Origin of the sequence: Trichocoleus sp. Lan (assembly GCF_039961855.1) — a bacterium.
In the GTDB taxonomy this organism is placed as follows: domain Bacteria; phylum Cyanobacteriota; class Cyanobacteriia; order Cyanobacteriales; family FACHB-T130; genus FACHB-T130.
In genome coordinates, this window is record NZ_JAMPKA010000018.1 from 57,672 (window position 1) to 115,342 (window position 57,671).

A 57,671-nucleotide genomic window follows, 5' to 3' on the forward strand; every position below is an offset into this window, starting at 1 on the left:
AGTCCCGCATCAGAGAGGCCCGTGGAGCGAGGAATCATATATTGTCTGCTGGCAACAGCAACTTTACTTTACCCGAATCAAAACATCCGATCAAATCGGTCGAGGCGCATGAGCAAGCGAATGAGGACAAACGCGATGGCAGATGCCCCCAGAGCAACCACGACGGCCAACCCGACATAACCCTGAACGAAGAGGATGGTGGCTGACAGAGTGAAGGCACTGATGAGCAAAGTATAGTTGGTTCCTAACTGAATACTGCTCATTCGCCGAAGAATGCGATCGCTCTCAATAGAGCGCACTCGAATTCGCAGGTCGCCCTGCTCTAATTTCTCAATCGTATCCTCAATCCGCCTGGGCAAACTCAAAGCCGTACTGCTAACTTGAGCCGCTTGCCGTCCTAATTCATTCAAGAAGCTACTACTACTATTACTGCCATTACTATCTGCCATAAGCTGCATTGCAAAGGGTTTTGCAACCTCCATAAAGTTAAATTCCGGGTCTAAGCCTTTTCCAACTCCTTCTAAAGTGGAGAAGGCTCGCATCACAAAGGTAAAAGTCGCCGGAAACCGAAAAGGTTGGTCGTAAGCAATTTCATAAAGGTCTTCACTAATCTGACTCACCGATTGGTTTTCAAACGGCTTGTCCATAAAGTGATCCAGCATATACTGAATCGATCGCCGTACGGGTCCCATATCATCAACCGCTGCCAGCGCTCCCATTTCGACGAGCGAATGCATCACTCGGTCGCCATCTTTTTGGGCAATGCCAAACAGCGTTTCCATTAGTTGCTCGCGAATGTTGGACTTAATCCGCCCCATCATGCCGAAATCATAGAAAATTAGGGCACCTTCGGGACTGACTGCGATATTGCCAGGATGCGGGTCGGCGTGGAAGAAGCCATCGTTGAGCAATTGTTGCAGGTAAGCTTTAGCACCCAGATGAGCCAGTTCCTTTCGATCTAGCCCTGCTGCTTCCAGCGCTTCATAGTGACTAATTTTGATGCCCGGAATGTACTCAAGAGTGACAACCCGTGGCGACGTATATCGCCAGTAGACACGCGGCACTTTTACCCAATCATAGGCGCGGAAGTTGCGGCGAAACGTATCGGCGTTGCTGCCTTCATTCAGGTAATCAATTTCTTCCCAAAGAATTCGGCTGCACTCCTCATAGATTCCTAGCCAGTCACGACCCCGACCCCAGTCGGGATGGTTTTGAAAGAAACGGGCAATTCCTCTAAGAATTTGCAAATCAACCGTAAACAGCTGCCGCAGTCCGGGTCGTTGTACCTTGACCACGACTTCTTCGCCGCTGTGGAGAGTTGCTTTATGTACCTGTCCCAAGCTAGCAGCCGCCAGGGGAATCGGGTCAAAAGTGCGGTAAAGCTGCGAAACTTTCTTGCTGAAGTCCTTCTCAATCAACACCTCAGCTTGTTCGTAGCTAAAAGCAGGCACTTTGTCTTGCAGCTTAGAAAGTTCCTCCACATACTCCACAGGGAATAAATCGGCACGGGTGGAGAACAGCTGCCCAACTTTAATAAAAGTCGGCCCTAGGTCTAAGAACGTCTCTCGAATCCAAATCGCTTGTGCTCTGCGTCTGTGGGCTTGTTTTTCCTCTGTAACTCCGCCCGGATAGCTCCAAGATTTGTTGTAGCGCCAGAGCTTAAACAATAAGGTTAAAACAAACCCCCAAATATCTACGAAGCGCCGTTGATGGGAGTAACGTTCGCGGTTCCACCGATAAGCCTTATCCTTACGGGCTTTATCAGCGGCACGCTGGGCACTCGGCGTGCTAGCCGCGTATCGCTTCAGTTTAGAGTCATTAGGATAGGCTGACACTCGGATTCCTAAGTCTGTTTTTTCAAGTAGTTGGCGCGATCGCAGTTGAGTGCGTGAGTTTTGGATAACTAACAACTCACAACTGAACTTTTAACTGAATTCCCCCTCAGCACGCGAACAGAGCGCTGCGCTCTCAGGATTTATACTGAGCTGCTGCGATAGCGTTGTAATTCGGCGCGAAAGCGAGCGACTTCTGCCCGAAGTTCATCAATCGTCGCTTGCAAATCTGTTGTTTGGGTGCCTTGAGGCACAATGCTGGTAGTGGTTCGCCCCCGCATCACCGTTTCAGCTTGGGCGTTAGAGCGTTCGGTCACTCGTGAGGTGAAGTGCCGCAAAGACTCTCGTTGTTCAGCATCAAATTTGCCGAGTTCTGAGAGAGCATTGGTGACGGCGTTTTCTACCTGTTCATTGAGAGCTTCTGCAACCGCTCTGCCGACAAAAAAGGCATGAACTACAGGATTAGTCATGAAAAAATCTATTTGTGCGTCCGTAACAAATTATAACTTGCTTGCTCTCAATACTTCCTACAGCCTAGGTTACAGCTTAGGCTTTGGCAGTGTATCTGGCGAAGGGGGTGCGGGTGCGACAACAGCAGCCGGGGGTGATAGCAGGTTGGCGCTGGAGGCCGGAGCAGGGGTGTCTGAGATAGGCCAGTCGTCGCGGGGTGGAAAGGATTGTTCGGTATGCAGGATAGAAGATCCCGGTCCCATTGCTCCGTTCAAGCGAACTGCCAAGCCGAATCCAGCACCCGTACAGGTAGCGATCGCAGCGGTCATCATCAGCCCTCTGCCTAGTGTCAGTTTGGGAAACTTTAAGTTTTGTAAGCTAGGAAGGTTCGCTGACGAGCCAAGCTTTGTAGGGACGCGATTCATCGCCTCTGGAATCTTGAAACTCTCTAGCGAGATTTTCAGTTTGGCAAAGGCAATCGGGAAGTTTGCCCTTATCGCTGTTTTGAGTTTTTTCGGGGCAGCACTCACTTTGGCTAGTCGAGTTTTGTAGGGGCGGGTTTTGCCCGGTCGCTTCACATCCTGACTAAGATTCCAGTTCACTCCGCTAGCAAGCGATATCTTCGGTTTCGTGTTGCTGGCTGGTTGCGGCTTTTGGGGGGCAGGCTGAGATTTGGGGATTACAGGGCGACGAGCCGTTTGGGTCGCGCGGGGAGCCTGTGGAGCCTTGGAGGCTGGCAACAGGGAGAGCCAATCTTCTACTTTTTGGGGACGCTTCTCGGCTTTGATTTCTAAGCCACACAAAATGGCAGCGATCGCAGTCGGGCTGAGTTTGGGTTGAATTTCCCGTAAATTTGGCAGAGGGATGCGATCGCGTAGCGGTGCTGGAACCGGCGGTTGACCTGTCAGCAAGCAATACAAACTTGCTGCTAAAGCATAGACATCTGTCGCTGGGGTGAGTTGTTTCGGGGAAAGATATTGTTCGATTGGGGCATATCCGGGACTCAGCAAACTGGCTTGGGTTTGCGTCACTCCCGGCGTAAATTCATCACAAAAACCAACGTCAATTAGCACTACATCATCAGTCCCTTGACGCCGGATGATGTTTTGGGGTTTGACATCTCGGTGCAGTAACCCTGCCTTGTGAATCACCGTTAAGGCACTGCCAATTTGACGAATATAGCCAAGGGCTTGGGCTTCTGGCAAAATCTGACCCGCTGGCAGCGATTCAGCCAGCGTCTGCCCCGGTATGAACTCCATGACGATGAAACATCGCCGGGATTCCTCAAACAAGTCGAGAACCCGAACCAGGTGAGGATGCTTGCAGCGAGCAAGGCGACGTGCCTGGGTGAGAAATTGCTGCCCAAACCGCTCAAAATCAGGATGAGTCCGCAGACTGTCGTTGAGGGTTTTGATGACGACCGCTTTCCCCGACTGAGTATGAGTCGCCCGGTAGGTGATCCCAAAGATACCTTGACCCAGTGGGGCGTCGAGGACGTATTTGCCGTTCTTCAGGACTGCTCCAGCCGTTAAGTTCATTAAAGATTTGTTACAGTTTTCCCAACTATGCTACCGTCTTGGTACAAATTTTGAGTCCCAGGAGGGAGGGAAGCGGCGGTTGATTACCGGGCTTGCTTAGGGCGGGTGTTTCCGCTCCTGGATTTGACTCTTAGCCGCTTCAAAGTGGATAATACTCTGCCAAAAATTTTTCAGCATCAGCGCGATCGCGGATTTCTCCATCCAGCGTTGCTGCTAATAGACGATCTAACATGGGTTTAAATTCACGCCCCGGTTTGTAGCCGAGTACTTTCAAATCATTGCCGTTTAATATCGGTTGAATATTCGCCCAGATAGTGAGATATCGCCAAATTAGCCGCCGAATCAGACGCGAATTTTTGACAGCAATCAAAATCAACGTAGGCAATTCGTACCGTCTCAGCAACACGACAATTTGACTCGGTCGGTGACATTCGGGCAAAAATTTCACCACATCCGCTCGATCCCGATCGAGTTGCTCTAATCGTTCGATACTATCTGTCGGTAATTGAAGATTGATTGCCACTTTCGCGCGATATTCGCCAGCGAGGTAGGCAATTAAAATTTCTAGACGCATCTGCCAATGATCGAGGGTTTTCTGGGGATCAAATCGGCGCAGACACCGATCTAGTAAACGCACCTGCTTCCATAATGGCTCATCTAACTCTAGCGTGGGATGGAGGCACCGCAACGCCCCCAGATCGGCAAGTAACTGCAACGCGGGTTTCCAGTAGGGCGCTTGGAGGATGTATTTGAGTTCTGCTTTCAGCCGTGTTTGTAGCGCTGGGGCTTTGCTATTTTCAGAGAGCGATCGCTCGTAAATTCCACTCTCTAGCGCATAGCGGATATATCCTTCCGTCTGTGGCTCAATCTGAAATCCCAGGCGCACTGCAAACCGCACGGCGCGATAAATGCGCGTCGGATCTTCGATAAAGCTATTGGCATGGAGGACGCGGATTTGGCGCGATCGCAAATCTAGCATTCCGCCAAAGAAATCTAATAATTCACCCGCGCGGGGTGGCGTCAGTCGCATCGCCAAGGCGTTAATAGTGAAATCTCGCCGATACAAATCTTGGCGAATCGAACTTGCTTCGACTTCTGGATTCGCCGCTGGGTAAGGATAAAACTCGGTTCGAGCCGTCGCAATATCTACCCACAGAGAGTCTAAAACTGGGTCATTGTGCCACAGTAGCGCGGCTGTTTGAAATTGACCGTGAACTTCCAGACGAGCATTTGGATAGGTTTGTTGAAGTGCTTTCGCTAGTTCTACCCCAGCTCCGACATCCGCCGAGCGGTGAAAGCCATCTACTACCAAGTCAATATCTGAAAGCATCAGGGTTTCATGGGGATTGGCGAGCAGTAAATCCCGCACCCCTCCGCCGACCAAATAGAGATGCCAGCCGCGTTGTTCTGCCTGCTGGGAGGCTCTAGTGAGGAATTCCCACAAGGGAGGAGCAAGGCGATCGCGCAAAATATCGGTTAGGGTTTGATGAGCATTTGGAATTGATAATCGGGAATTGGGAAGGGGATTTTTTCTCTCGTCATCTGTAACATATCCTCCATTCCCTCTTCCCTGATGCAACTGCCGCAAAACATCGGTGCGCGTCACCATTCCGACAAGTTGCCCATCTTGCAATACCGGCAACCGCCCGATATCGTAAGTCACCATAATCGATTCAATCTCTGGCAAGGACGTATCCGGAGTAATCGTCTTCAGATTGTTAGTCATGTAGCCTTTTACCGGCGCATGACTAAAGCCATGATGCAATGCCAGATCGATATCCCGCCGGGAAACAATCCCCACCAGTTGGTCTTCGGAATTCACGACCGAAAGACCAGAATGCCCATAACGTAATAAAATTCTCTGGGCTTGCTCAATTGTCGTGTCCGGGCGAATCGTCTGCACTGGGGATGACATCAGTTCTCGTGCTGTCAGTGGCTGGGGAATTTGGTCTTTTAACTGACTGACGAGCCGATCGAGAGTTGCCTGGGTATCCACGCCGCGCAGTGTCACCGACGCCGCCTGGGAATGCCCCCCGCCACCCAGCGGGTGAAACAATTCATTGAGATTGGTGCCTTCAATACGCGATCGCCCAATGACCGTGAATCGCTCCTCACCTCCATCCCCTACTGGATACGCCGCTGCTAATAGCAAAGCATCGCTTTCGCCCAGATCGAGCAGCCGAGTGGCAAGCGTTGACAAACCTGGAACGTAGTCAGGGGTTTTGAGCAGCACCCAAGAAACGGTATAGCCGCACGTTGTCGCTCTTTGCAAGTTGTCCAACGCTTCCGTCAACAGTTCCTGCAATTGAGGGGATAAACCTGGCTCAACATAATCGGCAATTAAGCGCAAGCTTGCCCCTTGTTCCATCAACCAAGCCAGCGCGATCGCATCTCTTGCCGTCGCCCCTTCATAAGTTAACGATCCTGTATCCACATGGATTCCCAACGCCATCACGGTTGCCTCAGAAGGCGTCAACTGGATGCCTTCTTGCTGGAGCTGCTCGGCAATCAGAGTAGTGGTTGCACCGACAGGCTCAACTTGGGTGCGGGTAGCGGGGATATCTCCTTCCCCGTCTGGATGATGGTCGTAAACGACAACTTCCAATAAATCAGGCAAATCCAGCCATTGGGATGCCTTTCCCACGCGATCGCGTTTTTGAGTATCCACAACGGCAATCGACCGAATCTGCTCTAGGTTCACAGCACGACGCTCAATCAGCGCATACTCATCTCGGTGCAACGCCAAAAAATCCCGCACCGCTGGATGGCAACCGCCGGTCAGCACGACCCTAGATCCCGGCTGGAGACGGGTTAGCCCCACCGCCGCTCCCAAGGTGTCAAAGTCTGCTGTTGTATGGCACAAAATCACATTCATCATCATGAGTCCTTAGTCATTAGTCCTTTGCCCATGACCCATAACCAATGACCCATGACGAATGACCAATGAGTGTCGATTTTTGATACGGTACTACTGTATAGAATTGCGGCTGAACTATTTCTATCCAGCCCATTGCTGTCTTGGGAGAAGAGAAAATGACAATTTTATTTCAGTTGGTACTAGGTGCTTTAGTCTTTTTATCATTCGTCATGGTCATTGGGGTTCCAGTTGCCTATGCCACTCCTCAGAACTGGGATCAGTCTAAGCGCCTCCTTCTTTTAGGATCTGGAGTTTGGATTGCTCTGGTATTTCTGACAGGTGCCCTAAGCTATTTGGTAGTTTAAGGATAGTCAGAGTCAGTCATCGGTCAGGGTTCGATGGTCATCAGTCCACTGCACCCGACTCAGGACTAAAGACAAATGACTGATGACTCAAAACAACTGACAAAAAGCTTCTTATATCTAAAATCATGGCAGTTTTCGAGGGAACGTTTACTCAGACTCAACCCCTACGGTTTGCGATCGTCATCGGTCGCTTCAACGATTTGGTGACGACTAAACTATTGGAGGGGTGTCAAGATTGTCTGAAACGCCACGGCATCGATGTCAATCCTCAAGGCACTCAAGTGGACTATGCTTGGGTTCCTGGGAGTTTTGAGGTGCCTTTGGTGGCTCACCAGTTGGCACTCACGCGCCGATATGATGCTGTAATTTGCCTGGGTGCAGTCATTCGGGGTCAAACTCCCCATTTTGATTATGTCTCCTCGGAAGTCTCCAAGGGGATTGCCAATGCTGGGTTTCAAACGGGTGTGCCGATAATTTTTGGCATTCTGACGGTAGATACAATGCAACAAGCCTTGGAAAGAGCTGGCATCAAAAGTAACCACGGCTGGGAATATGCGATGAATGCCCTAGAGATGGCAAGCTTAATGCAGCAGCTCAAAGGGAATGCCGGTGGCGCATCCTACGGTAACAATGCGGTTCATACGGTAACAACTCAAGCGTTGCCAGTTTCGCCGAACCTGGCGATTTCTCCAGAGTCAGCAGTTGAACGCAACGTATCTGATTCTCTTTGATCGTTGCACTGAGATTCGGCTGAGCTGAGAGCTGGGGCGGGGTTTTCCCGCCCAAAGTCGCGAAGTCAGGAAGATCGATCTCTCGTTTTTCAGCCCACCCTTCGGGAAGGCAAAGCCCGACATCCTTCATTTTTGCCGTAGCACTTCTCGTCCCAAGTAAGGTTGCAGCGCTTCTGGTATCTTGATGGTGCCATCGGGTTGTTGATAGTTCTCCAGAATCGCTGCCATCGTGCGCCCGATTGCTAATCCGGAACCATTCAACGTGTGGACAAATTGGGTTCCTTTTTTTCCAGCTTCTTTGAAACGAATGCTGCCGCGCCGCGCCTGAAAATCCTTAAAATTGGAGCAGCTAGAAATCTCGCGGTATTTCTCAGCAGACGGCAGCCATACCTCTAGGTCATAGCACTTTGCTGCCCCAAACCCTAAATCCCCAGTGCATAACTCAAGGACGCGATAAGGCAGCTTCAATGCCTGCAAAATTGCCTCGGCATTTTGTACCAACGATTCATGCTCTGCGGCTGAATGATTGGGATGGACAAGTTTCACCAACTCGACTTTATTAAACTGGTGCAGTCGAATTAGCCCCCGCGTATCTCGTCCGTAGCTACCCGCTTCCCGACGAAAACAGGGAGTATAGGCGCAGTGATAGATAGGCAGCTGCGACGCCTCTAAGATTTCATCCCGATAGAGATTCGTCACCGGCACTTCAGCAGTGGGAGCTAGCCACAAATCATCTTGAGCGCATTTAAAGCTTTCGTCGGCAAATTTGGGCAGCTGACTTGTGGCGGTAAGCGATTCGCTGTTGATCAGAAAGGGGGGAATGACTTCTACATATCCAGCCGCGATTTGCCGGTCGAGCATGAAGCTAATTAAAGCTCTTTCTAAGGCAGCACCAGCACCAATTAGTGTGACAAAACGACTTTGTGCAACTTTCGCAGAGCGCTCAAAGTTGAGAATTCCTAGTTGTTCGCCGATTTCCCAGTGGGGAAGAACTTCGGAATTTTTAGGTAAGTATTCATCCCCCCAACGGCGGACTTCTACATTCTCTTCTTCAGTTTTACCAATCGGTGTGGACTCACTGGGTAAGTTAGGAAACGATAACAAGAGCGCTTCTAACTCGGCTTTCAGGGTTCTTTCCTGGGGTTCAAGTTCGGCAATCTGGTTTTTGATTTGGTTGCCTTCTTCCCGCAATGCTTGGATTTCTGAGCCGTTGGGATCGCTACCCGATTTAATTTTTTGACCAACTAATTTGCCGATTTCGTTCCCACGAGCTTGGAGCTGACTTCGCTTTGCTTCTAGTTCTCGTTGCTGCTGGTCGCGCTGCAAAATCGGCTGTATGTCATATTGCCCGATCCCGCGACGATTCAGGCGCTCTTGTACACCTTCTGAATTTTCCCGTATCTGCTTGAGGTCTAGCACAGATTTTTTCCAGCTTTTTTTGCCAATTAATCAGGATACACTGCGATCGCGCGATCGCGATGATACAGCCGAGAGTCTGTATGCGCTCTCAGCCTTCTTTACTTGCTGATGCCGCAATTCGACCCTTTGCCTCCATTACTGTCGGTTGATGCGACTATACAACCACAAGGAAACAACAATCCCGGCAAAATGAGCGGTAATTGTATGTGTATTCGCCAGCACCACAAAAATATCTAAAGGTTGAATCAACCGATTAATAAATTGGGGATCGTAGATGGCTACCCCACCTTGAGCCTGAGCCAGCGACTTTGCCAGCAGAGTGCCGGTAATCGCTTCTGCGCCCAGAACTGCCAATAATAAGCCCCCTAAACTAACGAGTAATCCAAACCTTAAAACTTTAATCGTATCTGCCTTTTTCGGGCGGAGGTTGGGATTAGAATCTTTTAGCTGTATGCCCAAACGGGTGTAACGCCAAGCTTGATAAACACTGAAATACAGCACTAAAAGACCGCAAACTGCAAAAAAGATACTGCCACCTGTCCCTGGGCTAGCAGCGGCAGCGCCACTGGCACGCGGCTGGGCAGCGGGGATGGCAAACAAGAAAATTATGCTCGAAACAACGGCTAGGACTAACTGAACCCAGAAGCCAGCCCAGCCAGCGATCCGAAAAGAGCCAGCGATTCGCTGTAGAGCTGAAGGAACGGGAGATGAATCGAACTGTTCTCGCATAAATTGATTTTAAATCGGTTTAATTCCGGATTTATCTATAAACAGAGCGTTTTGTTGAACAAGTAATGCAATCCCAAATTTATACGGTAATCTTCCTAACCACCAGTTTGAGGCAATGGGGCAGCAAAATTCAAAGATGTTTAACCTCTGGAGAACTTTTAACCCAATGGAGCCGTCTTTCTTTCGAGAGCAGGCTTCTAATTTACTTGGCTTTGATGACGGCCTGCCATTTCCAGAGCAGCCCTCTCGAAGTGGAAGCAGCATGATAAAATTCCTGCAACCAAATCTCAGGAAGCATTTACTCTCCGTCGCTTATGCAGTTGCTTTGGTAGGTAGTTTGGCAGCCTATCAAAGGACGGTGATACCGAAACCGCTTTCGGTAGCGCAAAAACATTGGGCAGCGATCGCTACGGAAAACCCGGAGCGAACAGTCACGCAATACAGTGACAATGCCATTTTAATGCGCTCCTATGGTGTTCTGGACGAAGTCTATCAGGGGAAATCCATCTACCCAGCCTGGGAAGAATTCTTCTCAAAGTACAAAATCCAAGATTTCCAGGTTGTTAAACAACAGCAACGCGATCGCGCTGTCGAAGCAGTCATCACGATCTATGCCAAGTCCAAGCACGGAACCCCTGTTGTTTTGTCGCTTTCCTACCAGGTGCAATTTGATAAGGATGGCAAAATCATCCGTGAAGTCTGGCAGGCCAACCCAGAATTGAGTGTCTAAAATTGATGGTATCGTTCTGTCATTTTGCCAGCTGACATCACGCGCTGCTTTTGATCGTTCGCGGTCTTAATACACCAGTGATAGCAGCCTTGTTTGGGGTGTGTTTTCTGATTAATAAAGGCATCGTTAGATTGGGGAAACCGATCCTAATCCAATTTATTTGGCTGGGAGTTCAGTGAATTATGCAGATGAAATTTGAGGATATTTATCAGTTTTTTCAAGACCCTCCTCCCACTTATCTCAACAAGGAACTAGCGGTGTGTTATGTCCTTTCAGTTTTGATGAGCGGAGAATCCTATGGAACAGAACTCATCGGGCGACTAGAGAGTGAATATCCTACCTATCGGCTTTCTGATACCGTCTTATACAGCGCCTTAAAATTTCTGGAAGACCAAGCCGCTATCACAGGGTATTGGAAAAAAGTGGAGGGGAGAGGAAGACCTCGTCGAATGTATCAAATTCGCCCAGAGTGTCTGGAACAGGCTCATGACCTAGCTCGCCTTTGGGATGACTACACAATGAGAGAATCTCAAGCCATCTGAGCCAATCCCAAAGAAGCTCTCTTGCGATAGGCTATAGGTTATAGGCGATCTTGTATCTCTTGGACAAGAGCCTATTTTCCATTGCCCTATCTAGAAATTCGTGAATACGACAATTCTCTTTTCAACATTTCTGCTAACACTGTTGTTAGCAGTCGGTCTATTTTTCTTTATTCGAGCCTCCGCTAAGGATCGAACGCAACAAGTGAAACTGATTGCGGAGCAACCAGAAGAATCAATTTTAATTCAATTGCAACAATATTTCGATCGGCGTGCTTACCGGATTGCGGCGGTGGATGCAAAGCAAAATCAAGTTACATTCCAAGGCTTTGTCCGCCCCAGCTGGTTTTTGGCAATTTTTCTGAGCTTATTAGCTTTTTGTGGCTTTCTTTGTTTGGCGTTGGTTTTAGCAATCCTATTTCCCCAATTCGCTAAAATTTTCCTAGGTTTGGTTCTCCTTTCACCAGCCGCGGGCGTTTTTTACTGGAAAAAAGCTGGACGCAGCGAACAAGTTTCCCTGAAGGTGGAAACATTTGCAGGTGTCGAAAAAGAGACTAGAAGTTTAATAACTGTCATCGCCCATCGTGATGAATTGGCTCAATTGCAACAGGAACTGCAATTAAAGCCTTGCGAATGACAACTCTCTGGCTAAAAATCTTAAAAAATTCCAAAACCTGGTCAGTTTGTGAATCCAAAAGAATTTTAATTATGAGGAAAAATTCAAAATTCCTCCTATAAAACAATAGGGGCGGTTCGCGAACCGCCCCTATAACCGAGTTTTCACGTTTAATGCCTAAAACTTCAGCTGCTACGAACAGCGGCGAGGGTAGGCTTTTCCACAGGATTGTCGATTATCCTAAGGCTAGGAAACAGAAAATGATTTTCTTCAACATATTGGGCACCAAATAGCCCCTTTTCCGCCCAAAAGTACCGATCTGTGGTGTGTTCGTTCCGCTTCACGAGCAGCAAAGCAGGCGGAAGGATTCCTTCGGTTTGAATAAACTTTCGCGCGGCGGTGACTGGTTTATCTTCGCCACTTTCAATACTATACTGAGGGACATGCTCTAAAATTCTACGTCCTTCCTGGCGACGGCGACTTTTCCGCTTGCGTCTTCTAGCCAACCTCCTTACCTCCCCTTTAATTCTGACAGTTGTAATGATAGATACAAAAACCGTCGCAAGTATATCGGTTTGAGTTCAAAATATCAACCGCTTTTTACCGATTGATACAAACATTACAGCCCTCAGAAATTAAAATCGACAGCAGCAGAACGGGCAATAGACGCTATATATGCAAGCTTGTCCAAACTTGAGCCTAGATATAGCGTATAAAGGGCTATATTTATTCGACCTTGACAAAATTTAGCCAGTTTGGAAGCAATTTCGTAACCAAACTATCATGAAAGCTCGCTAAAATTTTTGTAATAAAAAGAAACAAAAATAAGGTTTTTGCACGACCTTTGCCGCTTCAGCGCAATTGCGTGTCAGGATCGACGGAAGAAAACCCGATCCGATGAATGCAATTTTCCTCGCTGTCAAGTACCCAAGTATAAGCGAATGTGTCTATGTCTACCAGTTCAGAATTCATAACTTTGTGCCAATCACAAGTAGCACTATTAACTCAAGGACTGGAAGCTGCCTTGAGTGTTGTGTATTTAACGGAAGAACTGGTAGAGGGCGTCCCAACTAAGCTAAGGCCGGTTGTTGCTTACCCACAGACAGCGGTGGAATGGGAAACGGATGAGATTTCGGCTTTGGGATTTTCCGATCGACCGTTGGCATCCATTCCTCGGTTATTGTCAGCGGCATCTCCGGTTTCTCAGGAGTCCGATGCGGTTTCTGAGACGGGTTCAACGGAATCGGCGGCTGAAGTCGGGAAAGAAGAAACGATTGATGAATTGCAGGCAAAGGCGGGGACATCGCCCCTCCAGCGATCGCTCTTCGCCGATGCTGACTTGAGTAGCTCCTCGCGCCAAATTGTGGTGCCTTTGTTGCATGAAGGTGTGGTGATGGGGCTGCTGGTGACAGCTCGTGAAGATAGACCTTGGAACCAGCGGGAACGAACCGCGATTGAACGGATTGCCGATACACTGGCGAGCGCTTGTATTCTGGATCGGCGTTCCCAATGGTTTGAGCAGCAACTGAGTCAGCAGCGTCATCTTCAGGCTCAACAGCGCGATCTCATGGACGATCTGATACACCAGTTTCGCAATCCCATGACCGCCTTACGGACGTTTGGCAAGTTACTCCTCAGACGATTGGTACCTGGAGATGCGAACCGCGAAGTTGCCAACAGCATCGTGCGTGAAAGCGATCGCTTGCAAGAGTTGCTTCTACAGTTCGATCGGGCAGTGGATATGGACGAAGGAGAGTTAGTGCCTTTGTACGGGCAAATCGCGGATCGTGCTTACGATGCAGTTCCCGTGCCGATTGCCCCGTCCTGTCCGCTTCCCCGAAAAGGTGAAGATTTAGGAAATCTCTACTCTCCCTTGGGATTGGAGCCTCAAACAATTCCGACGAGAGCGCTGGCATTGGAATCCTGCTCGGTGGCGAAAGTTTTGGAACCGCTAGTGGTGACATCCAGCGCGATCGCCCAAGAAAAAAATCTGGCTTTATTAGCAGAAATTCCTCCGAATTTGCCGCCAGTACAAGCCAATGCCAAAGTGCTGCGCGAAGTGTTAAGCAATCTGATTGACAATGCTTTGAAATATACCCCGGCGGGTGGGCAAGTTTACATTCAGGCAGGAAATCGACGACATACTTCTCAAGGAGATTTTCAGGCGATCGCAATTAGCGATACTGGCCCTGGCATTCCCGTGCAAGATAAAGAGCATTTGTTTGAGCGACATTACCGAGGCGTCCAGGCAGAAACTGAGATTCCGGGGAGTGGATTGGGTTTAGCGATCGCGAGAGATTTAGTAGAACAAATGCAGGGCGAAATTGAAGTCATTAGCCCCGCCGAACGCAACTGGCTCGATCGCAGTATTCCCCACACTCAAGGACCCGGAACGACCTTTATTGTCTGGTTACTAACTGAAGCCTTAAAGGGCGAAGATGAAGTTTGATAAGTTGCTCTTACATTTATTTGTATTTGAGCTGGTAATGGGTAATACGATTACTTATCTGAGGCGATCGGTCTGCATGGTATAGCAGTCATCAATGATTCGTGAAAACGAGATGCCCGACTTCCTGGAGAAGTTGGGCATCTGAACTGCTGGCATCTCACAACTTAAATAGGATTGTGATAAGACGCCATTTAGAATTAAAAACCCGATTTCTTCTAGAAACCGGGTTTAGAAAATACTTATTTCTTTGTGCCTATCTGCTTAAAGAATGAAGCAATCAGCAGTCAACTAGAATTGCACGCTTCATTCTGCAAATATTACTGCTCTAGCACTAACTCGTCATTTAACCGCAGATTCAGATCCGTATCCGGATCAATCGCAATCAGATCCACTCTATCCCGACCGAGGAACAGTCCGATGAGTCCACCAATTCCCAGACCGCCCAAGACTTCTTCGGTAGCGATCGCTTTGTCACCCGTCACAGCAGAAACCGCAGCAGCAGCAGCAGCACCTAATGCGGCATTCTTGAGGATACCACCAACGCTAGAACCCTTGGTAACGGATTCGGTTTTGGTAATGGTTTGAGAAGTAGCATCGATAGCCACCCGTTGACCGTTCGTGAAAACCAGTTCCTTCGCCACAAACTGAGAGCCTCCCTGAGCCGGTTGCAATTCACCGACCACTTGGCTTCCAGAGGGGATTAGCACCGTTCCATCAGATGTGGTGATATTTGCTGCTACCGTTAGCGTCAGCGGTGCTCTTTCGTCCTTTGTAACCAGAATTTTTTCTTTCTCGTACCTAACTGGAATAGTGGTTCCAGCCGGAATCGCGACTGTCGTGTCCTCTGGCGGTGTGTCGTTGAGAGAGACAATATAGGGCGAGTTAATTGCCGCTACTTGTCCAGAACTCACCAATGCCTGATAGATGAAAGCTGCTACCTCCGCTCTGGTGGCATTCCGAGTTGGATTCAGCGTCTGGAGAGTCGGATAGTTCACCACAATGCTCTTTTCTGTTGCCGCAGCAATGCTACTGCGAGCATAGGTAGAGATGGAAGAAGCATCGTTATACACTTGCAAATCAGCCGATACGGGATTGCTGGCAGTGTAATTCAAGCCATTCGCCAAGGAAACTAGAACTTGTTCGCGGGGAATATTTTGTGTAGGTCTAAAGACGTTACCGGGATAACCCGACAAAAATCCCATTTCGTAAGCTTCACGGATAGCCGAGTATGCCCAGTAGGTCGATGAAAGATCCACAAAATTAACAGCATTGCGGATTTTATTCTTGTTGAAGGCCTTACGAACCATCGCCGCGAATTGGGCACGAGTCACCGGATCGTTGGGTCGAAACGTACCATCGGGGAACCCGGCAATTACATCACGTTGTGCCAGTTCTTGAATAAAACTAGCAGCCCAGTAGCTTGAGGATACATCACTAAAATTGATAGCTTGAGCAACAGCTGGTGCCGGTGACATAATTGTTTCTACTAGGGGAGCCATCGAACCTGCCGACATTCCCAGCATTAGTAGTAAAGCTGTTCCAGATTTCAAGCGCTTTAAGTTAGACATTGAGAACTTCTCCACTTTTCGCATTCCTTTGATTATTTAGACCTAAGATTACCTGATAGGTTCCTAGAAATTTCAATCTCAACAAATTTATTTACTGCCGTGACAGATTATAGAGATATAGACAGTTTCAGCGGAAAGTTCTGGACTGCCTAAGAAGGAAAGACGCATATTTTGCAAAAATAGTTGCTTGTTGTAGAAAAAATTGGCTTCCGGAGCCTCTAGAAGCCGATCACAATATAGATTGGGAATGCAAAAAAAAGGCACGCTATGTGTAGCGTGCCCTAACTTGTGGAATGATGATGTCAAAATTCGGGTCTTTATCTATTAGTCTTAAAGCTAGTTCTGATGGTCAACCCACCGACGGTAGAGTTTTTGAATCGCTTTGAGGACAGGACTAGGGGCTGACTTCTGAGAGGCACTGTTGGGATCTAGAAGCTGTAATCGAGTCAGGAGTTTAGCTTCCTCAATCGCTACCTCGCCATCGCTATAAATTAAAGCGCTGAGGGCTTCGATGAGGCGCTGGTAATCGTCGGTGCTGGGGCGATCGCCTAAATAATCTTGCACCCAATTGTAGACCTCGCTTGGGCTTACAGCTACGAGTTCATACAACAAAGGCTGAATCTCTGGATCGTCAGCAATGCCCTTTTCCTTCGCCACTCGCTGAAGATATTGCCGTTCCTCTGACTGAATTTTGCCATCAATCCAAGCTGCGCCGATGAGAATTTTAACAAGCTGTTTAACACTAGAATTGGCTACCATTGGCTTTTCCCTTATTTCCCCTAACAGATTAATCCATCAACAGATTTCTGCAACCACAACTACCATAGAGGTTTAGCTATTTTTCTTCTGTAGCCGCACCATAAAGAATCCATCCATTTGATGCCGGTGGGGCCAGACTTCGATCCATCCAGCAGGGGTAGTATAAGCTGCCGCTGGTGAATTGGGGTTGGGGGGCAAAATCTGCCACTGGGGGTAACGCTCTAAAAAGGCGCGAACAACACCTTCATTCTCCAATGGATGCAAGGTACAAGTTGCATAAACCAGAATGCCATTCGGTTTAACCCAGGTAGCCACTCGATCTAATAGTTCGCCTTGCAGAATTGAAAGTTCCTGAACTGTCTGTAGAGTTTGCCGCCAACGGGCGTCAGCATGACGATGTAGCGTCCCCAGTCCAGAGCAGGGGGCATCGAGTAATACCCTATCAGCTTGATTGATAAACTGGGGTAGGTTGCGGCTGTCCCCCTCCTGAATTTGAATCGAGTGCAAACTTAACCGTTTGGCATTTTCTTGCAGTTTCCGAAGACGGGAAGCAGTCTTGTCACACGCCCAAACAGTTCCCCGATCTTCCATTAATTCTGCGATGTGCGTTGTCTTTCCCCCTGGTGCTGCACAGGCATCAATGACTACTTCGCCCGGTTGGGCATCTAGCAGATAACTGACTAGCTGGGCACTACTATCTTGCACCGTCCACCAACCTTCGCTAAAACCAGGTAAATTTTGAATTGCACCTGTGCCACCAGTTAGCCTCAAAGCTTGCGGTAGATGGGGCACCCGACTAACTGAGATATCCGCAGCTTGCAGTGCTGCCTCAACTTTCTCTATCTCAGCGCAGAGGGGATTTACCCGCAAGTCAATTGCTGGTGTTTGGTTCATCCATTCACACAGCTGTTCTGTTTCTTCTAAACCCAGACGTTCTAGCCATACTTCGATAATCCAGTCGGGATAGCTGTGTAAGATGCCTAATCGTTCAACTGGGTTTTTTGGCAGATGTAGCGGGTCAGATTCTAAGTTCTGAACTTCTCCTCCCCGGTTCCCCGGCTTTTTGCTTTCCGCTAGACGAATATACTGTCGCAATAGACCATTGACAAAGCCGGAAAGCCCAGAAAATCCGTTTTCTTTGGCTAATTGCACGGTAGTATTCACAGCTGCCGACACAGGGATTCGGTCTTGATAACGAAGTTGATATAAGCCTAGATGCAGAATTGCGCGGAGGTCTAGGGGTTGTTGGTGGGCTTTCTTTTTGCCTAGATGGTCAATGAGTGCATCGAGCGATCGCTGTCTTCTCACACTCCCATAAACTAACTCTGTCACTAACCGCCGATCGGTAGCACTTAAGTCTGCTTGGCGCAGCAGTCGGTCGAGTGCCACGTCAGCAAAAGCGCCTTTACGGTGGACATCCCGAAGTGCCAGAAATGCTATTTGACGAGGATTTTGCATACTAAATAGTATGCGTTAGCAGATACATTTGGAAGCATTGCTGTCTCACTTTGACTCAGCCGGTTTCTCTTTATGTTTTCATTAAAACAACGATTTACACGTTCTCTTCAACTGTCTGTGTCACTCTCTTGATTGTCCCAGCGACCGCCACAAGGCTTCAGGAGACGCAGAAAACCCCTGTTAGCCTTCAAACCCCATTTTTTCTCAGACAGAACGTCTCTGCTTTTTCTGGAAACAACTCACAAGGGCTTGTTTCCACTTAATGTCACTCCAAGTATTGACACACCACCTCACCAGTTTTCTGCTGACGGCTTTCTACAGTAGAGAACGTAAGCAATTAGTCATTCATCCATCTCAGAAACAAAATGTACCGCATCCGTAAATCAGCTTTATTTTCTTTTGGCTTATTATTAATAGTTTCGGGTATCAGTGCTTGTGACACTCAAGTTACAGATGCCGCACCCTCCTCAGAAACACCCAAACTCGTAACCGAATCATCAATTAAACCCTCGACCGAACCAACTCAACCCCAATCAAGCTTAGAAGTATCTTCTTCAGAAAAAACCGCTCAAACTAAACAAGCTGTTCAAAGCAGCTTCGAGCCGGTGAAAGCAACTCCGAAAAAGGTAAAAGTCTTTTTTCCTAAAAACCCCCAAAGCGGGCAAGATTTCACTTATGTTGAGCCAGTTTGGCGAACAACAAACAGTCCGAGTACAGCTCAGTTTGCCATTGAGCAATTAATCGCAGGGCCTACAAGTCAGGAAAAAGCTCGTGGTTTAATCGACCCTATTGAATTCAAGGGCAGTTCCAACTGCGGCAAAGATTTTACGATTTCCATCACGAATGGAATTGCTAAACTGAAATTCTGTAAGTCTGTAATTTCAGGAGGTACTGGAGATGATGCTCGTCAAAAATTCTCTATTAATACCACCCTTAAGCAATTTCCAACTGTCAACTCAGTTATTATCCTGGATAGAAACGGCAAATGCTTAAACGATCAAAGTGGCGAGAATACTTGCCTAAAGAAAGCCGAAAAACTGACAACTGAATCGGGGCTATCGATTGACGGACTTGGGTCAGTTAAAATTAACATGACTGTTGCTGAGGCATCAGGCGTTGCTGGGACTCCAATCGTGCCATCCCGGCAAAATCCCAATCGCGTCTGTGACTATTACAAGCCAGCAAATGGGCCTGAGGGTGTTACTTTCATGGTCACTCAAGGTCGTATCGCTACGGTAGAAGTTGAAACCAATAAAATTACCACTGTTCATGGTATCAAAGTTGACGATACAGAAAGCACGATTAAGTCTGCCTATCCCGGACAAATTCAGGTAAGTCGTCTTCTTAACAGCGAAAAAGGTAAAGCCTGGGTCGTTCAACCAAGCAGCTTTGCTAACAAAGACTTCCGTCTCGTTTTTGTCTCTCCGAATGGCGAGACTGTATCGCGCATGATTGCTGGTAAAGTTCCAGAAGTTAATTATGCAGAAGGCTGTCTTGATGTTCGCCCTGGTTGATAGGGTTTTAGTGTAAATTTGTTAACCCAGCTACCAAAACTAGCTGGGTTTCGCGTTTTAGTGGAAGGTGGGAGAGCGATCGCGCTTTTTCCCATCTGCCAAAAGTAAAGATTTAAGAAGTTGAACCGCGAAGATGCTGAAGATGCTAAGGACGCGAAGGAAGAGAAATAAAGAGCGATCGCGCTTCCATTTTTCTCCATCTGCGCCTAGCTGAGATAATTCAGTTTTTGTAAAACTCAGCGCTATATCAGCAAAAACCCTCTGATGAACTGACCAGAGGGCTAAAAAGGCTAATTATTAAGGAATATTGAACTTACTGAATAACTAAGGTTTGTAAATTCTACCATTAGGCATCTTTGCCCCAGTTAGGTCAGCTCCTGTCAAGTCCACTCCACCTAATTTGGCCCCTTGAAGATTCGCTCCCATCATGTTTGCCTTGCTGAAATTTACTCCGTTCAGATTAGCTTCACTGAGATTATCACCAGTCAAAGCTACTTGATGTAAATCCGGTTCTAATAGCTCAAGTAAATCCTGTTTGCTCAAAATCGGCGTAGCTTGGAACCAGCCACCCCCAGTTAGGTTAGTCTTGACTAAAGCTACTAAGTCTTGCTTGCTCAACTTGATCCCACTCAAGTCTACGCCGCTAAGGTTGACTCCTTTCAGGTTGGCTCCAGTTAGAGTTGCCCCACTGAAATCTGCGCCACTCAGATTAGATCCACTAAGTTTGGCTTGAGTAAGATTCGCTCCGCTAAGATTTGCCTCTGTCAAATTTTTACCCTGTAGGTTTGTGTCTGTCAGGTCTTTTTCACTGCGGGTTTTACCTTCAGATTTTACTAATACTGTTCCTCGATCTCCTTTCTGATCGCAACCAGTGACAATCCAACCACTGCAATCATCGGCTCTAGCCTGCTCAGGCGAGCTGATCATGCCGACAATCAGAAGCAATGTAACTATGCAAACCGAAATTAGTTTTTTGGCGGGTTGAAAAAACATGTCTTGCATGGCAGTTCTTCTATGGAGCTGGTGTTGAACAAAACTGGCAAAAAGCTGTGAATCTTGGCTGGCAACCTCTAAAGTATTGTGGGAGGAGCCACCTTAGTTTAAAAGCCGAAACTTAATAATGACCTCAGTAGATTCCGCAAATCACAAAAAAGCCAAAGCCCTGAAAGCCTCTAGCCGTCGCCCTGCTAAAGAACTCTGTAGCGAGTGTGGGCTGTGCGACACATACTATATTCACTATGTCAAGGAAGCGTGTGCATTTCTTAATCAGCAGATAGCGGAACTAGAAGAAGAAATCCACGGAAGAAGCCGCAATCTAGATAATCCTGATGATTGGTACTTTGGGGTTAGTCAAGAGATGATGGCGGCGCGGAAAATTGAGCCAATTGAAGGGGCGCAATGGACGGGAATTGTCAGCACCATTGCTATTGAAATGCTCAATCGCGGCATGGTTGAGGGCGTTGTCTGCGTCCAGAATACCAAGGAAGACAGATTTCAGCCGATGCCGATAATTGCTCGGACACCAGAAGAAATTCTGGCAGCGCGGGTGAATAAACCAACGCTGTCGCCAAATCTCTCGGTGTTGGAGCAAATTGAGCAATCTGGGATGAAGCGGCTGTTGGTAATTGGCGTTGGTTGCCAAATTCAAGCATTACGAGCTGTTGAGAAGGAACTGGGACTAGAAAAGCTTTACGTTTTGGGTACGCCCTGTGTGGATAATGTTAACCGCGCCGGGTTGCAAAAATTCTTGGAAACTACCAGCCGTTCCCCGGAGACAGTCGTGCATTACGAGTTTATGCAAGATTTCCGGGTTCACTTCAAGCACGAAGATGGCTCTATGGAAATGGTGCCTTTCTTTGGATTGAAGACAAACCAGTTGAAGGATGTTTTTGCTCCTTCTTGCATGAGCTGTTTTGATTATGTGAATTCTTTGGCAGATTTAGTTGTGGGTTACATGGGCGCACCTTTTGGCTGGCAGTGGATTGTGGTGCGGAATGATACTGGCAAAGAAATGCTGGATTTGGTGCAAGATCAAATAGACACGCAGCCAGTCATGTCCCAAGGAAACCGCAAAGAAGCGGTACAACAAAGTATCCCCGCTTACGATAAAGGCGTTACTCTCCCGATGTGGGCGGCGAAGCTCATGGGAGTGGTGATTGAAAAAATTGGTCCTAAAGGTCTGGAATATGCCCGTTTCTCGATTGATTCCCACTTCACCCGCAATTATTTGTATGTGAAGCGCAATCATCCGGAGAAGTTAGAGGCGCACGTACCAGAATATGCCAAGCGGATTGTCGGGCAGTATCAGTTACCAGAGAATTAAGGGCTTTTGCCTTGCGGAGCTAAGTCTATGACTTTGAGAAATTAACATAACTACCGCAATGCGAAAGCCTGCTGACACGGCATTGGGTGAAGCATCCGGAGGCGAAAATCCGGGGATGATTGCAGAAATTGTCGCCCGGATGCTTCGCCCCTACAACAATGTGGTGAGGAAATGTGGTGAGGAGCAGAAATTTAAGCGGGTCCCACGGCTTCAATTGCGGCTTCAAGAGCGATCGCTACATGAGTCCAATGGGTTCCTCCTTGACAAAATACAACGTATGGCTCTCGCAGCGGCCCATCGGATGACAATTCAGAAGTGCTGCCTTCAATAAACGTACCTCCAGCCATCACTAGCTGGCTCTCATATCCGGGCATATCACCGGGTATGGGATCGACATAGGAATCGATGGGTGAATGCTGTTGAATGGCTCGACAAAAGGCAATCATCTTCTCACGCGAACCCAATTTGATGGCTTGAATCACGTCGCGACGGGGTGCCATTGGTAAAGGATTCACGGCATAACCCAGCTGATCGAAAACGTAAGCCGTCAGGTGATTCCCTTTCATCGCTTCCCCGACCATTTGCGGTGCGAGGAACAATCCTTGAAACATCAGGCGATGTTGATCGAAACTGGCACCGCTACTACTGCCAATTCCTGGTGCCGTCAAACGACAGGCGGCGGCTTCTACTAAGTCTGCCCGACCCGCAACATAGCCGCCAGCAGTTACGATAGTACCACCAGGATTTTTAATCAAAGAGCCAGCCATCAGATCGGCACCGACAGCGGTGGGTTCCTGTTCTTCAATAAATTCCCCGTAACAATTATCGACGAAGCAAATCGTGTGGGGGTTTTGTTGTTTAACCAGGAAAACAATTTTTTCGATGTCGGTAATCGAAAGACTAGGACGCCAGGAATAGCCGCAGGAACGCTGGATTAACACGAGACGAGTGCGATCGCTAACTGCTGTCGCCAGCGCTTGCCAATCAATAATTCCTTCTTCCGTAAGAGCCAATTCTTTGTAACTAACGCCAAAATCAAGTAAGGAGCCTTGGCCTTGCCCTCGCAAACCAATAACTTCTTCTAGCGTGTCATAGGGGGCACCGACCACTGCCAGCATTTCATCTCCAGGACGAAGAACGCCAAATAAGGCACAGGCGATCGCATGAGTACCGGACACAAACTGCACTCGAACCGCAGCAGCTTCGGCACCCATCACGTCCGCAAATACCCGATCGAGCGTCTGACGCCCTAAATCATCGTGACCGTAGCCGGTGACACCAGCGAAATGGTGCGCCCCCACCCGATGGTGACGAAAGGCTTCCAGCACTCGTTTGAGATTTTGCTTGACTGTTGCGTCAATTGCGGAAAAAATCGGAAACAGTACCTTTTCTGCTTCCTGTAGCTGTTGAAAGCTGTTCATCAATACCTGGAGAAAGAGATTTCTTATTTATTTTAGATTTTGGAGCTTTTGGCAATGTAAAAATTTGCATTTCCAGTAAAAGCAGGGCAAACAAGCCGCCCTTACAAGACCAAGATCAAAATCCCAAATCCAATAGCAGGTTGGGCTGCACAATTTTTATCAAGGTTACTGCATGACTGTTGCGACCACAACTAAAGATCAAGAACAGGTGAGACAAGACTCGCCTCTCCGTCCTGATTGGGTCATTATTATCTACATGGCTGCGTTACACATCGCAGCGCTTTTCGCCCTATTTCCCAGTAACTTCAGTTGGGCTGCGGTTGGTGTCGCCGTCTTTTTCCACTGGGTAACGGGTGGCTTGGGAATTACGCTGGGATTTCATCGTCTGGTAACGCATCGTAGTTTTCAAACCCCTAAGTGGTTAGAATACTTCTTTGTTCTCTGCGGCACCCTTTCCTGCCAAGGAGGTCCGATTAACTGGATAGGCATACATCGCCTCCATCATTTGCACTCGGATGAAAACTTAGATCCTCATGATTCCAACAAAGGTTTTTGGTGGAGTCACATGGGCTGGATGCTTTATCAAAACCCTGCGGATACAGACATCCCTCGGGTTACTAAAGATATTTCTGGCGATCCGGTTTATCAGTTTTTACAAAAATATTTCATTCCCATTCAGGTTGTCTTAGGTTTAATTCTTTACGCCTTGGGCGGTTGGCCTTTTGTGGTTTGGGGAATTTTTGTTCGGATCGTTGCAGTGTTTCACTGCACTTGGTTTGTCAACAGTGCAACGCATAAATTTGGCTATCGCACTTACGAATCTGAGGATCGCTCGACTAATTGTTGGTGGGTGGCTTTACTCACCTATGGCGAAGGTTGGCACAACAACCACCATGCTTTTCAATATTCCGCTCGACATGGCTTAAAGTGGTGGGAAATTGACCTAACGTGGATGACCATTCAATTTCTTCAGTCGCTCGGTTTAGCCTCAAAGGTAAAACTGGTCGAAGAAAGTAAACAATAAACAGTAAAAAGGCAAAAGAAAGCGGAGAGAAGGATAAAGGATGAAGCAGTTTTTCCCTTCATCCTTCTCTCTTTTGCCTTTTTAGTTGTGTCCCTGCACGACGTGCTTAACGGTGGTAAAAGATTCTAAGCCAATCGGCCCTCGGCGATGTCCTTTTTGGTTAGACATTCCCAGAAATAAGGAGTCTCCGCCCTTGGGGTTACGCGAAAATCGGGGAGAAGAATTGAGATAGACTGAGGCACTATTAACGCCGAGAGCAAATTGGCGGCTTTCTTGATAGGATTCAGAAACTAGACAGTCGGCGTGACCGCTGCTGTATTGATTAATACAAATAATGGCTTCCTCGATACTCTCTACCAGTTTAAAAGCCACAATCTTATCAAGATAGGCTTGACTCCACTCTAATTCATCAGCTAGTTTCAAATCTGGAAATTGTGTCACCAAATCCCTATCTCCTCTGAGTTGAAACCCTTTTTCCTTAAGACTGTTCCAAAGCATTGTTAGAGAAGAAGGTTTGCAAGCTGGATGAATCAAAACCTTTTCAATCGCATTAACAGGGTCTGGCTCGCTTTGATGACTGTCTAAAATTGCGTTCCGAGCCATCTCTAAGCTACCCGTAGGCGACCAATAGAGGTAGCAGTTTCCCATCGCCGACTTCAAGACGGGTGCAGTTGAGAGCTGGATCACTTTTTGGACTAAACTAGGGCGACCATAGGGAATCACCAAATTAATGTATCGGTCTTGAATGACTAAATCCCGAATGGAAGCGCCTTGCTCTGATGGTAGTAGCTCCAGACAACCCGGTGGCATACCTGCTCGTTCTAAGGCTGATTGTAAAACTTGGGCAATGACCGTATTAGAGTGGCTAGCTTCACTTCCACCTCGGAGAATCAGGCTGTTGCCAGTTTTCAGACACATCCCGGCAGCGATCGCTCCTAGCTCCGGAAAGGCTTCGTAAATCAATGCAATGACCCCCAGCGGCATTAGCTGAGAGTAAGTTTGCGAGTGTTCTAGCTGATAAGTCGCGTTCATCACCCGCCGGATCGGATCGGACAACTCAGCTAACCGTTGCAAAATGTGGATGGTGGTTTGCAGCCGCTCAGGTGTCAGCTTCAGCCAATCTAAAATCAGCTCATGTGCTGCCATTTCGCGACTGGCTTCCAGATCCAGGGTGTTTGCTTCCAAAATATCGTCTAAGGATCTCTGAAGTGCCTGCGCCATTGCGGCGACAGCACGGCTGCGCTCTACTCCCTTGGTAGTTGCCAATTCCAGGGAAGCTTCATAAGCGCGACGAACAGCGTTCATTGGGTCGGGGGTCGGAGTAATATCGTTGATTGCCATTGGGCTAACGTCGGTGAGTCAGCCAGATGATCAGCGCTGGCACCAATAGCGCCAACACGCTCACCATCGCACACAGCACAATAATGATACCAGGAGGGGCGGGAGGTGAAATCTGAGCTAAGCAAAGCCCTGCGATCAGTACCACCGCAATGATTCCTAAGGAAACAGGTAGGTAGCTGTCCCCAAGCCCTGGATGAGCAGTACTCCAGCGATGACCCGTCCACCGCCACGATCGCTTGTAGGGATAGCTTGTAGACAGTTGTTCGATCGCATACCCACTCTCTTCAACCACGAAGATTTGCTGACAGCGATCGCAGCCAAACGCTTCTGTCAGCGTAATCGGTACTAAACGCCCTCTACGTCGGCATGGGCACGGGTAATCGTTATTTAAGTCAATCTTCTGATCTTTCTGAGATGGCACAAGCGCTATTTAAACAAAGATATGAAAGTGTTAACTTAAGATTTTCGGAACCGGGTTCGTCTGTTAGACTTTTTTTAGTTTGCACCTAGCAACCGCCTTTCTTCGGACTGGGTACTACTGAATGAATGCCTTTAAAGACACAGACAATCTAGGCGAATTTTAACACTGTAAACCTTTGCCTAGAAATGCTCCGACTTATAGATAATCAGATTTATCCTCTGTACCTCTGAAGATCTATGCCTGAAGAAAGGGCTACTTCTTATATGATTTTAACCAGAAGAGCGGGTAACGCGATTCGAACGCGCGACATTCACCTTGGCAAGGTGACGCTCTACCACTGAGCTATACCCGCAAAACTTTATCTTTATCTAGATTCTCAAAATTTTCAGCATCTGTCAACTATCTTTTTTAATCATTTCATTACCCACCCGATGAAATTTGAAGTTGGCGAGAGTGCGACCGCTTGGTGAAGCGATTTCTGCGGGGAGGAGAGGAAGGAATTCCTCACTCTGTATTTTAATGCTTTCCGGCTCCTCTTCCCTGAACTCACCCAGCTTCCGGACGCAACACCGTAGAATGAAGAAGTATGTAGTTAGTTGAATTAATTATTAATATGCCTGTTTTTGCGGCGATCGCAGTCTTGGCGCTTTTGATTGTGGTACATGAGCTGGGTCATTTCATGGCAGCTCGTCTTCAAGGAATTCACGTCAACCGCTTCTCCCTCGGCTTTGGGCCGATCCTCTGGAAGTACCAGGGACCGGAAACCGAATATGCCATCCGGGCTTTTCCCTTAGGCGGATTTGTCGGTTTCCCTGATGATGACCCCGACAGTGATATTCCTCCAGAAGACCCCAATCTATTACGCAACCGACCCATTCTCGACAGAGCCATTGTCATTAGCGCTGGTGTCATCGCCAACTTGCTATTTGCTTACTTGCTGCTAGCGACTCAACTGGGTCTCGTAGGCGTTCAGGAATTTAATTATCAGCCTGGTGTCCTGGTTCCCCAAGTCGCCTCAGACGTAAGTTCGGCTGCACTCAAGGCTGGCATCAAAGCAGGAGACATTATTCTCTTAGCAGACGGTCAACCACTGAAAGCCTCCAAGGAAGCCATTCCAAAGCTTATGGAGGTAATTCAAAATAATCCCAACCAGCCGGTCCCCCTGAGCGTTGAACGTCAAGGTCAAATCATTTCCCTGACCGTGACACCGCAACCCGGAAGCGATGGGAAAGGTCGCATCGGTGTCCAGCTAGCTCCTAGCGGCAAAGTAGTGCGTCGGCACCTCAAGAATCCTGTAGAAGTTTTGACCACTGCGGCTACAAAGTACCAAGAATTTGTCGTTTTAACGGCTCAGGGCTTTGTACAACTGATCAGTAACTTTGGCGAAACAGCAGATCAGGTTGCTGGGCCGGTTAAAATTGTCGAACTTGGTGCCAGTATTGCCAAGTCAGACGCGGCGAATCTGTTTCAGTTTGCTGCCTTGATCAGCATTAACCTTGCGATTATCAACATTTTGCCGCTACCGGCTCTCGATGGTGGTCAGCTAGCTTTCTTATTGATTGAAGGCTTGCGGGGTAAACCGTTGCCGACTCAAATCCAAGATGGCATTATGCAAACTGGTTTGATGTTGCTTCTGGGTTTGGGAATTTTCTTGATTGTTCGAGACACTGCTAACCTGGAGTGGGTTCAAAAACTCTTGCAATGAACGCAGTTGTCTGTCGTTTTTAACAACGGATAACTGACCTGTACGGGCGCAGGGTCATGCGCCCCTACCAACTAGACAATTGACGATTTATGAACATTACCCGTACATGGTCAGTTAAGCAGCAGCGTGCTTTAGAGATTTTAATTCGCCTGAAGCGATTGTATCCAGATGCACCCTGTACGCTGAACTACGAGACGCCGGTACAGTTGTTGGTCGCAACCATTCTCTCCGCTCAATGTACCGATGAACGGGTGAATCAAGTAACCCCCGCATTATTTGCTCGGTTTCCCGACGCCCCAGCTTTGGCAAACGCTGATATTGCCGAGTTAGAAACCCTGATCCGTTCAACCGGCTTTTATCGCAATAAAGCTAAAAATATTCAAGGTGCCTGCCGCCTCATTGGGGAGAAATTTAAAGGACAGGTACCAAAACGAATGGAATTGTTGCTGGAATTACCAGGAGTAGCGCGAAAGACGGCGAATGTCGTTCTGGCTCATGCTTACGGCATCAATCAAGGCGTGACGGTGGATACTCATGTGAAGCGCCTCAGCCACCGATTGGGTTTGACAGAATATACAGACCCAGTGCGGATAGAGCGAGATTTGATGAGATTGTTGCCCCTAGAGGATTGGGAAAACTGGTCAATTCGGTTGGTCTATCATGGTCGGGCAATTTGTAAAGCCAAAAATCCGGTGTGCCATGCTTGTGTTCTTGCGGATTTGTGTCCTTCTGCCAATTTGTCGCCGTCGGATTCTGTAAATATTAACCTTGCCACATCCCCTCAAATTGTGGAAGCTTCTAATTGATACCATCCGCTAGAATGGAGAATGGTGTCTTTATTGCTGGAAAAAAGTAGGATAATTCATGGCTAAAAAGAGCATGATTGAGCGGGAGAAAAAACGCCAGAAGATGGTGGATAAGTATGCCGCTAAGCGTGAAACGTTGCAGGAAGCATTTGAGAATGCAACAACCCAACAACAGAAGCTGACGATTCATCGGCAGATACAGCAACTACCGCGCAACAGTGCCCCCACACGACTGCGGAATCGCTGCTGGGTGACTGGGCGTCCTAGAGGCGTATACCGGGATTTTGGTCTGTCTCGCAACGTTATGCGGGAATGGGCACACCAAGGCCTGTTGCCGGGAGTCGTCAAGTCTAGCTGGTAGTCTTTAGTCTTTAGTCTTTAGTCTTTAGTTGATTGCGTTTGACCAATGACTATTGACTATTGACTATTGACCGCAACAGCGGTCGATGCCAAGACTGTCTAAGAGCAATTCACTGACCGCATTCGCGATCGCAAACTCGCTATAAAAACTTCTGGAAAAATCAAACGCCTGCATCTCTGTCAGAATGGCAATCACCAGGGAACCCAGGTCGTTTTCCCCTTCCATCCGCTGGCGGACATAAATCTGGGAAGCTCGTTGGGCAATCTCTTGATTGACAGCCTCTGGAATAAACTCTTCATCGAGCCACTTGTTTAATGCGCTTTGCAGCCATTTGCCTTCCTGTTGAGGATTTTCGGCTGGTGGTAAGGTGATCGGTGGGATAGGTTGAGACATTTTCACGTATCAGCTTTTCGCTTCTCAGCTTTTAAATTTCAGACGCCGACTCAATGATTCTAAAAGTTGGGGCAGTATTTTAGATATTAAGGTGGTTCTATCTCATCAGGACATCTATGCAGCCATTTGTGGCTGTTAGAGATATACATAGATCGGATAATACGTCATTAACCCGCTTGGATTGAGTGCATGGAGTTTGATATTCCCACCATTATTCAGGGGTATGCCCAAGGCTACTTCCTGATGGCGGATGACGACAATGGCTTGGGATGGTATTCCAGCCGTCAGAGAACACTCGTTCCCCTTGATGAGCAGTTTCGCTACCCGAAGTCGCTGCGGCGTGTTCTCAACCAAGAACGCTTTACTGTTGCCGTCAATCGGGATTTCCAGGGTGTAGTGGCTGGGTGTGCGGATCGAGAAACAACGTGGATCTCCCCAGAACTACAAGAGATTTATTTGGCACTTTACGAAGAGGGCTGGGCTTATAGCTTCGAGACTTGGCAGGGAGAGAAACTGGCTGGAGGAATTTTAGGACTTGTCATCGGGGGTGCGTTTATTGGGGAATCTATGTTCTACCGGATTCCAGAGGGGTCAAAGGTGGCGATGGTGAAGTTGGTGGAAAGATTGCGATCGCGCAATTTTGCTTTCTTTGACGCCCAAATGATGAACCCCCATTTAGAGCGCTTTGGTGCTTACATCATTGACGATCCACAATATCAAGTCCTATTACGGAAAGCGTTGCAGCGTCGGTGTTCTTTAGTATAGCCGCAGCCAGCGGGTGTGTCCTACCGAGCAAAACTTTTATCGAATCATGAGCAGGCTAAAACTTGTCAAAGACTTGAAACTCTGGTTGATAGCGATCGCGGCAGGCTTAATTACGATTCATCTTACTTTGACTTGGAGGAGTGGCAATACTGAACTGCTGAGTACAAGTTTCTTATTTTGGGCTGCGGTATCATCCCTGCTTTGGCAGAAACGGGACGGATTAGAGCTGAAAAGCGACGATTTTTCTAGTATTGTTGGGTTCGCACTGATTAGTTTGGTTCTTTTTAAAAGTCTTTACCCAGGCTATGGTTTTACCCTTCACGTTACACCTTTGATTTCAATGCTGGGCTTGGGTTTAATTGCCTCTGGGGTTAAAGGATTAAAACAGTATTGGCGGGAATTGCTGCTACTGGCTTTTTTCGTCTTAAATCAAGAATTAATATTGAAATTTTTTAATGTATCTTTATTAACCGCTAAATTTACATTTATTTTTCTTTGGTTTTTAGGATTCCCCGTTGTGCAGCGAGGGGAGATTTTAAGTTTGCCAACCGGGTCTGTACAAATTGGCGGAGCTTGTGCAGGTGTAGGTACTATCCTTCAGCTATTGGGATTAGCTTTAGTTGTTTTACTCATTTTTCCAACTAAATTGAAGGAAAAGATTTTATTACCATTCGTTGCTGTCATCGTAGCCTTTACGCTAAATGGGATAAGGGTGGCTTTGATGACGGTTTTGGCAGGGTTATCAAACAAAGAAGCTTTTGAATATTGGCATCTTGGTGATGGTTCTGTAATCTTTTCTATGATTTCTGTATTTATTTTTGGATTAATTTGTCGATTTTGGCTGTTAAAATCAGGCAGCAAAAATGAGAATTCCGTAGAATTTTAATTGCACCTAAAGCGCTCTTAAAGGATGCGTGAAAGCAAGCTCCCCGACAACTTTTATGAAGTCGGGGAGCGGAAAGTTTGGAAGCTCACAATTAAAACAGGATTGCTATATTTTTGACTGATGAAGCTTAATATAGCGGTAAAAAAGTGGACTGGGATTAGTTTCCAGGCGGAGTGCTTTTCAAACCCTTCAACCGCTTCCAGGCAAAGTACATTCCCAGCAAGAGAACAGCCAAGATGTTGCCTAAGATTTGGCTGGGTTCGGGCACTGGATCGGGATCTAACGATTGGCTGGATGGCTGTGCTGAGCTAGATAGTGGCACGCTGTTCGCTGCTGACGGTGCTGACGGCATTTTGCTGGCAGTAGGTTTGCTAGCTACTAACGCTTTACTCGGTGGTGGCGCTTGGCTGACTGGCGGCACGTTACCGTTTTGACTAGACCTTGCTTCGGCGTTCATACCCTCTGGCGTTTCTACTGGCACTTGCACCTGCTGAGTTTTCTTGGAATCGACTCGCACTTCTTCCGTGACAGCGACAAAAGAGGTGTATTGCGACAACAAGCGATAAGCTAGCGCGGTATCTGTAACAGCTTTGACATTATTTGAGGTTGCTCCGCCATACATTTCATTCATCAAATCTTTAATCCGGGCGCGTCCCCAAAGTTGAGCGATCGCGCTATTGCCACCGCCGTCAAATTCAATCGGTAACTTCTTCTCATAGCGTTTGCCACCCGCGGCGATTCCAGTAATTCGCAAAGTTCCCTTAGCGCGATCGCCTTTGCGTCCAAACAACACCAAAGGCTGATTGGCAAACAAATCAGGGGGTTTGATCGGATAGATTTGCGGTGCTTTTCCAGCCCCTTCCCAGCTAACTTCAATATTCGTTAGTACGGGATTATTGATTTTTTGGGAGAACTTTTCGACAACTTTTTGAGCGGGTTCGTTAGGGGGAACGACTTCGGAAGTCCCCCGCCCCTCCTCTGCCAGACGGTCGATCAAGAAGCGGTTCACTGAAGAACCAACACCGAAGCTATAAAGCCGATTTCCAGGCTTCAGCCGCTTTTTAATTTCTGCGATCGCTTGCTGGTCTTGATCGATCAAACCGTCAGTAATCAAGACAATACTCCGCAGGCGTCCTTCTGGCGCGGCGGGGAAATTCAACACAGTTTGAATGCCATTAAATAACTCGGTGCCACCGTTAGCATCTAGGCGATTGATATAATTTAGGGCTTTCTCACGGTTTTGCGGCGTATTCGGTAAAGGTATAGGAGATAGCTGCGTCGCGCTATCGGAAAAATCAACAACATTAAAGGTATCGCCGGGGTTGAGTCCATTGATAAACCGGCGCATCAGTTCCTTTGATTGCTCAATTGGCGGTCCACTTTGAGAGCCAGAAGTATCCATGAGAAATACCACATCTTTGGGTACAATCTCATTACTTTGATATTCCACGGCTGGAATTAAATAGGTGGCAAAGTGACCGCCGCGTTCATCCGCCTCTGATAATACTGTGGACTGGGTTTGGGCACTCGATACCTGATAACGTAAAATCAGGTCTTTATTCGGAATTGCGTTTTCCTTGCTCAATTCAACCCGCATGATGCGACCATCTTGAGTGGTACGGATTTGATGAGAAGGCGATCGCACTTCTTTGACTGGCACCCCGGCTTCTATTTCTACTGTTACGCCAATATCTTGCCCAGAACGGCTTCCGGCTGGTAAAGTCGGCGGATTTATCTGCGAAGTGTCGGTAAGGTTTGTATTGCCTTGATTATTCGTTGAATTTCCTGAGCTGTAACGTGGTCCTACCACCATTGGGAAGACAAATTCATAGTTACCTTTTTCAAACTTCAGGCTTTCACTGTAGCGAATTGTGACATCGATTTTTTCGCCTGGTTTGATGTTAGCCAAGGACTGAGTAAAAATATTGTCTCGTTCTTGGTCTAATAATGCAGCAGTTTTTCCTTCTTGTTTGGCTTGTTCGTAAATTTGCTTTGCTTCTTCGCGTTTTTTGATGACGCCTCGGATGATGCGATTGCCTACTTTTATTTCCATGTCATCCACTGCCGCTTCATCGGGCAGTGGAAACTTATAGACAGCTTCTAAGGGATTGTTAAAGGGATTTTCAAAGGTCTGCGTTACCTCCACCCGCGACACATTCCCTGTGACTTTCGCCACAACTTCCGTATGTTTCAACGGAAACACTCGCTCCTGTCCATCCACAATCGCGAATAAGCTGCCTTCCGTCAGAGATGCTTGCCTCTCAATTTCCTGAGTCACCATCTCTACCACAGGCGAAGCTAAGTACCGCACTCCCGCATATCCAAACAATAGGAAGGCACCGGCTATCAGCCATTTTTTCTTAGAATTACGTTTAGTAGTTGGGAGCGATCGCCCATTCAAATCTTGCAACACTTCATCTGCTGATTGATAGCGCCGCTTCGTACCCGTTTGCAGCATTTTGTCGAGAATGCTGCCTAACTGTTTACTTACTGGTGTCTTTAGAAAATGTCGCCAAACCCAGGTATCTTCACTCGTATCGCTCAGATCGAAAGGAGGAATTTGAGTGAGCAAATGGATACAAGTAACACCCAAACTATACACATCGCTGGCAAAAATCGCTTTCCCTTTTACTTGTTCGGGAGCCGTATACGCAGCAGAACCGATGACCGTTCCGGTTCTGCCTAGCATCGTCTCAGTCGCATACTTTGCTGCGCCAAAATCGACTAACACGAGTTTGCCATCTCGACGGTTGCGGATGATATTTTCGGGTTTAATATCCCGGTGAATCATCTGTTGACTGTGGACAAATTGCAACACTGGCAGCAAACTTTGCAGGAGTTGCCGAATTTCTACTTCTTTAAACGGCCCTTTTTTGGTTAATTCTTGAGCTAAGTTTTCTCCATCGATAAACTGTTGCACTAAATACTGATGGTCATCTTGCTCAAAATATGCCAGCAGTTCGGGAATTTGATGATGTTTCCCAACAACCTCTAAGCGAGTTGCCTCTTGACGGAATAACTCTGCTGCTTTTTGGCGATTATTAGTTCCTTGTTGTTGAGGAAAAAACTGTTTAATCACACAGCGCGGTTCCGATGGCTGGGATATATCCACAGCCAGGAAAGTTCTCCCCATACCTCCTTGACCAATCGGTTTAATCGCACGATAGCGATCGCTCAGCAGTAATTGCGATCCGCAACTTTCGCAGATTGCGGCATTTCCAGGATTTTCTGGCTGCTTACAATTAGGATTCAGGCAATAACACCGACGTCGATCGTGAGCTGTGCTTTTTTGAGGCGGGAAGGTCGTCATAGCAGCCCTTTTTCAAAACCGTTCACGCCATTCTAGCCATTTCATTTCTAAAATTAATATGAAGAATCGGCTAGAAACGCTCTCAGCGCAAGGTTTTGAGCTTTGTAGGAAGATAAACTTCTCCAAGTAGTACGGCAGAAGTTGCGCCGGTAACTTGGGGAAGATTGCCAGGGATGCCTAACTGACGCCAATATGCCAAAACAGCGAAAGCGATCGCTTCTTTGAAATCAGCATTCACACCCGCCTCATCCGTTGTCAACACTGGCACGGGTTGTAAAGTCGCTTGTAGGCGCTGTTTTAAATAGAGATTGCGACTGCCACCGCCACACAATAACACCTCGTCAGGCATCTGCGGCAGGAAAGTGCGGTAGCTATGAACAATTGACGCAGCAGTGAGTTCAGTCAGCGTTGCCAGCAGATCAGCGCTACTCAGCTCATAAGCAGAGGCATCTGCGATACACTGCCGGAGATAGGTGTAGCTAAATAGCTCTCGACCCGTTGATTTGGGCGGTTGCTGCTGGAAGTAGTCCTGCTGGAGCCATTGCTCTACTAAATCGTTGCAGATTGTGCCTGCTGCGGCCCATGCTCCATCTTGATCGTAGGTTTTGGCTCCATTCGTTAAATATTGCACCGCCAGGTCTAGAAGCGCATTCCCCGGCCCCGTGTCCCAGCCTCGAATATTTTCTAGCCAGCTGCCCCGACGCGCCGGTAGGTAAGTGACATTCCCGATACCGCCAATATTTTGGACACATCGGTACTTGTCAGGGTGGCTCAATAAATAAGCATCTACTGCTGGCACCATAGGCGCACCTTGTCCACCGGCGGCAATATCCGCCGCCCGGAAATTACTTACTGTGGGAATGCCCGTCAGGTGGGCAATCAAGGCACCCCGACCTAATTGCAGGCTGTAACCTAAAGGAGTGCTGAGGACGGATGACTGAGGACTGAGTGAAGGGTCGAGGACTGAGGACTGAGGACTGAGTGAAGGATTGAGGATAAAAGATGAAGTCTCTTCTTTTCCCTGTCTCCCCTGCTCTGTGGGCGGGCGATGAAAAACAGTTTGTCCGTGAGAGCCAATTAACTCGGCTGGGGGGTTGCCATTTTGAATGTTTTGGGCTGCTTGAGCGAAGGTGGAAGCGATCGCATCATCTAATTGGGCAAATTCTTCCATTGACAAGGATGACCCGCCACAAACTTCTAGAATTTGCTTTGAGAGCGCATCTGGATAAGGATAGGTGGCTCCTGCTAGCAGAGTCACTTTTATATCTAAGTCTTTACCAGAAATTTCTACTAAAGCGGCGTCAATACCATCTACCGACGTGCCGCTTATCAAACCAATTACGCGCATCATTTTAGTAATTAAAAATTAACCCTGAAAACTTAATTAGTTGTATTTATTGCTTAGATGAGGTTTGTTCAGCTGCAATGATGTGCAAATCGATATTTTTGAGATAGCGCATCAACTTCTGGACAAAAGACCCCTTCCAGAATAACTCCCAACGAGATTTTTGAGAATGCCCAAGCACCACTTGAGTAATCCGATACTGTTGAGCAACAGAGGCAATCGCCTGCGGTACGTCAAGATTAGTTACTCTTAAAAATTCCCCGCCAAATTCCAAAGTTAGCTTCTCGCAAGTTTCAATATATAAACTTTCTTCCTTAGTCAAAAAGCGTTCCGGATGGGACACAAACACCGCATACAGGCGACCCCTCATATAATCAGCAATTCGCGCCCCGCGTCGCAACAGTTGTACCGAATTTGGATAAGTCGAAATACACACCAGCACCCGTTCGTGAACTGAGCAAAATCCATCACTGGGTGTAGAAGTAATCGCGTCCTCTTCAACGTTGTCCGCCACCTCGCGTAGTGCCAGCTCTCGCAACGCTACTAAATGACGCCGTTGAAAGAAATTTTGTAGCGCCCGATCTATCTTATCCGGCGCGTAGATTTTTCCCTCCACTAGCCTTTCTTCCAAAGTTTCCGGCGTAACGTCAATCACCACTACTTGCGTTGCTTCATCCAACAACCGATCTGGAATGCGTTCTCGTACCACAACGCCAGTAATTCGCGCCACCAAATCATTGAGACTTTCTAGATGCTGGATATTTACCGTAGAATTGACATCAATTCCCGCATCCAAAATTACCTCAACATCTTGGTAGCGCTTTTCCCGTACGGAACCGGGGACATTTGTATGCGCCAGTTCATCTACTAACACCAACTGCGGCTGACGCTCCAAAATGGTATCTGTATCCATTTCTGTCAGAGTCATCCCGCCTCTAATAATTGTTTTACGGGGTATTATCTCCAGCCCCTGAGCTTTTTGAGCCGTCTCCTTTCGCCCGTGGGTTTCCAGCAACCCGATAACAACATCAATCCCTTCCTGTTTAAGTTGGTGGGCTTCTTCCAGCATCCGGTAAGTTTTGCCGACACCGGGAGCCATGCCAATGTATATTTTGTGGTTGCCTCGTCGGGCGGGACGAATGTTAGAATTCAGCGCTCCTGAAAACTCACTTTTAGGAATCATAATTGTTAGATGTTAATTGTTCATTGTTCATTGCCTTTCACGATGAACTATAAATTACTGGCAGATTGTAAATTATCTAACGCTAAATTCAACTTGAGGACATTCACCCCAGGTTCTCCGAAAATCCCCAAAAATCTACCATCAGTGTATTTGGGAATTAATGCTTGAACTCGATCTGCTGATAAAGAGCGAGCCGCCGCCACCCTTGCGGCTTGGTTATAGGCAGTTTCTACGCTGATATGAGGATCTAAGCTAGAGCCAGAGGTGTAAACTATATCGGCTGTGGGCTGGATACCAGACGCTTTCAATTGTTGGGTTGTCGCTTCTACTCGCTTGAGTAAATCTGGATTGGTAGGAGCAAGGTTGCTGGCACCAGATACACCAGTGATTTGACTTATATTCTTTGGATCGCGTTCTGCGGCTGTAAAGCTGCTGTAGTTCGTCGTGCTAGGACGACTTGTGAAATATTGAGGAGAAGAGAAGGGTTGACCTATTAAGGCAGAGCCATAGACTCGTCCTTGATTTTCGATGATGCTGCCATTTGCCTGATAGGAAAACAAAACTTGCCCAACTATTATCGTGAACAAGGGATAAATGATTGCTGTTAGTATCCAGAGAACTAAGGCGACTCGAATTGCTTTAATAGTTTCTCGCATAAAAGACCTAAAAAATGGGAGTTTTGTAGGAGCCGGGATACCCTGCCCTTGCAGAGCTTTGAGTTTTATTGAAAATTCAAACCTCAAAAATGTTTTTTAGAAGCGTTCCGGTTGGAAAATAACCACAAACAGGTAAATCGACAAGGTTATCGTTAGTAGACCGAGTGCCATCAACCAGAAAGTTTGTCCTGAAGAAAGAGTTCCTCCGGTTGCGGCTTGCACAGCTGGCGTTATCAGCAGATTCAAGCACAACAGAATAAATAGTTGCCGCAGCAAAGGTTGCTTGCGCCATTGCGCCTTCAACAAATCAATACTCTGAACCATTTCCACCGATATTTCACTCAAATTAAATCGCTTCATAAATTTCCGAGTTCGCGCCTTCTCTTTGTGTCCTAGAGCAGTTCGTTTTTAAGCCAAACCCACAGCAGCAATCAAAACATCAATCACTTTAATTGCAATAAACGGCGCAATTACTCCACCCAACCCATAAATTAGGATATTTCGTTGCAGTAATTGATTAGCTGTGAGTGGTCTGAATTTAACTCCAGTCAGTGCCAAAGGAATCAAAGCGGGAATAATCAAAGCGTTGTAAATCAGAGCTGATAAAACCGCCGATTTGGCACTCGCTAATCCCATAAGATTGAGACTATTAATTCCAGATGGAGCAAATATCGCCGGGATAATCGCGAAGTATTTGGCAATATCATTAGAAAGGGAAAAAGTGGTCAGCGCCCCGCGAGTAATTAACAGTTGTTTGCCGATTGTCACTAAGTCGATTAACTTGGTGGGGTCAGAATCCAAATCCACCATATTCGCCGCTTCTTTCGCCGCCTGAGTGCCAGAGTTCATCGCTACGCCCACATTAGCCTGAGCTAAGGCTGGGGCGTCGTTGGTGCCATCGCCAGTCATGGCAACCAATTTACCCGCAGCTTGTTCGCGCTGAATGACGGCGATTTTGTCTTCTGGCGTAGCTTCGGCGATGAAGTCATCGACTCCGGCTTCTTGGGCGATAACGGAAGCGGTGATTCGGTTGTCGCCAGTTAACATCACGGTGCGAACGCCCATCCGCCGCAGTTGGTCAAAGCGATCGCGTATACCTGGTTTGATGATATCTTTCAGGTAAATGATGCCGTAGATGTCGCTTCCTTGACAAACTGCTAGAGGTGTGCCACCGAGTCGGGAAACTTTTTCGTAGGCTGCATCGAGGTCTGGTGCCAGATTACCGCCACGGGAACGCACAAATCCTTTGATCGCATCTACTGCACCCTTACGGACTTCAGAACCATCGGGCAAATCCGTACCGCTCATGCGCGTTTTAGCAGAAAATTCGATTGCCTCAGCTGCATTGCGGTCAAAATCCACTGTTGACCCTAACTTCTCTGCGAGTCTGACAATTGACTTGCCTTCTGGCGTCTCATCAAATACGCTGGCAGCCAGAGCAACTTTCGCAATCTCATCCATCGAATGACCGTTAACTGGGATGAATTCCTCGGCTAAACGGTTTCCTAGGGTAATCGTGCCCGTTTTGTCCAAAATCAGGGTATTGACATCGCCACAGGCTTCTACGGCTCGTCCAGATGTTGCTACTACGTTAAACTGGGCGACTCTGTCCATCCCGGCAATCCCAATCGCACTCAGCAAGCCGCCAATCGTGGTCGGAATCAACGCCACTAACAGAGCAATCAGCGTAGCTACGCCTATCGGGTTATTTACGTAGTTGCCGTATGATGGCAGCGTTGCTACGACAATCAGAAACACCTGAGTCAGAACTGCCAGCAATACCGTCAAGGCAATTTCGTTGGGTGTTTTGCTACGTTCTGCGCCTTCCACTAAAGCAATCATCCGGTCTAAAAACCCCTTACCTGGGTCTGATGTTACTCGCAGAGTTAGTTCATCGGAGATAATCTTCGTGCCGCCTGTAACAGAACTCGCCATATCTGAGCCTGGTTCTTTCAACACTGGCGCAGATTCCCCAGTAATTGCCGATTCATCGACGGAGGCGACACCAGCAATTACTTCCCCGTCTGCGGGGATGATATCACCAGCAATCACTTTAATGCGATCGCCTTGCCTTAAATTAGTTGAAGAGACTTCCTCAATTGAGCCATCGGGCAATAATTTCCGAGCAGTTGTGTCGGATTTTGTTGCCCGCATCGAGTCAGCTTGTGCCTTACCGCGTCCTTCTGCCACCGCTTCCGCAAAATTAGCAAATAGCAGGGTAAATAGCAGAATTACGGTAATTAGACCATTAAATAGCCGCTGGTTTTCGCCCGGTACTGTGCCAAACAAATTTGGGTCAATTGTTACCAGTGCAGTGATGATGGTACCAACCCACACTAGAAACATGACTGGATTTTTCAGCATCATTCGTGGGTTGAGCTTGACAAAAGCATCCCGGAAGGCTCTCTGATAAAGCCCTTTGGTATTTACCTTGGAGGTATGTTTGCGCGAAGAACGTGGTTGGCGTGGTTGGCGAATCTGTTGAGGCGAAGTCGAATTTTCAGATGTCATAAGTAGTCAGGGAGAAACTAACCGCAAAGAACGCACACAGAGGAGGAAAGTAAGGTTTATTTATCCTCCTTTAGCAATTTGGAAGGCTTCGGCTATCGGACCAAGTGCTAAAACTGGGAAGAAGGTTAACGCGCCTAAAATCAAGATGATTCCCGCGGTGACGGCGGTAAATAGAAGCGTATCGGTGCGGAGGGTTCCGGTAGTTTCGGGTACTGGTTGTTTGTGAGCCATGCTGTCAGCTAACAGCAGCATGGCGATAATCGGGATATAGCGACCGAGTAAGAGGCTGAAACAGGTACTCAAGTTCCACCACAGGGTAGTGTCGCCCAATCCTTCAAAGCCCGATCCGTTGTTGGCGGCGGCTGAAGTGTACTCGTAGACGACTTGGGAGATGCCGTGAAAGCCGGGATTGCTGATTCCAGCGAGGGTGTTGGGAAAGGCGAGAGCGATCGCTGAGGGAATTAATACTGCTATCGGATGGATGAGTAGCACGACGCTGGCAAGAACGATTTCTTTTTTCTCAACTTTTCGTCCCAAAAATTCTGGGGTTCTTCCCACCATCAAGCCGGTCAGAAATACGGTCAAAATCAGGTAGATGAACAAGTAAGCTGTTCCAGTTCCCTGACCGCCCCATACAATCTGAAGGAACATATTAAACAGGGTGGAAAAACCTCCGAGAGGCATTAGGGAATCGTGCATCCCGTTGACAGCACCGCACATAGTTCCTGTTGTCGTAATTGCCCAAAGTGCTGTCTGTGCCCAACCAAATCTAACTTCTTTGCCTTCTAAGTTAGGAATAGGTTGCTGTCCTCCTAGGAGATTATTAACTAGAGGATTTCCTTGATATTCGCCAATGGCGGTAATGATAGTCAGAATGGTAAAGATAATAAATACCATCCCAAACAGCAGCCATCCCTGTTTTTTGTTATTAGCAAAGATGCCGTAGGTTATAATCAGCGACGCTGGAATGCAAACCATCGCAATTATTTCTAGCAGATTGGAGAAACCATTTGGATTTTCAAATGGATGGGCGGAGTTAATGGCAAAAAATCCGCCGCCATTTTCTCCTAACTGTTTGATACTTTCAAAATGGGCTACAGGACCACGGGCAATGATTTGTATTCCATTTTCTAACGTCGTAGCTGTCTGCGGCCCAGCTAAGGTTTCTGGAACGCCTAGAATGATTAACAATAGCGCTCCTAAGATGGACAGAGGTAGCAATATCCGGGTAATGGATTGAATTAAATCAACGTAAAAGTTACCTAACGAGTTGCCAGTTAAGCCGCGAATAAAGGCGATTGCCACAGCTAATCCGGTCGCGGCTGAGGTAAACATTAGATAACCCAGTGCTAACATCTGACTGGCATAGCTGAAGGTAGTTTCGCCAGAATAATGCTGCTGGTCTGTATTGGTCAAAAATGAGATTGTTGTATGGAGTGCTAAATCCCAACTAGGGGCATTTAATCCGGTAGGATTTAGGGGCAGGAATTGCTGTAGTATGAGAATTAGATAAACTAATACACCCATGACCAAGTTGGTGTAAAGCAAGGCACGGGCATACTGCCAACTCGTCTGATTCTCTTTGTTTCGCACGCCCGCTAGTGCATAGATAGTTTTTTCTATTGGTACCATTATTGGGTCAAGAAAGGTTTTCTCTCCTTTAAATACACCAGCTATGTAACTACCCAAAAACTTACTGATTGCCACCACAATCAGTAAGTTTATAACAATTTGAAATAAGCCTTGCCACATAAATTAAACCTAATTTAATCGAAGCTATACAATTTTTTCGCAGATAAATCAGACAAATAAATCTTTAATTTGCCCGACTATCATCCTAATACGTAGGAGGGAAATACCACAATTAGATTAGATATATAACCTAGATATATATGTATTAATACACCTTCTATACCTGCAAGTATAGATTCAGGTTTATCGCTAAAGTGAGGATATAGTATATGTCATGTGGTGCCATTCATCAGTTGGAAAATACATCTGATGAGGAGGTTACGCACCTTGGTAGCTATCAAAGCAAATCTTGTGACTAAAAATCAGCACTCAACTATGCATTTGCTAATTGTAGGGGCATTTACTGTCTTGATTATACTGGAGTTTTCCACACCTCCATCCTATGTATTTGGCTACCTCTATATCGGACCAATTTTACTAACGAATTCACGCTTGAGCCAACCTGCAACGCTTATACTCACCCTTTCTGCTGCTAGTCTAACTATCTTAAATTTGTTTTCTCCTGCTCTTGAACCGATCCAACCGTCAACAGTGGCAAACCGATTGATTGCAGTGATGGCGTTGGCGGTAACTTGCTGGTTGCTGCGTCGAAATCAGCATTATGAAGAGGCGATTCAGAGACAACAGGCGCAATTGCGATCGCAACAACAACTGGCAAGTATTCGTGAAGATTTTGCCTCTACTTTGACACACGATCTCAAAACTCCATTGCTAGGCGCGATTGAAACGATTAAATCTTTCCAATTAGGACACTTCGGTGATTGTACGCTTCAGCAACAAACAGTTTTGGCGATGATGGTTCGTTCTCACACTTCGACATTACATCTGGTGGAGACGCTGCTGGATGTATATCGTAACGATACCAAAGGACTAAAACTGGTGAGATCGCCCGTAAATCTAGTTACCTTGGCTACTGAAGCGATCGCTACATTGACAGATTTAGCTTCTTCGCGTCGGGTGTATATTACTCTCCGTCATGGTTCAACCGATTTTTACCGCTTTTTGTGGGTGAATGGAGATGCCTTGCAATTACAGCGAGTCTTCATAAATTTACTCACTAATGGCATTAATCATTCCCCGCGTGGCGGTAAGGTAGAAGTCATACTGGAGTACCATGCTAATTATCAAATTGTGAAAATTATCGATAATGGGCAGGGCATCACCGAAGAAGAGTTACCCTACCTATTTGAGCGATTTTATCAAGGACATAGCGATCGCGTTGCCACAGGATCGGGACTGGGTTTATATTTGACTCGTCAGATTATTGAAGCGCACGGCGGTACAATTTGGGGAGAAAACCAGAAACCACGCGGGGCAATGTTTGGCTTCCGATTGCCTCCCCACTTAGTGGAAATTGAAAATAAAAAATGATAAATTACCTTTTTTCGGTTTTCCGACCAAAACTCCAAGACCTTTGAAATGAAACCTTCACTGCGGATTTTGTTGGTGGAAGATGATGAACTGTTTCGCCTGGGACTGCGGATGCGGTTGCAACAGGCAGGGTTAGAAGTCGTTGGTGAAGCAGTTGATGGCGAAACCGCTGTGGAATTGACGAATTGCCATTTACCAGATGTAGTGCTGCTTGATGTGGGACTACCTGGGTTAGGAGGCGTTGAAGCGTGTCGCCAAATCAAACAACGTCATCCAAAAATGCCCGTTTTGGTTTTAACTTCTCATTCCCAAAAGCCTTTGATTGAACGGTTAATTGCGGCTGGCGCTCATGGCTATTGTCTCAAAGGAATTGAAGCTGAGGTGTTAATTTTAGCACTGCGTTCAGTCGCCGCAGGTGCCTCATGGTGGGATCAAACGGGTACAGCAGAAATTCGCGCCGCATTTGACGATACACCGCCACCAACTTCATCCAAAACCGCTGAACCTTTAGCAACTCCGCTTACCAGTCGGGAGCAGGAAATTTTGGCATTGATTGCCGCTGGGAAGACAAATCAAGAAATTGCCGAACGGCTGCATATTGCCTTGGGTACAGTTCGGGTTCACGTCCATGCCATTTTACAAAAATTGGAAGTGCGCGATCGCACTCAAGCCGCTATCTTGGCAATTCAAGAAAGATTAGTAGCCGCAGATTTGTTACTACAAGAATAATTAATCAAGATTCATTTATATATAGTAGGAGGTTTCCATGACCTCAGCAGAGACACCATTTGCCGTCGGTTTCACCCTCCCAGACCATACCCATTTACCAGACTCCGACGGCAGATTTGTGAAAAACTTTCAAGAACCGCCCCAAGGCGATTTGCTGACCCACTGTATAGAACCAGTTTTGCAGCAAATTCATCCCGATGGACAATACTGTATCGGTCGGGATAGCGGGATCTATTGGCGGATAACGAAACCGCCTGAAAGAGGAGCAGAAACACCAAATTGGTTTTATGTGCCGAATGTCCCGCCGACTTTGAACGGTCAATACCGACGTTCTTATGTCTTGTGGCAAGAATACGTTGCGCCGCTGATTGTGTTGGAGTTTGTCTCTGGGGATGGTTCCCAAGAACGAGACAGAATGCCGATAACTGGCAAGTTTTGGGTTTACGAGCAGGCGATTCGCGTTCCCTTTTATGGCATCTATGAAGTCAATCTGGCACGAGTGGAAGTGTACCAATTAATTAACGGGCGCTATCAGATGATGCAGCCTAACGAGCGCGGACACTATCCCATCGAGCCTTTAGGGGTAGAGTTGGGCATTTGGCAGGGTCGATACACAAATATGGAATTTCCCTGGTTGCGCTGGTGGGATGCTCAGGGAAACTTGCTGCTAGACGGTACGGAAATCGCACAGCTTGCAGAAGAACGCGCTGAACGCTTGGCAGAACGATTAAGAGCAATGGGCGTTAATCCCGATGAATTAGTATGAGATCGGAACCCGGTTTTCTGGCTTGGGTCTTACATCAAATTCAGCGGGTCAACGTCTATTGTCAAGCTAACTGAGGATGGGCACAAAAGGCGCAACTCGTTGAAATCCGGTAATTCTGGCAGCGAATCAGGTGCAAACTTGAGCATAATCTGCCATCGATATCGATTCGCCACCCGTAAGATACTCGCTGGTGCTGGCCCTAACACCTCATACATCGGGGTGGTGGGATGGGTATCTGAACTGCTATCCCCCTGGGGTGTATTAGAAGCTAGCCCCGCAGCTAGCATTTCGGCAGTTTCCTGAACTTCTGCGGCATCGGTGCTGCTTAGCCGCAACAAAATGAGACGTCCGTAGGGGGGATAATTTAGTGCCTCTCGTTGTTCTAACTCTGTCTCGATGAAAGATTGATACTGGTGACGCCTTACTGCTTGAATGACTGGGTGTTCTGGGGAGTAAGTTTGAATAATGACTCGACCGGAATCGTCACCGCGACCGGCACGACCTGCAACCTGAGTTAGGGTTTGAAATGCTCTTTCTGATGCCCGATAGTCGGGGAGATGCAGCAACCCATCCGCAGCAACCACTCCTACCAGTGTCACCTGGGATATATCCAGCCCTTTGGTAAGCATTTGAGTCCCAATTAATAAGTCGGCTTCTCCGTTGGTAAAGCGTGTCAGCAGGGTGCGATGAGCGCCTTTGGTGCGGGTGGTGTCGCTATCAAACCGGATATAGCGCAACTGAGGGAACTGCTGCGCTAATTCTTGGGCGACTCGCTGGGTGCCGCTGCCAAAAAATTTCAGGTAGGGAGAACCGCATTCGGGGCAGGATTGAGGATGCGATCGCACAAAATTACAGTAGTGACACCTCAATAATTCAGCGGCTTCTTCATGGGCGTGGTGATACGACAGCGAAACATCGCAGTGAGGACACTCAATCACATACCCACAGCTGCGACAAGAAACAAAGGTGCTATGTCCCCGCCGATGAATAAATAAAATTCCCTGTTTCCCCTCATCTTGCAGCTGCTGCAAGCCTTCCTGAAGCGACCGACTAAAAATTGAGCGATTCCCTTGCTGCAACTCTTGGCGCATATCCACCACTTCTACCGGCGGTAGCGGGCGAGATTGGATGCGTTCAGGCAATGAGAGGTAATGGGTAAGCGCGTTTTGAGTTGGAGAGACGCGATTCATCGCGTCTGAGTTTTGAGTTGAATCGGTTAACTCCGGACTCGTAATGTTTAGCCAGGTTTCTAGGGAAGGGGTGGCGGAACCTAAGACGAGGGGGCAGTTTTCCAACTCAGCCCGCCAAGTCGCGACGGTGCGGGCGTGATAGGTGGGTGCGGGTTGGTCTTGCTTGAAACTAGAGTCGTGTTCCTCATCCAACACGATTAGCCCCAGACGTGGCAGTGGGGCAAAGATAGCTGAACGGGTGCCAATCACGACTTGAGCTGCACCCGCCAGCATTTGCCGCCAAGTGTCGTAGCGTTCGCCATCGGAAAGGGCGCTGTGATAGACGCAGACTTTGTTGCCAAAACGGGCGCGGAATCGGTCGGTGAGTTGGGGGGTAAGACCAATTTCTGGGACGAGGACGAGGGCGGATTGTCCCCGTTCTAAGATGGGGGCGATCGCTTGTAAATACACCTCTGTCTTCCCGGAACCCGTGACTCCGTGCAACAGCACCTTCGCAAAACCGGATAAAGACGCGATCGCTTCTAGCGCCTCAGATTGAGCCGGTGTTAATGCTTTCGGTTGATCCCCAGCCAAGAGCGGTTCTGCGGAAGTCCGCAACATCTCCCGTTCTTGAATAACCACGCAGCCTTTTTGCTCCAGCGTCTTGATGGTGGATGAACTGGCGTTGCAGATTTGCAGCAACTCCGTCAACAACAAATCGCCGCCGCGCCGCCGCAGCACTTCCAAAATTTCCCGTTGGCGCTGCGTCAAGTCGAGGGGAAAAACATCAGCAACCAGCGTCACAGCCTTCTGCAACTTCGGTCGCTGGGTTCTGGGCGGTTCCAGGTAACTTTCGACTAACTTCGCCCGCAGTAACTCCCGGATGGCTCGATACGCTCCTCTAACTTGACGCTGGAGGTAAACGAAGCTGTAGTCTCCAGAGGGTTGAGCTTGCAGAAGTTCCAGAATCTTACAGGCAGTTGGACTCAGGTAATTAGCATTTCCCGCTTGTCCGACTTGTCTCCCCTCTCCTTCTCCTTGGGCAAGGCGGAGGCGACGCTGCGATCGCCCCAGTAATCCCGGCGGTAGCGCGACTCGAATTACCTGAATCAGCTGGGTGTAGTAGTATTGGGCGACTTGGTTCAGCAGTTGCCAGTAGGTCGGCGGGAAAAACCCAGCACTGACCACATCCTCCACATCCCGAATTTTGGCTGGGTTCAAATCTGGCGGCGGTGCATCGCAAATCCGAATCGCGATCGCTCCCAAAACTTGCGCCCCAAACGGTACGCTCAGAATATCCCCCGGCTGCACTTGCAACTGGGCAGGCAACCGATAGGTATACAACCGCTTCTGCGCTTCTGCTTCTGGACAATCCACCAGCACTTCTATCCATCGATTCTGTCCAGAATCAGACTGGTCGTAGGATGCTCTACTCTCCAGCACAATGCCCGAACGCCCGACATTGGGATTTGACGACATATTCCCCCTCTCCCTTGGCAGCCGGATACTACAGCCAGCTTTCCAGACCGCCATGCTTGTCGCTTACTGTAGACCTGTTAATTTTAGCTGGCTGTAGACGCTTGAGAGACTTGAAATTCAACAACATCCGAGGTCGCAACCAAGAGGATAGAAGTTAGGATACAAATGTCTCGCTTGGATGCTTGTATGTGAGTATACTTGCTATCCTCTATCTATTGTGCAGAGCGCGGATGCCTACTTTCTCCCTATCGATAGAGAGGAAAGCTCACAAGTATATGAGATCCTGTGTGAATAGCATGGGAAATTTAAAAAACTTTAAACTTTCCTTAATTAGGAGCCAGAAAAAATGGAAAGAAACCCCAGACTTGGCATTGATTTAAGTTTAATTTAATTGAAATTTATCTACGGCATCACATCTGACGGCAAGCTTCTAATAGACTAGGGCATCACCTTCATGTTTCCTGATTTTTTCTTAAGACGCATACCCAATCTAAAGCGCTTCTAGATTCTGTAATCGAGAAATGTAATCAGGGAAACAATCAAAAAACTATTTTCTGGTAGCCTTAAAAAGCTATTTGTAAATTGAAAGGTTGAATAAATTTTGAGTGTTCCAAAGCGGGTACCCGATCTGGTGTTGCCACGAGCGGATAAATGAAGCTCAAAATTAGCAAAGAATGCAGACAGTAAAAATAAAGTTGACCCTTGAGTCTATGCTCGTAGAGCCTGTCTTCAGTCCGTCATGGATATGTACAAAGAGAGCATCCGTTCCCATCAACTCGCTTTATCCAATACCGACTCAGACCTTGCTATGAATATTGCTGACTTGAACCGAAGCGACGTGGAATCTACATCCGATCGGGATTTTGTAGATATTACCGACCAGCAAATGGAAGAAACCACTGAAATAGAAATCGTCAGTGTTGAAGATGAAATTTCAGACGAAATTGATAAATTAGCCGGTGGTCGCCCCTCTGAATACCGCAAAACTGTCTCCGATGATACTGTAGGAGCGTTTTTTAAGGAGATGGCACGCTATCCCCTTCTGAAACCAGATGAAGAAGTCGAGTTAGCCCATCGCGTCCAATATTTAGTCAAGATAGAAGCGCTCCAAGAAAAATTACAAAAAGAGTTGGATCGCGCTCCCACGAAAGCAGAACTGGCAGCAGCAGATGGGCTTTCGGAACGGCAGATGGAACATCAACTGTATCGCGGACGGGTGGCGAAACGGAAGATGATTCGCTCGAACCTGAGATTAGTTGTTTCTATTGCTAAACGATATTTGAACCGAGGTGTTCAATTCCTCGATTTAATTCAGGAAGGGGCGCTGGGATTAAATCGCGCTACAGAAAAGTTTGATCCCGACAAAGGTTATAAGTTTTCTACCTATGCCTATTGGTGGATTCGGCAAGCAATCACGCGGACAATCGCTAACGATGCGCGCACGATTCGATTGCCGATTCACATTGTCGAGAAGTTAAATAAGCTCAAAAAAGCGCAGCGAGAACTCAAGCAAGAACTGCATCGCAATCCGACAGAAGAGGAACTGGCGCAATCTTTAGATATTGAGGCTTCGCAGTTGCGTCAGTTGTTGCAGCTTAGAAGGCGATCGCTTTCTCTCAACCATCGCATCGGGAAGGGAGAAGAGACGGAACTGATGGATCTGCTCGAAGATGGTGATAATCAATCTCCTGAAGAGCAGATGAGCGAAGCCATGATGCGCCAAGAAATTTGGGAAGTGTTGGGCGACGTTCTCACCGATCGGGAAAAAGATGTTATCTCGCTGCGGTATGGTTTAACCAGCAGCGAACCCTACACCTTAGAAGAAGTGGGCTGTTTATTTAATTTGTCCCGCGAACGAGTGCGTCAAATTCAAAGTAAAGCGATGCGGAAACTGCGGCGTCCCCAGGTTGCCAAACGCTTGAAAGGATGGCTCACCTAAAAGTTGTTGGCGATCGGTAATTAGTCATTCGTTTTATGATTGACCAAACGATCGCTGACTGATGACGAATGACTACTGAATTGATTTTACGTCCAGCAGAGCCTGGAGATGCGTCGGTGCTATTTGAGCTAATTAAAGCACTCGCGGAGTATGAGAAACTCTCTGACGCTGTCACAGGCAATACGGACGCCCTGAAAGAGCATCTGTTCGGTTCTAAGCCTTATGTAGAGGCAATTCTAGCAGAATATGCGGGGCAAGCCGTGGGGTTTGCCCTGTTTTTTCATAACTATTCCACCTTTCTCACTAAGCCGGGAATTTATCTAGAAGACTTGTTTGTACTCCCAGAATATCGGCGTCAGGGGATCGGGAAGGCGATTCTCACCCACCTTGCTCAGTTGGCTGTATCTCGCGGCTGCGGGAGATTGGAGTGGAGCGTTTTAGATTGGAATGAACCCGCGATCGCATTTTACGAACGCATGGGTGCTGACGTTTTGCCCGACTGGCGGATTTGCCGCGTTACGGGCGATTCTCTCATGAGTATGGCTGCACTAACCCCTTCTGCCAGTGACGTAGGCAGTCGTTAACGGGTGCTGGGGCGATTCAAAAATCTGCTCAACCGAACCGGATTCGATCAATTGTCCAGCGCCATCCTGAACCCAAAACAGCGCCACATCATCCGCAATCCGTTTTGCCTGTGCCAGATTGTGAGTGACAACCAGGACTGTATATTTGCCGCGCAGATTGACGATTAAATCCTCTACGACTTCACTAGAAAGGGGATCGAGGGCGCTGCAAGGCTCATCCATCAGGAGAACATCGGGTTTGAGGGCGATCGCTCTGGCGAGACATAGCCGTTGTTGTTGTCCGCCAGAAAGGGAAAGGGCAGGAGATTTCAGCCTGTCCTTCACCTCATCCCACAAGCCGACATCGCGCAAGGCATCTTCGACAATTTCATCGATTTTTTCTCGATTCCTCACTCCATGTTCTCTAAGCGGAAATTCAAGATTTCTGATAATGGAAAGTGGGAAGGGATTGGGTTTTTGAAATAGCATTCCTATTCGGCGGCGCAATGAAATCACATCGATTTCTTGCACATCTCGCTCCCCCAGCAGAATCCGCCCTGTTAACCGACAGTTGTTGGTTAAATCGGTAAGGCGGTTTAGACAAGTGAGAAAGCTTGTTTTGCCACAACCGGAAGGGCCAATTAGGGCTGTAATTTCACCCGATTTAATAGAGAGAGTGACATCTTTAAATGCGGGTTTATTCGCGTAAGAAAGGCTTAAATTCTCGGTTTTGATTTTTGGGGCATTACTGGGAAGTGAGGCTGAAGTTTTCTCTTGAATTCTAATTTCGCTTGTCGTGTGTTTCATGAAGAATTTAAACTGTAAAGACGCGAAGTACGCAAAAAAAGAACGCGAGGTAAGCTTGGTTTACGCTACCCAAATTCGGGATTGCCGAAACCGTTCTGCGAGCCAAGAGATTGCAGCATTAATGAGTAATAGAAAGCTGACTAATACGAGAGCAGAGGCGTAGGCATTTGGTTCACCGCCAGAGACGTTCATAGCGAGATCGTAAATGTGAACCGAGAGCGATCGCCCGGAATCCCACAACGACTCTGGCATCCGATCGACATAACCGCTGGTAAAGATTAAAGCAGCCGTTTCAGCGATCGCTCTTCCCAAACCCAACAGCAACCCCACGACTAATCCAGGCATGGCGGCTGGTAGCAGTAACTCCCATAGTGTGGCTGTACGCGAGAGTCCCAGCGCCGCCGCCGAACGTCGATAGTCATCTGGTACGCCTCGGAAACCTTCCTGGGTTGAGCGAATCAAAATCGGCAGCACCATACACGCCAGCGTCAACCCACCGGAAAGAATCGAAAAGCCCATTCCCAAAGTTTTGCAGAAGAAAGCGTTCCCAAAAAGACCAAAAACAATTGAAGGGATGCCTGCTAAAACATCCAAAATCAGTCGCACTAACCGCCCCAAAATACTCTCATTTGAGGTAAATTCAGCCAGTAATATCGCAGTCCCCACTCCCAACGGAATTGAAACTGCCATGCATACTCCTACGATTAGCGCGGTCGAGATTAAAATGGGTGCGATTCCTCCATCTCGTCCAGCATTATTCGGTGCAGTTGTCAAAAATTCCCAGCTAATTTGACCGATACCAGAAATAAAAATATCGCTTAATAGCCACAATAGCGAAGCTGTTATTAAAGCGACAGATCCCCAGACGATTGCTGTGGAAATCAATTCGGAATAAGGCAAACAATTAAAAGCAAAAGAATTGGTTTTTTCTCGCACAATTTGTTTTTGTAAGCTTGTCTTATCAAAGGATTTATTCATAAATCTGCCCCCGGTTAATCATTTCGGCAGCAACGACTAAAACCACAATCATTGCCATCAATGTCAACCCGCTGACAAACAAGGCAGCGCGGTGATTTCCCACGGCATAAGCCATTTCTAAAGCAATATTTGCTGTTAACGTCCGCACTGGCTCAAATACACCCTTTGGTACCTGCACGACGTTACCGCAAACCATTAACACCGCCATTGTTTCGCCAATCGCCCGTCCCGTTTCCAAGATAATCCCCGTTAATAGCCCTGATTTTGCTGCTGGAAAAACCACACCACGCACCATTGCCCAGCGTCCCAATCCCAGCGCCGCCGCACCCCGCAGATAATCTGCGGGTACGTTGGCAAAGGTGGCATCTGCAACGAGGGCAATGGTGGGCAAAATCATCAGCGTTAGGATGAAAATCCCGGCTAATAAACTTGGTCCCGGCGGGTGAATCCGCCCAATAATTGGCACCAGTACGACTAAACCCCAAAAGCCATAAACGACTGAGGGAATCCCTGCTAAAAGCTCAATTAAGCCTCGGTAAATTTGGGCTAAAACAGGGGGTGCGTAATAGTGACAAAAAACTGCTGAGAGAATGCCCAGAGGTGTTGCGACTAGCACAGATCCCGCCGTCACAAATAGCGACCCACACAACATCGGCATTAGGTTAAATTCTTCGCTAGCGGGATGCCAGGAGGGGTCGTTGAAGAAACGTGTCAGCCCAATATTTTGCAGGATGGGCAAGGTTTCCCAGATGAGGAATAGCAGAATTAAAAGAGCGATCGCGCCCGAAATAATCGCCATTCCCCGCAACATCCAGACGAGAATGACTTCATTTCGCGACTGGGACAAAATATTGCTCCTTCACAATGTCTTGCACATCTTTAGAACGGGCAAAATCAATAAATTCTTTTTGCAATCCGGTGGGTGTAGTTTTCGTCACTAAATTGAGTGGACGAGAAAGCGGAAATTTACCGTTGCTGACGTTGGCGATGGAGGCGTCTACCCCTTCGACTGGCAACAATTTGATCGGAGTATTGTGAGTGACACCATATTCGCCAGAACCAATAGAGACATAAGCGATCGCGTTGGGATTCCCTGCTACGGTTTTGATTCCTTGTTCGTTATCGCCAATCACCACATCGGCACGAATATCGGTTGTCTTTAATTTGAAGTGGTCGGCAAACAGTTCCAGCGTGGATCGACCCTCAGCTTTATTGACCACCGTAATTGGGGCATCTTTCCCGCCGACTTGTTTCCAATTATTGATTTTGTCGGTGTAGATATCGACAATTTGCTTGTCCGTCAGACTTTTAACTAGATTCTCTTGATTAAGAATGACCGAGACGCCATCGTTAGCAATGGTAAAAGCTTGCAAATCCTTCTCGCTGTCTTTGAGACTTCGGGAAACCATCCCAATATCCGCCACCCCCTGGCGGGCATCTGCGACTCCCCGCGAAGATCCGCCCGTTTGCACGTCAATCCGGACTCCCGGATGTTGAGTTTCATAGCGCTTGGCCATCTCAGCCGCCAGAGGTGCTACCGTACTCGATCCCGTCAAAACCAGCTTGCCTTGTAACTTATCGGATGATTGGGTTGCCCCTTCTGGAGGCTTCCCGCAAGATTGCAGCCAAAAGCAGGCAGCTAACCCTAGAGAAAGCGGCGCAAGCATTCTTAAATTCTTCATCAGTTATGTAATTGAAGTTTTTTATGTGTTGGAATCAAAGGAAACCAAGCAACATCCCAAGTCAATCGCCCGATCAGCATTTGTCCTCTGGATTGCAGGATCTAGCTGATAAAGCACCGCCTTGCCATCTCGCGTCGCCGTCACAAAACCCTCTTCTCGCAAAACTTTTAGATGATGCGATAGCAAACTCTGTTGCAACCCCAGCACCGCATTCATCTCGCCAACGTGCTTAGGGCCACTCATGAGCAGTTCTAAAACCTCAAGCCGCGTTGAATCTGCCAAAGTTTTCAGTTTTTGGGCACAAAAGGACTGCGATGAGACTTTTTGGGTACTCATGGATTCACCTGTGTGAAGTTGGGAACCAACCCAGGCTTGCCCTGGATCGAGATTGATATTAACTTATATTTATATCAATAATTGTTTATTAATTCTAGCTTAATTTTTTCTTAACCGATGCTGAGGATGTCGGGAAAATTCAGATTTTTCACTTGAAAAACCAAACCTCCTTCCCTGCAAGGAAAGGAGGTTTCCGAGTACAAGGCGTTCTATAGCGCTCCTAAATGATTCCTAAAGGCGAGATCCCCGACTTCTTGGAAAAGTCGGAGGTCTGAACCGCTGGCATCTTAAAACTCAAATAGGATTGCTATAGCAGCTTTGTGCTAACTGGCGATTCAGAGGAATTTCTATCCAGAACTCAGTACCCTGACCGGGTTGAGACATACATTTAAAGGAACCGCCGTGTTTTTCTACCACAATCTGGTAGCTAATGGAAAGTCCCAGACCCGTGCCTTTCCCAACCGGCTTGGTGGTGAAAAAGGGATCGAAAACTTGGCACTGCACGCCTGCACTCATGCCAGGGCCATTGTCACGAATCTGAATGACAACGTGGGGGACACCTGCTGGGTTATCCTGCATCAGAAAAGTACGAATGGTAATCTGACTGGGTAAGTTTTTAATTTCCTCCAGCGATCGCGTTTCATCGCGTTGCTCTAGAGCGTCAATGGCGTTACCGATCACGTTCATAAAAACTTGATTCATCTGACCGGCGTAGCACTCGATAGGCGGTAAGTCTCCATACTCTTTCACCACGTCGATCTCGGCATGGTCTGGCTTTGCTTTCAGTCGATGTTGCAAGATTAACAGAGTGCTGTCGATGCCAGTGTGGATATCGACAGGTTTCCGCTCAGCCTCATCCAGTCGGGAGAAATTGCGTAAAGACAGAACGATCTGGCGGATGCGATCAGCTCCAACCTTCATTGATGAGAGCATCTGCGGAAGATCCGAAGTCAGGAACTCGATGTCAATCGCCTCTGCTCGATCCACAATTTCAGGATGGGGATTCGGGTAATGGCGTTGGTAGAGTTCCATGAGTTTGAGCATATCTTGGGTATACTCATCAACGTGGCTGATATTGCCGTAGATAAAATTAACCGGATTATTAATTTCGTGAGCGACACCGGCAACCAGTTGACCCAAACTCGACATTTTTTCGGTTTGAATTAGCTGGCTTTGGGTTTTCTGTAACTCTTGGAGGGCACTAGAGAGTTGTTCTGCTTGCTGCTGGGTTTGAGCGAGTAATTCCGCTTGTTGTTGGTAGAGTTCGGCTTGCTGAATCGCGATCGCAGCTTGATCGGCAAGTTGTTGTAGCAGATCGACTTCCTCCGCCTTCCAAACTCTTGGCGCATGACACTCATGGGCAACCAGTAGCCCCCACAGTTGCTCCCCTCTGCGAATCGGGACGACTAAATTGGCTTTCACCTGAATCTGTTCCAAGAATTCGACATGACAAGCTTGCAAAGAAGCTTGATGCACGTCGTTCATTGCCCGAACCCGTCCCCCCTGGTATAAGATTGCGTACTCTAAGGGAAAGCAGTTCTCGTCATATACCTGCCCCAGAATCGATTTTGTTTTGCCAGTGACCTCTTCGACAACCACCTGGCCTTGCCAACGCCGGGTGAACTGGTAAACGATCACTCGATCTGTATCTAACAGGTTTCGGACTTCGCGCACGATGGTTTGCAGGATTGTTTTTAGCTCCAAAGTGCTGCGGATTTGGTCGATGACTTGCTTAAGAACGCTTGCCCACTCCAAAGATTGTTGTAACTTGACTGTACGCTCTTGGACTTGACAATCGAGGTTGGCATTCAGACGCTGCACCTTTTGGTACAGTCCATACTGCTCAATCGCCATTGAGAAGCAATCGCCTAAAGTATCAGCGAGTTCAATCTCTTCCGGAGTCCATTGGCGCGATTGGCCTCTTTTTAGCTGTCGCCAAAGTTCAAAAGATTTCCGGGGATGAATTTGTCGCGCATCCGGGTCAAAATGCCCAGCCCATAAGGTTTCTGTGTCAATTTCATCTCGAAAAATTGTCAAGTATCCGACCAACTGTTGACGGTGTTGGAGGGGTACAATCAACACGCCTCGAATCAAAGTAGATTGAAATACAGTTTCAATCGATTGTAAATACGTTTGTTTATACAAGTCAGCGATCGCAATGATGCCACTACTACCCCTAGTATTTGCGGTAGCGACAGGGTTTAAATTTGCTCCGCCTTTTAACCATTCTTGCCACAGAGGATGCTGCTCAATTAGAACGGATGAGGCAGGTACTGCTACCACTCCCGGTTCTACGAGCTTCAATTGATCGCCATAGGTGTACACTATCGCTGACAAGCCAGTAGTTTCTGGGGCGATGTACAGTCTGCCGCCAGAACCTTGCAGCGCGCTAACGGTTTCCTCCAGGGCGGATTGCAGCTCAATGGTAGGGAGTGTATGCAGCAGGGTAGCGACACGGTTAAGCGTGACTTCCCGCTGAGCTTTTTCGCGGGTTTGGGTGAGTAAAGTAGATTGAGCGATCGCAATCGACACTTGATCGGCTACCATCTGGACAATTTCCAGTTCCCGTTCTGAGATTACTTGCGGTTGCGAGTAGTGACCGACTAAAAGCCCCCACAAGCGATCGCCATGCAGAATCGGCACCACCAGAGAAGACTGCACACCCATTGCTTTGAGATATGCCACATGGCAAGGGTCTATAGGGCGATAGTGGATCTTTCTGGTTTCTAGGGATTCTCCGGTTTCTGGAGAATCCATTAGCGATAAACCAATGAGTCCTGACGCAACATTCACAATCGAACGCAGACGCACTTTCTGATAGAGTTCGCGTGCTTGGGGAGGAATGTCATCCGCTGGAAAGTTCAAACCTTTTAAAGACGGAAGGCGATTTTTATAAATAAATTCGGCAATCACTTCTCCACTTTCATCAGCATGAAACCGATAGACCATGACGCGGTCTGCTTCTAGTAACGAACTGACTTCTGCCACCGTTGCGATTAAAATTTCTTGTAATTCCAAGGATTGACGAATCCGGTTAGTGATTCGGTGCAGCAATCCTTCCCGCTCTAATTCTGACTGTAATTCTGGCTTTAAAACTTGCGTATTTTTACTGATGGTCATTTTTTCATCCACTACGCTTATAATATTTGTGCCTTTTTCCGCACTGTATCTATTTTCGGTGTACTGACTAAGTTCAGCCATACGTGAAAATATGGAACTTTTTTTAAAAATTAGTTTCTATACCAATCTAAAATGATTCGTGAAGGTGCGATTCCCGACTTCGAGAAAGAAGTTAGGATCTGAAGGTTTGTCTCACAACTAAAATAGGATTGCTATATATATGTTTTCGAGCGAGTTTGAAATCGGGTTTTAAAATAATGCTGTAGATTTAGGGATTTTTTAGAAAATGAGTTGCTAAAATTCTATCCAGCTAAGGTTTCTAACTTTCTCGTCAGTGCGATCGCGCTTGATGAAGATTTGTTAGCTTAAACTCTAATTGGAATCTTGATAGCAAACTCAGCCCCTTGACCGGGTGCTGAAGTACACTCCAACTGTCCCCCATGTTTTTCGGTTACAATTTGGTAGCTAATCGCTAGACCCAGCCCAGTCCCTTTGCCAACGTTTTTCGTTGTGAAGAAAGGATCGAAAAGTCTTGACTGAACCTCAGTTGAAATCCCTGAACCATTGTCAATTATTCGGATTTCTACTTGATTGTTCCCTGCGACTTTGGTGCGAATTAAGATGGTAGCGGGATTGCCTTTAATTTCTTCGATCGAGCGTTTATGATTAAACTCATCAAGAGAATCAATTGCATTTGTAAGTAAATTCATAAACACTTGATTCAGTTGTCCGGCATAGCATTCTACTAAAGGTAAGTTGCCATACTCTTTAATCACCTGAATCTCCGGATGTCCCGGCTTATCTTTTAATTGATTCTGTAAAATTACTAGCGTATTCTCAAGACCCTCATGAATGTCAACGGCTTTCATCTCCGCTTCATCTAAACGGGAGAAGTTTCTTAGAGATAGAACAATTTGACGAATCCGTTCGGCTCCAAACTTCATGGAAGATAGAATTTTCTGAAAATCAAGGAGC

The 57,671-nt window shown here is 47.4% G+C and carries 49 protein-coding genes, 1 tRNA gene and 2 pseudogenes (2 of these 52 cut by a window edge); 19 read left to right on the forward strand and 33 right to left on the reverse strand.

From position 1 onward, the window contains the following. From NDA03_RS16895 to NDA03_RS16915, 5 genes are all read right to left on the reverse strand, one after another. On the reverse strand, window positions 1-38 hold the start of the coding sequence (locus tag NDA03_RS16895; protein ID WP_348238654.1) for a PP2C family serine/threonine-protein phosphatase. Its footprint begins 700 nt before the window's first position; only the first 38 of its 738 coding nucleotides appear in the window; it begins with the start codon at window positions 36-38; its stop codon lies off the left edge, out of view. A gap of 39 nt (window positions 39-77) precedes the next feature. Beyond that, the gene (locus NDA03_RS16900; RefSeq protein WP_348232395.1) at window positions 78-1,835 is read right to left on the reverse strand and encodes an AarF/ABC1/UbiB kinase family protein; all 1,758 of its coding nucleotides are present in this window, start codon (window positions 1,833-1,835) and stop codon (window positions 78-80) included. Window positions 1,836-1,975: 140 nt separating this feature from the next. Continuing rightward, entirely contained in the window at window positions 1,976-2,302 is a 327-nt protein-coding gene (locus NDA03_RS16905; protein ID WP_190414406.1) for a DUF6825 family protein, read from the reverse strand. 69 nt (window positions 2,303-2,371) lie between these two features. Beyond that, window positions 2,372-3,820, reverse strand: a complete 1,449-nt coding sequence (locus tag NDA03_RS16910; RefSeq protein WP_348238655.1) for a protein kinase — start codon at window positions 3,818-3,820, stop codon at window positions 2,372-2,374. A 139-nt stretch (window positions 3,821-3,959) separates the two neighbouring features. After that, window positions 3,960-6,695: a CBS domain-containing protein gene (locus NDA03_RS16915; RefSeq protein ID WP_348238696.1), complete on the reverse strand. Its 2,736-nt coding sequence runs from the start codon at window positions 6,693-6,695 to the stop codon at window positions 3,960-3,962. Between the two features lie 158 nt (window positions 6,696-6,853). Here NDA03_RS16915 and psbZ point away from each other — a divergent pair, with 158 nt between their 5' ends. After that, window positions 6,854-7,042, forward strand: a complete 189-nt coding sequence (gene psbZ, locus NDA03_RS16920) for a photosystem II reaction center protein PsbZ (RefSeq protein ID WP_190414408.1) — start codon at window positions 6,854-6,856, stop codon at window positions 7,040-7,042. A 125-nt stretch (window positions 7,043-7,167) separates the two neighbouring features. Then, a pseudogene (ribH, locus tag NDA03_RS16925) lies at window positions 7,168-7,641 on the forward strand (6,7-dimethyl-8-ribityllumazine synthase); the annotation flags it as partial. Window positions 7,642-7,899: 258 nt separating this feature from the next. Here ribH and serS read toward each other — a convergent pair. Both serS and NDA03_RS16935 read right to left on the reverse strand, forming a co-directional pair. After that, a complete protein-coding gene (gene serS / locus NDA03_RS16930; RefSeq protein ID WP_348238656.1) occupies window positions 7,900-9,192 on the reverse strand; it encodes a serine--tRNA ligase in 1,293 nt (430 codons plus the stop codon). Between the two features lie 135 nt (window positions 9,193-9,327). After that, window positions 9,328-9,921 carry a DUF3611 family protein gene (locus tag NDA03_RS16935; RefSeq protein WP_190414411.1) on the reverse strand — a complete coding sequence of 198 codons (594 nt, stop codon included), beginning with the start codon at window positions 9,919-9,921 and terminating at the stop codon, window positions 9,328-9,330. A gap of 136 nt (window positions 9,922-10,057) precedes the next feature. Between NDA03_RS16935 and NDA03_RS16940 the strand changes: the two genes are divergently transcribed. From NDA03_RS16940 to NDA03_RS16950, 3 genes are all read left to right on the forward strand, one after another. Then, window positions 10,058-10,651: a hypothetical protein gene (locus tag NDA03_RS16940; protein ID WP_348238657.1), complete on the forward strand. Its 594-nt coding sequence runs from the start codon at window positions 10,058-10,060 to the stop codon at window positions 10,649-10,651. A 188-nt stretch (window positions 10,652-10,839) separates the two neighbouring features. Then, window positions 10,840-11,193: a PadR family transcriptional regulator gene (locus tag NDA03_RS16945; protein ID WP_348238697.1), complete on the forward strand. Its 354-nt coding sequence runs from the start codon at window positions 10,840-10,842 to the stop codon at window positions 11,191-11,193. 100 nt (window positions 11,194-11,293) lie between these two features. Further along, window positions 11,294-11,827: a cofactor assembly of complex C subunit B gene (locus NDA03_RS16950; RefSeq protein ID WP_348232399.1), complete on the forward strand. Its 534-nt coding sequence runs from the start codon at window positions 11,294-11,296 to the stop codon at window positions 11,825-11,827. Between the two features lie 164 nt (window positions 11,828-11,991). Here NDA03_RS16950 and NDA03_RS16955 read toward each other — a convergent pair whose 3' ends face one another. Continuing rightward, window positions 11,992-12,312, reverse strand: a complete 321-nt coding sequence (locus NDA03_RS16955; protein ID WP_190414413.1) for a DUF3155 domain-containing protein — start codon at window positions 12,310-12,312, stop codon at window positions 11,992-11,994. A 443-nt stretch (window positions 12,313-12,755) separates the two neighbouring features. On the opposite strand from NDA03_RS16955, the gene NDA03_RS16960 reads away from it, so the two are divergent. After that, window positions 12,756-14,255 carry an ATP-binding protein gene (locus tag NDA03_RS16960; protein WP_348232400.1) on the forward strand — a complete coding sequence of 500 codons (1,500 nt, stop codon included), beginning with the start codon at window positions 12,756-12,758 and terminating at the stop codon, window positions 14,253-14,255. 317 nt (window positions 14,256-14,572) lie between these two features. Here NDA03_RS16960 and NDA03_RS16965 read toward each other — a convergent pair whose 3' ends face one another. From NDA03_RS16965 to NDA03_RS16975, 3 genes are all read right to left on the reverse strand, one after another. Further along, window positions 14,573-15,823 (reverse strand): S-layer homology domain-containing protein, encoded by a 1,251-nt coding sequence (locus NDA03_RS16965; protein WP_190688980.1) that lies wholly within the window; start codon window positions 15,821-15,823, stop codon window positions 14,573-14,575. A 336-nt stretch (window positions 15,824-16,159) separates the two neighbouring features. Further along, complete coding sequence (locus tag NDA03_RS16970; RefSeq protein ID WP_190414416.1) at window positions 16,160-16,582, reverse strand: TerB family tellurite resistance protein; 423 nt, start codon at window positions 16,580-16,582, stop codon at window positions 16,160-16,162. Window positions 16,583-16,654: 72 nt separating this feature from the next. After that, a complete protein-coding gene (locus NDA03_RS16975) occupies window positions 16,655-18,040 on the reverse strand; it encodes a 16S rRNA (cytosine(967)-C(5))-methyltransferase (protein ID WP_190414417.1) in 1,386 nt (461 codons plus the stop codon). Between the two features lie 365 nt (window positions 18,041-18,405). Between NDA03_RS16975 and NDA03_RS16980 the strand changes: the two genes are divergently transcribed. Next, window positions 18,406-19,554, forward strand: a complete 1,149-nt coding sequence (locus NDA03_RS16980) for a hypothetical protein (protein WP_348232402.1) — start codon at window positions 18,406-18,408, stop codon at window positions 19,552-19,554. Between the two features lie 324 nt (window positions 19,555-19,878). Here NDA03_RS16980 and NDA03_RS16985 read toward each other — a convergent pair whose 3' ends face one another. After that, window positions 19,879-20,481: a pentapeptide repeat-containing protein gene (locus tag NDA03_RS16985; RefSeq protein ID WP_348238658.1), complete on the reverse strand. Its 603-nt coding sequence runs from the start codon at window positions 20,479-20,481 to the stop codon at window positions 19,879-19,881. 193 nt (window positions 20,482-20,674) lie between these two features. On the opposite strand from NDA03_RS16985, the gene NDA03_RS16990 reads away from it, so the two are divergent. Beyond that, complete coding sequence (locus NDA03_RS16990) at window positions 20,675-21,877, forward strand: Coenzyme F420 hydrogenase/dehydrogenase, beta subunit C-terminal domain (protein ID WP_348238659.1); 1,203 nt, start codon at window positions 20,675-20,677, stop codon at window positions 21,875-21,877. 191 nt (window positions 21,878-22,068) lie between these two features. On the opposite strand, the gene NDA03_RS16995 is transcribed toward NDA03_RS16990, so the two are convergent. Beyond that, complete coding sequence (locus tag NDA03_RS16995) at window positions 22,069-23,298, reverse strand: methionine gamma-lyase family protein (protein ID WP_348238660.1); 1,230 nt, start codon at window positions 23,296-23,298, stop codon at window positions 22,069-22,071. 172 nt (window positions 23,299-23,470) lie between these two features. On the opposite strand from NDA03_RS16995, the gene NDA03_RS17000 reads away from it, so the two are divergent. Next, window positions 23,471-24,322 carry an acyl-CoA desaturase gene (locus NDA03_RS17000; RefSeq protein ID WP_190414423.1) on the forward strand — a complete coding sequence of 284 codons (852 nt, stop codon included), beginning with the start codon at window positions 23,471-23,473 and terminating at the stop codon, window positions 24,320-24,322. A gap of 81 nt (window positions 24,323-24,403) precedes the next feature. On the opposite strand, the gene NDA03_RS17005 is transcribed toward NDA03_RS17000, so the two are convergent. The 3 genes from NDA03_RS17005 to NDA03_RS17015 form a co-directional block, all read right to left on the reverse strand. Beyond that, on the reverse strand, window positions 24,404-25,663 hold the full coding sequence (locus tag NDA03_RS17005) for a glutamate-5-semialdehyde dehydrogenase (RefSeq protein ID WP_190414424.1): 1,260 nt from the start codon (window positions 25,661-25,663) through the stop codon (window positions 24,404-24,406). A 4-nt stretch (window positions 25,664-25,667) separates the two neighbouring features. Then, complete coding sequence (locus NDA03_RS17010; protein WP_190414425.1) at window positions 25,668-26,084, reverse strand: hypothetical protein; 417 nt, start codon at window positions 26,082-26,084, stop codon at window positions 25,668-25,670. Between the two features lie 280 nt (window positions 26,085-26,364). Next, window positions 26,365-26,436 (reverse strand) — tRNA-Gly (locus NDA03_RS17015). 261 nt (window positions 26,437-26,697) lie between these two features. Here NDA03_RS17015 and rseP point away from each other — a divergent pair. The 3 genes from rseP (at window position 26,698) to rpsN (ending at window position 28,956) form a co-directional block, all read left to right on the forward strand. Continuing rightward, on the forward strand, window positions 26,698-27,789 hold the full coding sequence (gene rseP / locus NDA03_RS17020) for an RIP metalloprotease RseP (RefSeq protein ID WP_190526257.1): 1,092 nt from the start codon (window positions 26,698-26,700) through the stop codon (window positions 27,787-27,789). Window positions 27,790-27,878: 89 nt separating this feature from the next. Next, the gene (nth, locus tag NDA03_RS17025) at window positions 27,879-28,595 is read left to right on the forward strand and encodes an endonuclease III (RefSeq protein WP_348238661.1); all 717 of its coding nucleotides are present in this window, start codon (window positions 27,879-27,881) and stop codon (window positions 28,593-28,595) included. Window positions 28,596-28,653: 58 nt separating this feature from the next. Continuing rightward, the gene (gene rpsN / locus NDA03_RS17030) at window positions 28,654-28,956 is read left to right on the forward strand and encodes a 30S ribosomal protein S14 (protein ID WP_348238662.1); all 303 of its coding nucleotides are present in this window, start codon (window positions 28,654-28,656) and stop codon (window positions 28,954-28,956) included. A 63-nt stretch (window positions 28,957-29,019) separates the two neighbouring features. Here the strand turns inward: rpsN and NDA03_RS17035 are convergent, their stop codons facing one another. Then, window positions 29,020-29,349 (reverse strand): hypothetical protein, encoded by a 330-nt coding sequence (locus NDA03_RS17035; RefSeq protein WP_348238663.1) that lies wholly within the window; start codon window positions 29,347-29,349, stop codon window positions 29,020-29,022. Between the two features lie 189 nt (window positions 29,350-29,538). On the opposite strand from NDA03_RS17035, the gene aat reads away from it, so the two are divergent. Then, window positions 29,539-30,114: a leucyl/phenylalanyl-tRNA--protein transferase gene (gene aat, locus NDA03_RS17040; protein ID WP_348238664.1), complete on the forward strand. Its 576-nt coding sequence runs from the start codon at window positions 29,539-29,541 to the stop codon at window positions 30,112-30,114. 73 nt (window positions 30,115-30,187) lie between these two features. Next, window positions 30,188-31,000, forward strand: coding sequence for a cyanoexosortase A (gene crtA, locus NDA03_RS17045; protein WP_348238665.1), 813 nt, complete (start codon window positions 30,188-30,190; stop codon window positions 30,998-31,000). Between the two features lie 157 nt (window positions 31,001-31,157). On the opposite strand, the gene NDA03_RS17050 is transcribed toward crtA, so the two are convergent. The 8 genes and pseudogenes from NDA03_RS17050 to kdpA form a co-directional block, all read right to left on the reverse strand. Next, window positions 31,158-33,281: a VIT domain-containing protein gene (locus NDA03_RS17050; protein WP_348238698.1), complete on the reverse strand. Its 2,124-nt coding sequence runs from the start codon at window positions 33,279-33,281 to the stop codon at window positions 31,158-31,160. 135 nt (window positions 33,282-33,416) lie between these two features. Beyond that, window positions 33,417-34,310, reverse strand: a pseudogene (locus NDA03_RS17055) (serine/threonine-protein kinase); the annotation flags it as partial. Window positions 34,311-34,392: 82 nt separating this feature from the next. Continuing rightward, the gene (locus tag NDA03_RS17060) at window positions 34,393-35,661 is read right to left on the reverse strand and encodes an anhydro-N-acetylmuramic acid kinase (RefSeq protein ID WP_348238666.1); all 1,269 of its coding nucleotides are present in this window, start codon (window positions 35,659-35,661) and stop codon (window positions 34,393-34,395) included. Window positions 35,662-35,704: 43 nt separating this feature from the next. Further along, window positions 35,705-36,838, reverse strand: a complete 1,134-nt coding sequence (locus NDA03_RS17065) for a sensor histidine kinase KdpD (protein ID WP_190526250.1) — start codon at window positions 36,836-36,838, stop codon at window positions 35,705-35,707. Between the two features lie 47 nt (window positions 36,839-36,885). Then, window positions 36,886-37,494: a K(+)-transporting ATPase subunit C gene (gene kdpC, locus NDA03_RS17070; RefSeq protein WP_190526248.1), complete on the reverse strand. Its 609-nt coding sequence runs from the start codon at window positions 37,492-37,494 to the stop codon at window positions 36,886-36,888. Between the two features lie 96 nt (window positions 37,495-37,590). Further along, window positions 37,591-37,854: a K(+)-transporting ATPase subunit F gene (gene kdpF, locus NDA03_RS17075; protein WP_348238667.1), complete on the reverse strand. Its 264-nt coding sequence runs from the start codon at window positions 37,852-37,854 to the stop codon at window positions 37,591-37,593. 48 nt (window positions 37,855-37,902) lie between these two features. Next, complete coding sequence (gene kdpB, locus NDA03_RS17080; RefSeq protein WP_190414437.1) at window positions 37,903-40,005, reverse strand: potassium-transporting ATPase subunit KdpB; 2,103 nt, start codon at window positions 40,003-40,005, stop codon at window positions 37,903-37,905. A gap of 60 nt (window positions 40,006-40,065) precedes the next feature. Further along, window positions 40,066-41,757 (reverse strand): potassium-transporting ATPase subunit KdpA, encoded by a 1,692-nt coding sequence (kdpA, locus tag NDA03_RS17085; protein WP_348238668.1) that lies wholly within the window; start codon window positions 41,755-41,757, stop codon window positions 40,066-40,068. 315 nt (window positions 41,758-42,072) lie between these two features. Here kdpA and NDA03_RS17090 point away from each other — a divergent pair, with 315 nt between their 5' ends. Genes NDA03_RS17090 through NDA03_RS17100 form a run of 3 tightly spaced genes read left to right on the forward strand, consistent with a single transcriptional unit; the run spans window position 42,073 to window position 44,623 of the window. Next, window positions 42,073-43,128, forward strand: coding sequence for a HAMP domain-containing sensor histidine kinase (locus NDA03_RS17090; protein ID WP_199304903.1), 1,056 nt, complete (start codon window positions 42,073-42,075; stop codon window positions 43,126-43,128). A 48-nt stretch (window positions 43,129-43,176) separates the two neighbouring features. Continuing rightward, window positions 43,177-43,857 (forward strand): response regulator transcription factor, encoded by a 681-nt coding sequence (locus tag NDA03_RS17095; RefSeq protein WP_190414440.1) that lies wholly within the window; start codon window positions 43,177-43,179, stop codon window positions 43,855-43,857. Between the two features lie 37 nt (window positions 43,858-43,894). Further along, window positions 43,895-44,623: a Uma2 family endonuclease gene (locus tag NDA03_RS17100; RefSeq protein WP_190414441.1), complete on the forward strand. Its 729-nt coding sequence runs from the start codon at window positions 43,895-43,897 to the stop codon at window positions 44,621-44,623. A 29-nt stretch (window positions 44,624-44,652) separates the two neighbouring features. On the opposite strand, the gene priA is transcribed toward NDA03_RS17100, so the two are convergent. Beyond that, a complete protein-coding gene (priA, locus tag NDA03_RS17105; protein WP_348238669.1) occupies window positions 44,653-47,271 on the reverse strand; it encodes a primosomal protein N' in 2,619 nt (872 codons plus the stop codon). Between the two features lie 808 nt (window positions 47,272-48,079). Here priA and NDA03_RS17110 point away from each other — a divergent pair. Together NDA03_RS17110 and NDA03_RS17115 are read left to right on the forward strand one after the other, a co-directional pair. Further along, window positions 48,080-49,210, forward strand: coding sequence for an RNA polymerase sigma factor, RpoD/SigA family (locus NDA03_RS17110; protein WP_190414486.1), 1,131 nt, complete (start codon window positions 48,080-48,082; stop codon window positions 49,208-49,210). Between the two features lie 68 nt (window positions 49,211-49,278). Continuing rightward, entirely contained in the window at window positions 49,279-49,794 is a 516-nt protein-coding gene (locus tag NDA03_RS17115) for a GNAT family N-acetyltransferase (protein ID WP_348238670.1), read from the forward strand. On the opposite strand, the gene NDA03_RS17120 is transcribed toward NDA03_RS17115, so the two are convergent. From NDA03_RS17120 to NDA03_RS17150, 7 genes are all read right to left on the reverse strand, one after another. After that, window positions 49,759-50,580, reverse strand: a complete 822-nt coding sequence (locus tag NDA03_RS17120; protein WP_348238671.1) for a phosphate ABC transporter ATP-binding protein — start codon at window positions 50,578-50,580, stop codon at window positions 49,759-49,761. The genes NDA03_RS17115 and NDA03_RS17120 overlap by 36 nt on opposite strands. Window positions 50,581-50,640: 60 nt before the next feature. Continuing rightward, entirely contained in the window at window positions 50,641-51,558 is a 918-nt protein-coding gene (gene pstA / locus NDA03_RS17125; RefSeq protein ID WP_348238672.1) for a phosphate ABC transporter permease PstA, read from the reverse strand. Next, on the reverse strand, window positions 51,551-52,405 hold the full coding sequence (gene pstC, locus NDA03_RS17130; RefSeq protein ID WP_348238673.1) for a phosphate ABC transporter permease subunit PstC: 855 nt from the start codon (window positions 52,403-52,405) through the stop codon (window positions 51,551-51,553). The genes pstA and pstC overlap by 8 nt, the downstream gene beginning before the upstream one ends. Further along, window positions 52,386-53,240 carry a phosphate ABC transporter substrate-binding protein gene (locus tag NDA03_RS17135; protein ID WP_348238674.1) on the reverse strand — a complete coding sequence of 285 codons (855 nt, stop codon included), beginning with the start codon at window positions 53,238-53,240 and terminating at the stop codon, window positions 52,386-52,388. The genes pstC and NDA03_RS17135 overlap by 20 nt, the downstream gene beginning before the upstream one ends. A 21-nt stretch (window positions 53,241-53,261) precedes the next feature. Then, complete coding sequence (locus NDA03_RS17140) at window positions 53,262-53,576, reverse strand: metalloregulator ArsR/SmtB family transcription factor (protein WP_190526225.1); 315 nt, start codon at window positions 53,574-53,576, stop codon at window positions 53,262-53,264. A gap of 294 nt (window positions 53,577-53,870) precedes the next feature. After that, window positions 53,871-56,696 carry a GAF domain-containing protein gene (locus NDA03_RS17145; protein WP_348238699.1) on the reverse strand — a complete coding sequence of 942 codons (2,826 nt, stop codon included), beginning with the start codon at window positions 56,694-56,696 and terminating at the stop codon, window positions 53,871-53,873. Between the two features lie 365 nt (window positions 56,697-57,061). Further along, window positions 57,062-57,671: the 3' portion of an ATP-binding protein gene (locus NDA03_RS17150; RefSeq protein ID WP_348238675.1), read on the reverse strand. 2,012 nt of this gene lie beyond the right edge of the window; the window shows 610 of its 2,622 coding nt (coding positions 2,013-2,622); the start codon falls outside the window, past its right edge; it ends in the stop codon at window positions 57,062-57,064.

What these genes read in the sequence shown, in the direction of transcription:
- NDA03_RS17115 (WP_348238670.1), top strand. Translation starts at nt 49,279, where the DNA reads ATGACTACTGAATTGATTTTACGTCCAGCAGAGCCTGGAGATGCGTCG.
- psbZ (WP_190414408.1), top strand. Translation starts at nt 6,854, where the DNA reads ATGACAATTTTATTTCAGTTGGTACTAGGTGCTTTAGTCTTTTTATCA.
- NDA03_RS16945 (WP_348238697.1), top strand. Translation starts at nt 10,840, where the DNA reads ATGAAATTTGAGGATATTTATCAGTTTTTTCAAGACCCTCCTCCCACT.
- NDA03_RS16935 (WP_190414411.1), bottom strand. Translation starts at nt 9,921, where the DNA reads ATGCGAGAACAGTTCGATTCATCTCCCGTTCCTTCAGCTCTACAGCGA.
- NDA03_RS16995 (WP_348238660.1), bottom strand. Translation starts at nt 23,298, where the DNA reads ATGAACAGCTTTCAACAGCTACAGGAAGCAGAAAAGGTACTGTTTCCG.
- kdpB (WP_190414437.1), bottom strand. Translation starts at nt 40,005, where the DNA reads ATGACATCTGAAAATTCGACTTCGCCTCAACAGATTCGCCAACCACGC.
- NDA03_RS16940 (WP_348238657.1), top strand. Translation starts at nt 10,058, where the DNA reads ATGTTTAACCTCTGGAGAACTTTTAACCCAATGGAGCCGTCTTTCTTT.
- NDA03_RS17050 (WP_348238698.1), bottom strand. Translation starts at nt 33,281, where the DNA reads ATGGTGACTCAGGAAATTGAGAGGCAAGCATCTCTGACGGAAGGCAGC.
- NDA03_RS16960 (WP_348232400.1), top strand. Translation starts at nt 12,756, where the DNA reads ATGTCTACCAGTTCAGAATTCATAACTTTGTGCCAATCACAAGTAGCA.
- NDA03_RS16990 (WP_348238659.1), top strand. Translation starts at nt 20,675, where the DNA reads ATGACCTCAGTAGATTCCGCAAATCACAAAAAAGCCAAAGCCCTGAAA.
- NDA03_RS17135 (WP_348238674.1), bottom strand. Translation starts at nt 53,240, where the DNA reads ATGAAGAATTTAAGAATGCTTGCGCCGCTTTCTCTAGGGTTAGCTGCC.
- NDA03_RS17145 (WP_348238699.1), bottom strand. Translation starts at nt 56,696, where the DNA reads ATGACCATCAGTAAAAATACGCAAGTTTTAAAGCCAGAATTACAGTCA.
- kdpC (WP_190526248.1), bottom strand. Translation starts at nt 37,494, where the DNA reads ATGCGAGAAACTATTAAAGCAATTCGAGTCGCCTTAGTTCTCTGGATA.
- rseP (WP_190526257.1), top strand. Translation starts at nt 26,698, where the DNA reads ATGCCTGTTTTTGCGGCGATCGCAGTCTTGGCGCTTTTGATTGTGGTA.
- NDA03_RS17100 (WP_190414441.1), top strand. Translation starts at nt 43,895, where the DNA reads ATGACCTCAGCAGAGACACCATTTGCCGTCGGTTTCACCCTCCCAGAC.
- NDA03_RS16980 (WP_348232402.1), top strand. Translation starts at nt 18,406, where the DNA reads ATGTACCGCATCCGTAAATCAGCTTTATTTTCTTTTGGCTTATTATTA.
- aat (WP_348238664.1), top strand. Translation starts at nt 29,539, where the DNA reads ATGGAGTTTGATATTCCCACCATTATTCAGGGGTATGCCCAAGGCTAC.
- kdpA (WP_348238668.1), bottom strand. Translation starts at nt 41,757, where the DNA reads ATGTGGCAAGGCTTATTTCAAATTGTTATAAACTTACTGATTGTGGTG.
- nth (WP_348238661.1), top strand. Translation starts at nt 27,879, where the DNA reads ATGAACATTACCCGTACATGGTCAGTTAAGCAGCAGCGTGCTTTAGAG.
- NDA03_RS17065 (WP_190526250.1), bottom strand. Translation starts at nt 36,838, where the DNA reads ATGATTCCTAAAAGTGAGTTTTCAGGAGCGCTGAATTCTAACATTCGT.
- NDA03_RS16975 (WP_190414417.1), bottom strand. Translation starts at nt 18,040, where the DNA reads ATGCAAAATCCTCGTCAAATAGCATTTCTGGCACTTCGGGATGTCCAC.
- rpsN (WP_348238662.1), top strand. Translation starts at nt 28,654, where the DNA reads ATGGCTAAAAAGAGCATGATTGAGCGGGAGAAAAAACGCCAGAAGATG.
- NDA03_RS17090 (WP_199304903.1), top strand. Translation starts at nt 42,073, where the DNA reads ATGCATTTGCTAATTGTAGGGGCATTTACTGTCTTGATTATACTGGAG.
- NDA03_RS16910 (WP_348238655.1), bottom strand. Translation starts at nt 3,820, where the DNA reads ATGAACTTAACGGCTGGAGCAGTCCTGAAGAACGGCAAATACGTCCTC.
- NDA03_RS16970 (WP_190414416.1), bottom strand. Translation starts at nt 16,582, where the DNA reads ATGGTAGCCAATTCTAGTGTTAAACAGCTTGTTAAAATTCTCATCGGC.
- NDA03_RS17140 (WP_190526225.1), bottom strand. Translation starts at nt 53,576, where the DNA reads ATGAGTACCCAAAAAGTCTCATCGCAGTCCTTTTGTGCCCAAAAACTG.
- NDA03_RS16985 (WP_348238658.1), bottom strand. Translation starts at nt 20,481, where the DNA reads ATGATCAGCTCGCCTGAGCAGGCTAGAGCCGATGATTGCAGTGGTTGG.
- NDA03_RS17000 (WP_190414423.1), top strand. Translation starts at nt 23,471, where the DNA reads ATGACTGTTGCGACCACAACTAAAGATCAAGAACAGGTGAGACAAGAC.
- NDA03_RS17120 (WP_348238671.1), bottom strand. Translation starts at nt 50,580, where the DNA reads ATGAAACACACGACAAGCGAAATTAGAATTCAAGAGAAAACTTCAGCC.
- NDA03_RS16965 (WP_190688980.1), bottom strand. Translation starts at nt 15,823, where the DNA reads ATGTCTAACTTAAAGCGCTTGAAATCTGGAACAGCTTTACTACTAATG.
- NDA03_RS16905 (WP_190414406.1), bottom strand. Translation starts at nt 2,302, where the DNA reads ATGACTAATCCTGTAGTTCATGCCTTTTTTGTCGGCAGAGCGGTTGCA.
- NDA03_RS17060 (WP_348238666.1), bottom strand. Translation starts at nt 35,661, where the DNA reads ATGATGCGCGTAATTGGTTTGATAAGCGGCACGTCGGTAGATGGTATT.
- NDA03_RS16915 (WP_348238696.1), bottom strand. Translation starts at nt 6,695, where the DNA reads ATGAATGTGATTTTGTGCCATACAACAGCAGACTTTGACACCTTGGGA.
- priA (WP_348238669.1), bottom strand. Translation starts at nt 47,271, where the DNA reads ATGTCGTCAAATCCCAATGTCGGGCGTTCGGGCATTGTGCTGGAGAGT.
- NDA03_RS17095 (WP_190414440.1), top strand. Translation starts at nt 43,177, where the DNA reads ATGAAACCTTCACTGCGGATTTTGTTGGTGGAAGATGATGAACTGTTT.
- NDA03_RS17035 (WP_348238663.1), bottom strand. Translation starts at nt 29,349, where the DNA reads ATGTCTCAACCTATCCCACCGATCACCTTACCACCAGCCGAAAATCCT.
- kdpF (WP_348238667.1), bottom strand. Translation starts at nt 37,854, where the DNA reads ATGAAGCGATTTAATTTGAGTGAAATATCGGTGGAAATGGTTCAGAGT.
- NDA03_RS17110 (WP_190414486.1), top strand. Translation starts at nt 48,080, where the DNA reads ATGAATATTGCTGACTTGAACCGAAGCGACGTGGAATCTACATCCGAT.
- NDA03_RS17005 (WP_190414424.1), bottom strand. Translation starts at nt 25,663, where the DNA reads ATGGCAATCAACGATATTACTCCGACCCCCGACCCAATGAACGCTGTT.
- pstA (WP_348238672.1), bottom strand. Translation starts at nt 51,558, where the DNA reads ATGAATAAATCCTTTGATAAGACAAGCTTACAAAAACAAATTGTGCGA.